Below are 57,671 nucleotides of genomic sequence, written 5' to 3' on the forward strand. Positions count from 1 at the left end.
CACCGCGGTGACCGCCGTGGCGATCGGCTCCGGTCTCGCCGGCCTCCTGGCCGCCTACGCGAGCCGGCGTCGGGTGCGGGACGTCGTCTCCGTCCTGCTGTTCATCCCGCTCATGCTCGGCGGCCTCGCCCTCTCGCGGGCCATCGCGTCGTTCGAGGACTTCCTGGCGATCGCGCCCCAGATCGCCCGCGGCGCGGCGTGGACCCCGTTCGGGGCGGGCCCCGCCGCGGCGTGGGCGGTCGCCGAGGGCCGCGGCGCCGCCGTCGCGCTCCACCTCGCGGTGGCGGCCGCCTGGTGCCTGGCCGCCCTGGCCCTGTGGCACCTGGCCGTGCGCCGCACCGTGGAGCCGGTGGCCGTGGGCGGCGGTCGGTCCCGCCGCGTCGCCGCGGGAGCGGACCCGACGCCGCTGCGCTGGCTGGGCCGACCGGCCACGGGCCCGCGCACCGCGATCGCGGCCCGCGCCCAGCGCTACTGGCTGGCTGACCCGCGGTACGCGGCCGGGCTCATCATCATCCCGCTCATGGCCGTCCTGCTGTGGTTCACCGGGGGCATGGCCGGGGAGGGGGGTCCCGGACTGGGCCTGCTGCTGGTCCTCGGGCCGATCACCGCCTGGTCCCTGGCCTACTCGATCTCCGCGGACATCGCCTACGACCACACGGCGTTCCACCTGCACGTCGTCTCGGGCGTGCGGGGCGTGGACGACCGCTGGGGCCGGGTCCTGGGCCTGGCGGGCTGGGGCGTGCCGATGATCCTGCTCGTGACGACGGCGACGGTGGCGGCGGCGGGGGACTGGTCCCTGCTGGCGCCGATGCTGGGCCTGGCCCTCGGCCTGTTCGGGACGACCGCCGGGCTGTCCGCGTTCGTCTCCGCCCGCTTCGTCTACCCGGTCCCGAAGCCGGGGGACAGCCCGTTCGCGACGCCGCAGGGCGCGGCCATGCGCACGATGCTCGTCCAGGGCGCCGCGATGCTGGTCAGCCTGGCGCTCGCGGTGCCGTTCCTGGTGCCCTTCGTCGTCCGGCTCGCCACCGGGGCCGCCGTGTGGGGGTGGGTGACGGTGGCGCTCGGGCTCGCGTGGGGCGCCGTCGCGCTGTGGCTGGGTGTGCGCCTGGGGGCGCGCTGGTACGACCGCGCGCAGGCCGAGACCTACCAGGCCGTGGCCGCCTTCTGAGGGGCGCGGCTAGACTGGCCCGCATGAGTGTGACCGGCGAACCCGACCTGAACGACCCCTTCGCGCCCGCCGGCGGCGGCACGTCCGTCCTCGAGCGTGAGGAGCTGCGCCAGGAGATCGAGCCGGGCGACCACGAGCGCTTCGCCCACTACGTCCGCAAGGAGAAGATCACGGAGTCCGCCGTCACCGGTGCCCCCGTGATCGCCCTGTGCGGCAAGGTGTGGGTGCCGGGCCGGGACCCGAACAAGTTCCCCGTGTGCCCCACGTGCAAGGAGATCTACGAGGGCCTGCGCGAGCCGCAGGACGGCGGCGACGGCGACGGCAAGCGCGGTGGCTGGTTCGGAGGCCGCGGCCGTGGCTGACGGCCGCTCCCTGACGAGCGGCACCCCGGACGGCAGCGTCCAGCACGACCTGTTCCACATCGGCGAGGACCTTCCCCCCGCCATGCCCGAGCGCGCGGCGTGGGGGACGGCCCCCAAGCTGCGCCAGTGGCAGCAGGAGGCGCTGGAGCGCTACCTCCAGACCGCGCCGCAGGACTTCCTGGCGGTCGCGACCCCCGGCGCGGGCAAGACGACGTTCGCGCTGCGCGTGGCCAAGATCCTGATGGACTCCGGCGTCGTGCAGCGACTGACCGTCGTCGCGCCCACGGACCACCTCAAGCGCCAGTGGGCGGACAACGCCGCGCGCGTCGGCATCGCGATCGACCCGAACTTCAAGAACGCCGACGGGCGGCACGGCGCCGAGTACCGCGGGGTGGCGCTGACGTACGCCCAGGTGGCGAACAAGCCCGTCCTGCACCGGAACCGCACCGAGGCCGCCAAGACGCTGGTGATCCTGGACGAGATCCACCACGGCGGCGACGCCCTGAGCTGGGGCGAGGGCATCCGTGAGGCGTTCGAGCCGGCCACGCGGCGGCTGTCCCTGACCGGCACGCCCTTCCGCTCGGATACCGCCTCCATCCCCTTCGTCCGCTACGAGCTCGGCCAGGACGGCATCGAGCGCTCCAAGGCCGACTACACGTACGGCTACGGGCCGGCGCTGCGCGACCACGTGGTCCGCCCCGTGATCTTCATGGCCTACTCGGGCCAGATGCGCTGGAAGACCTCCACCGGCGAGGTCATGGAGGCTCAGCTCGGCGAGGCCGCCACGAAGGACATCACCGCCTCCGCCTGGCGCACCGCGCTGGACCCGGCGGGCGAGTGGATCCCGTCCGTGCTGCGCGCGGCCGACCGCCGGCTCAGCGAGGTGCGCCGCAACGTCCCCGACGCCGGCGGTCTCGTGATCGCCACGGACCACCAGGACGCGCGCGCGTACGCCGCGCAGCTCGAGGCGCTGACCGGCCAGCGGCCGGCCGTGATCCTCTCGGACGACAAGGGGGCCTCGGATCGCATCGAGGAGTTCGCCGCGTCGGACGAGCGGTGGATGGTGGCGGTGCGCATGGTGTCCGAGGGCGTGGACGTGCCCCGCCTGTGCGTGGGCGTGTACGCCACGTCCACGTCCACGCCCCTGTTCTTCGCCCAGGCCGTGGGCCGCTTCGTGCGCTCCCGCCGGCGTGGGGAGACCGCCTCGGTGTTCCTGCCGTCCGTGCCCGCGCTCATGCTGCTGGCCAACGAGATGGAGCTCGAGCGGGACCACGCGCTGGACCGCAAGGAGGGCGCCGTCGAGGTCGAGGACCTCGAGGACGCCCCCGAGGAGGACCTCATCGCGGAGGCCAACCGGGCCGAGAGCGGCTCGGACGCGCTGACGCGGGAGAAGTTCGAGGCCCTCGAGTCCCGGGCGAGCTTCGACAAGGTGCTCTTCGACGGCGGCGAGTTCGGCCTCGGCGGCGCCGTCGGCTCGGAGGAGGAGCAGGACTTCCTCGGCATCCCGGGCCTGCTGGACGCCGAGCAGGTCTCCGCCCTGCTGCGGCAGCGGCAGGCCGAGCAGATCCAGCGCCGGCCGCGTGCGCAGGCGGCCGAGCCCGCCGACGTCGTGGACCACCGGCGGATGAAGGAGCTGCGCTCCGAGCTGTCCAAGACGGTGTCCGCCTGGGCGGCCCGTTCCGGCCAGCCGCACGGGGTGATCCACAACCGCCTGCGGGAGATCTCCGGCGGCCCCGCCGTGGCCCAGGCCTCCCGCGAGCAGCTGGAGAAGCGGCTGAGCACCCTGCGCGGGTGGTTCGTCGGCCGGACCTGAGGTCCGCCGGGAGCGCGGGGGCGCCCGCGGGCCGTGCCGACCTGAGCGCCGGGTTCAGCCGTCCCGGGACTGGAAGCGCACGAAGGCGCGCAGCTCGTCGCCCTCCACGTCACGGGACTCACGGAATCCATGGGCCTCGTAGAAGGCGCGCTGGCGCTCCTCGGTGTCCGTGAGCAGCACGTGCTGACGCACATGGCCGAACCGGGCGAAGATGCGGCGCAGCAGCTCGGAGGCGATGCCGCGGCGCTGGTGCCCCGGATCCACGAGGATGTCCTGCAGGTAGGCGATGGTGTGGCCGTCGGAGACCACGCGGGCCAGACCGACCAGACGGCCGCCGTCGGCGGCGGGGATCACCCCGGAGAGGTAGCGGATGCCGTCCCGGTCTGCGGCGATGGGGGAGTCGGTCATGGCTGCTCTCCTCGTCTGCGTCGGGCACCGGCTCCGGCACGCCCGCCGGGGCCGCGTGCCTCCATCATGCCGCATCGAGTGACATTCGTCACTGTCTCGGCGTGCGGCGCCTCAGAGGCGACGCCGGTGCCGCTCGGGGCCGAACCCGCTCACGAGGTCGCCAGGATGGCCCCGGCGGCCTCCATCTCGTGGAGCGCGGCCTGGGCGGCCGCCTCGTCGACGCCGGCCACCAGGTCGGTCAGCACGGTGACCTCGTAGCCGGCGTCGAGGGCGTCGAGCACGGTGGCGCGCACGCAGTGGTCCGTGGCGATGCCCACCACGGTGATCGCGTCCACGCCCTGCTCACGGAGCCACTCGTCGAGGCCGGGGGCGCCGGACTCGACGGCGGCCGCGGCCACGGCGGTGGCCCCGTACGGGCCGACGGTCCCGGAGGGGCGCTCGCCCGCGGCCCCGGTCGGGACGGCGTCGGGCTCGCCGAGGGCGCCGTCGAAGCCGGAGTAGGCGTCCGTGTGCAGGCCCTTGAGGAACTCGGCGTCGAGGTGCTCGGCGTCCAGGTCGGGATGCAGCTCGGCGCCGGCGGTGCCGGCAACGCAGTGCACCGGCCAGGTGGTGCGGAAATCCGGCTCGGCGCCGGTGGCCGCGGCGAAGTGCGTGCCCGGGTCGACGTGCCAGTCGCGCGTGGCTGCCACGGACGCGTAGGCGTCCGCGTGCTCGGCCAGGTGCTCGCTGACCCCGGCCGCGACGGCGGCGCCGCCGGTCACGCCGAGGGCGCCGCCCTCGCAGAAGTCGTTCTGCACGTCCACGATCACCAGGGCGCGGTTCAGGTTCTCCATGGGTCAGTCCTCCAGGAAGATGGTCGGGATGGCGGGGTCGCCCGGCTGCAGGCGGCCCACCGAGGCGGGCAGCTCGCGCAGGGAGGCGGCGTGCCGCTCGGCGGCGCGGGTGACGGCCTCGGGGCCGGTCCAGCCCTCGGCCAGCTCGCCGGCGTGCACGAAACGGTGCAGCAGGGGACGGTCGTCGGCGTCGGGCGCGGCGCCGCGGTTGACGCCGATCACCTCGGCGGTGGCCCGGCCCCGCGGGTCGCGGCGGCGCGCGGCCTCCTTGCGGCCGCCCCGGCTGGCCTTGCCGGAACTGGCCTTGGCCACGTCCACCCACGTGCCGTCGTCGTCCTGGCGGGCCACGAGCTTGTAGACCATGGAGGCGGTGGGCGCGCCGGACCCGGTGACCAGGCGCGTGCCCACGCCGTACGAGCTGACGGGGGCGGAGCGCAGGGCGGCGATCGCGTACTCGTCCAGGTCCGAGGTGACCATGATCCCGGTCTCGGTGTTGCCCAGCTCGTCGAGCAGCTCGCGCACGCGGTGAGCCTGGATCACGAGGTCGCCGGAGTCGACCCGGACGTTCCGCAGGGCCGGGCCGGCAACCTCGACCGCGGTGCGCACGCCCTGCTCCACGTCATACGTGTCCACGAGGAGGGTGGTGTCCGCCCCGAGCGCGGCGACCTGGGCCTCGAAGGCGGCGCGCTCCGAGTCGTGCAGCAGGGTGAAGGAGTGGGCGGCGGTGCCGACGGTCGGGATGCCGTACCGGCGGCCCGCCTCGAGGTTCGAGGTGGCGGTGAAGCCCGCGATGGCCGCGGCGCGGGCGGCGGCCACGGCAGACTCCTCGTGCGTGCGGCGCGAGCCCATCTCGGCGCACGGGCGGCCGTCCGCGACGGCCGTCATGCGGGAGGCTGCGGAGGCCACGGCGGAGTCGTAGTTGTAGATGGAGAGCAGGTAGGTCTCCAGGATGCACGCCTCGGCGAACGTCGACTCCACCTGCAGGAGGGGGGAGTGCGGGAAGTAGGCCTCGCCCTCGGCGTAGCCCACGATGTCACCCGTGAACTCGTAGTCGGCGAGCCAGGCCAGCGTGGCGTCGTCGAGGGCGGTGGTGTCCGCGAGGAAGTCGAGCTCGGGCGTGTCGAACCGGAAGCGGGACAGGCCCTCCAGCGCGCGGCCCACGCCGGCCACCACGCCGTAGCGGCGGCCGCTGGGCAGGCGTCGGGTGAACAGCTCGAAGCGGGAGCGGCGGTGCGCGGTGCCGGCCTTCAGCGCGGCCTGGAGCATGGTCAGCTCGTAGTGGTCGGTCATCAGCGCCGTGGGGATCTGCCAGTCGTCGGCGGTCCGCGAGGCGCTGGGCACGGGGTTCTGGCTCACGCCCCCACCCTAGTGGACCGTGGCGGGGCCGGTCCTGGCCCGCCCGCCTCGTACACTGGGGCGCATGTCCGTGCTGACCCGCCACGATCCGTCCGCGCCGCGCGCCGTGCGTCCGGCGCCGGGTGAGTCCGTCCCCGCCGGCGCCACCGACACCGCCCTGCTGGAGCGGCCTCACGAGGACACAGCCCGGGACCGGCCGTGGAACGTGGTGGTGTGGAACGACCCGGTGAACCTGATGAGCTACGTGGCCTACGTGTTCCGCACCCACTTCGGCTACTCCGCGGCCAAGGCGCAGCGGCTCATGCTCGAGGTCCACGAGCGGGGCCGGTCCGTGGTGGCGACGGGCACCAAGGAGAAGGCCGAGCTGCACGTGGGCGCGATGCACGGCTACGGGCTGTGGGCCACGCTGGAGCAGGCGGAGGACTGAGGAGGGGCATGGCAGAACGGTTCCGCTGGACGCGGCGGGGGTACACGGCGCAGCTGGAGCTGCCGGAGGTGCGCCTGCTGCGCGGGCTGGTCAGGGACGTCGTCGCCCTGCTCGAGGGCCGACGCGCGGACGTGCGCCCCGCCGAGGCGGACCCCGCCGAGGCCCCGGCCGCCGAGGACGGCGTCGACACGCCCGAAGATCCCCCGGCGGCGCCGCCGTCCGTGTCCGCCGCGCAGGACGCGGGCCCCGTGGCCGGGCTGGACGCGTCCGACGCCGCGTTCTGGGGGCTGGTCTCCGGGCTGCACCTGAGCCAGGACCCGGAGCCGCAGCGTTCGGCCCCCACCGACCCGGCCGTCGCACGCCTCCTGCCGGATGCGATGCCCCAGGCCGGCGCCGCCGAACAGGGCGCCCACCGGGCCCTGACCGAGGACGCCCTGTCGGAGGGGAAGCTCGCGGACGCGCGCCTGGCACTCGAGCTGCTGCGCTCGACGCGCGTGGAGGTCCCGCACGACCAGGCGCCGGCCTTCGGCCGCGCGCTCAACGACGTGCGCCTCGTCCTCGCGGCCCGCCTGGGCGTCGAGACCGAGGAGGACGCCGCCCGCGTGCACGCCGTGGACGACTGGCGCAGCGCGGAGGACGTCGAGTCCACCATGGCCCTGCTCTACAACTTCACCTCGTGGCTGCTGGAGACGCTCATGACGGAGATGCTCAGCGAGCTGCCCGAGGGCTCGGACGAGTCCGCGCCGGGCGCCGGGGACGCGGAGGGCGAGCAGTGAGCGGCCAGCGCGCCGCCGTGGACGCCGCCGCGCCGATCGGCGTGTTCGACTCGGGCGTGGGCGGGCTGACCGTGGCCCGGGCGATCATGGACCAGCTGCCCCACGAGTCCATCCTCTACGTGGGCGACACGGAGCACTCGCCGTACGGCCCGCGGCCCATCGCCGAGGTACGGGCCCTCGCCCTGGCGATCATGGACGAGCTCGTCGCGCGCGGCGTCAAGGCGCTCGTGATCGCGTGCAACTCCGCGTCGGCCGCCGTGCTGCGCGACGCCCGCGAGCGCTACACGGGAGGCCACGGCATCCCCGTGATCGAGGTGATCCAGCCCGCCGTGCGCCGCGCCGTGGCAGCCACCCGCACGGGCCGGATCGGTGTGATCGGCACCGAGGCGACCGTCGGGTCCCGCGCCTACGAGGACTCGTTCTCGGCCGCCCCGCACCTCGAGATCACCTCGGTCGCGTGCCCGCGGTTCGTGGAGTTCGTGGAGGCCGGCATCACCACCGGCCCCGAACTGCTGGAGACCGCCCGGGAGTACACGGCCCCGCTGCGTGCGGCGGGCGTGGACACCCTCGTGCTGGGATGCACCCACTACCCGCTGCTGACCGGCGCGCTCTCCCTCGTGATGGGGGAGGACGTCACGCTCGTCTCCTCCGCGGAGGAGACCGCCAAGGACCTCTACCGGGAGCTGGTCCGCCTCGGCCTCGAGCACCCCCACTCGGCCGCGGGCTCCGGCCAGGCCACCCGCCACCGCTTCGCCGCCACCGGCGACCCCGACCACTTCCAGGCCCTCGCGCGCCGCTTCCTCGGACCCGAGGTCGAGTCCGTGCGACGCCTGGAGACGATCGGCGCGCCCCGCCCCGCGGCCGCGCCGGTCCCGACGCGCTCGGCGGCCTCCGTCCGGCCGGGCCCCGAGCAGGAGGGTGTGACGTGAAGCTGACCATCATCGGGGCCTCCGGGTCCTTCCCCGGCCCGGGCTCGCCCGCCTCGTGCTACCTCCTCACCGCCGAGGGCGTGGCCGAGGACGGCGTCACCCCGCGCACGTGGCGGATCCTGCTCGACCTCGGCAACGGCGCCCTCGGCGTGCTGCAGCGCTACGTCGAGCTCGAGGACCTGGACGGCATCCTGCTCTCCCACCTGCACCCGGACCACTTCATGGACCTGTGCGGGATGCACGTGGCCATCCGCTGGAACCCGGCCGGCTGGGGACGCGGCCGGCTGCCCGTCTACGGACCCGCCGGCACCGCCGACCGCATCGCCGAGGCGTACGGGATGGACCCCGAGCCGGGGATGCACCAGGACTTCGAGTTCCGGTGCTGGGCCGCCGGCCGCCCCGAGCGGCTCGGTCCGTTCCGGTTCACCCCGGTCCCCGTGCGCCATCCCATCGACGAGGCCTACGCGATCCGGGTCGAGGTGGACCGCGTCGACGACGACGGCGACGTCACCACCCGCGTGCTCACCTACTCCGGGGACACCGACGCGTGTGAGGGGCTCGTCGAGGCCGCGCGGGACGCGGACGTGTTCCTGTGCGAGGCCGCCTTCCACGAGGGCCGGGACGACGGCATCGACGGCGTCCACCTGACCGGCCGACGGGCCGGCGAGACGGCGGCGCAGGCCGGGGCCCGGAAGCTGCTGCTCACACACCTGCCGGTGTGGAACGATCCGCAGCGCGCCGTCCAGGAGGCCCGCGCGGTGTACGACGGCCCGCTGGCCGTCGCCGTCTCGGGGCTGAGCTACGGCGTCTGAGGGCGTGCCTAGACTGGAGGCCATGAGCTCTCCCGCCCCCACCGCCCCCCGCCCGGACGGCCGCGCCGTCGACGAGCTGCGCCCCATCACCATCACCCGGGGCTGGTCCCGGCAGGCGGAGGGCTCGGCCCTGATCGAGTTCGGGAACACCCGCGTGCTGTGCACCGCCTCCTTCACCGAGGGCGTGCCGCGCTGGCTCAAGGGCGAGGGGACCGGCTGGGTCACCGCCGAGTACGCGATGCTCCCGCGGGCCACCAACGAGCGCAGCCAGCGCGAGTCCGTCAAGGGCCGGATCGGCGGGCGCACCCACGAGATCTCCCGCCTGATCGGCCGGTCCCTGCGCGCCGTCATCGACCTGTCCGCCCTGGGGGAGAACACCATCGTCCTGGACTGCGACGTCCTCGATGCCGACGGCGGCACCCGCACCGCCGCCATCACGGGCGCCTACGTCGCCCTCGCCGAGGCGGTGGCCTGGGCGCGGCGCGAGGGGATCCTCGCGAAGGGCGCCGCCGTCCTCAAGGACTCCGTCGCCGCGGTGTCCGTGGGCATCGTGGACGGGGTGCCCGTCCTCGACCTGCCGTACGTGGAGGACGTGAAGGCGGAGACGGACATGAACGTGGTCGTCACCGGGGCCGGGGAGTTCGTGGAGGTGCAGGGCACCGCCGAGGGCGCGCCGTTCACCCGCGCCGAGCTGGACACCCTGCTGGACCTGGCCCTGATCGGCACGGGTGAGCTGGCCCGCGTCCAGGCCGAGACCCTGGCCGCCGCCACGGAGGACCGGGCGTGAGCGCGCCCGCCTCCTCGTCGGCAGGCCTGCCGGAGGGCGCCCGCGTCGTGCTCGCCACGCACAACGCGGGCAAGGTGCGCGAGCTGCGGCAGCTGCTCGCCGGCGCCGTGCCCGGCCTCGACGTGGAGGCCGCGGTGGTGGACGCGGGCGCCGTGGGCGCCCCGGACGTCGTCGAGGACGGCGTCACGTTCGCCCAGAACGCGCTGAAGAAGGCCCGCGCCGTGGCCGCGCACACGGGGCTGATCGCCGTCGCGGACGACTCCGGTCTGGCCGTGGACGTGCTGCACGGCGCCCCCGGGATCTTCTCGGCCCGCTGGGCCGGGCGCCACGGGGACGACCGTGCCAACCTCGAGCTGCTGCTGGCCCAGCTGGCCGACGTGCCGGACGAGCATCGGGGTGCCCAGTTCGTGTGCGCCGCCGCGCTCGCGGTCCCCAGCGGCCCGGACGCCGCGGGCGCCCGGGCCATCCACGTCGAGCACGTCGAGCACGGCCGCCTGCCCGGCACCCTGCTGCGCGAGCCCGTGGGGGACGGCGGCTTCGGCTACGACCCGATCCTGCGCCCCGAGGGCCGGGACGTGTCCACCGCGCAGCTGAGCCCCGAGGACAAGAACGCGATCAGCCACCGGGGGCACGCCTTCCGCGCCCTGCTGCCCTACCTGGTGGACGCGCTCGACGCGCGCCCGTGAGCGGCGGGCGCGCCCCCGTGCCGGGGCTGGACTTCACCGCGATCGACTTCGAGACCGCCAACGGCTTCCGCGGCTCCCCGTGTGCCGTGGGCGCCGTCCGGGTGCGGGACGGGGTCATGGTGGACCGTGCGGAGTGGCTGATCCGTCCGCCCGTCGGCTTCGACCGGTTCGATCCCCGCAACGTGCGCATCCACGGCATCACCGAGGACCGCGTCCTGGACGCCCCCCGGTTCGCGCAGGTGTACGACGAGCTCGCGGACTTCGTGGGGACGGACGTGCTCGCGGCGCACAACGCGGGCTTCGACGTCGGCGTCATCGAGTCCGGCCTCGAGGTCTCCGGCCGGGACGTGCCGGGCCTGGAGTTCGTGTGCACCCTGGTGCTGGCGCGCCGCGTCTACGACCTGCCCTCGTACGCCCTGCCCTCCGCGGCGCGCGAGGCCGGGTTCACCCCGGGACGCCACCACGACGCACTGGCCGACGCCGAGGCCTGCGCGGCCATCCTCGTGGACATCGGCCGGCGCGTGCTGGGGGCGCCGCCGGCCGACGCGGAGATTCTGCCCGGGCTGACCGACGCGCCGGCCGGCCGCGGCGTCGACCGCCTGATGCGGGCCCAGGGGCTGGGCGTCAGCGTCCTCGCCCCCCGGGCGGCGGGATCGGGCGCCGAGTCGAAGGCCACCCGCCAGGCCCGGCGCACTGAGGGCGTCTTCGACGCGCGGGTCCCGCTGCGGGACGAACGCGCCATGCCCGACTTCATGCGCTGGCCGGACGAGGGCGTCAATCCGCCCCCGAACCCGACCGCCGACCCGGGTCACCCCCTGTTCGGCCAGACCGTGGTGTTCACGGGCGGCATCGGCATGTCGCGTCAGAGTGCCAAGACGCGCGCGGCCGCGCACGGCGCGCAGACCGCGAACCGGGTGGGCGCGGCCACCACGATGCTCGTCGTGGGGGACGGCTTCGAGGCCGCGGACCTGCACCGCCCGCGCGCCGAGGACGGGGCACCGCAGGCCGTGACCACGGCGCTGGCGCACCGCAAGACGCGGGACGCCCTGCGCCGGCGGGACCGTGGGCAGGCCATCGCCCTGGTCTCCGAGGGGGAGTTCCTGCAGATGCTCGACGGGAACTGGCCGGACGCCGCGCGCTGAACCACTCAGGTGGTCGCGGCGCTCCAGCGCCGGGCGGCCTCCAGGACGACCTCGCGCTCGGCGATCCACCCCGGGACGGAGGCCTCGGCCGCGGCGCGGTCCGCGGGGTCGTGCGCGCCGAACACGGCGGTGCCGTGCGCCGCGCCGAGCACCTGCCCGGCCAGCGAGGCCGTGGAGTCGGAGTCGCCGTCGTGGTTCACGCCGATCCGCAGCGCCAGGGCGAGCGCCGCCGCCGGATCGGCCGGGTGCGCCGCCTGCGCGGTGAGCGCGGCATACAGCGCGATGGCCAGGGCCTCCTCCGCGACCCAGCCCTCGCCGAGCGCGGTGGGGAGGGCACCGGGGGCGCCGGGGTCGGCGTCGACGGTGCCGGCCAGGTCGACCGCCGCGGTCACGGCGGCGCGGGTCTCCTCGGCCTCCTCGCCCAGGCCGTCGAGCCACGCGCGGGCGTGCGCGACCGCGGCGGCCAGGTCCAGGCCGCGCAGCAGGGCCGCGATGACGAGGGCGTACGCGGCCGCCGCGACCCACGCGGTGGGGTGGCCGTGCGTGAGGACGGCCCCCTGGCGGGCGAGGGACACGACGTGCGGGTCCTCGAGCCCCGGCACCATCCCGTACGGGGCCGAGCGCATGACCGTCCCGCAGCCCTTCGAGCCCGGGTTGTGCGGGTCGCCCGGCAGGCCCATCCCCGGTTCGGCGAGCCCGCTCAGGCACGCGGTGCCCGGCGCGCGGCGCACCTTCAGCTCCGCGTGCGCGTCGATCCAGCGGGGCGGGGCCGGGGGAGCGCCCTCGGGCAGCGCGCCGTCCTGCGTGGCGAACCAGCGCAGGCACGCGAGCCACACGCACGCGGCGGGATCGGCCAGGACGCCGTCGTTCTGCCACTCGATCCACTCGAGCAGGCCGTCGAGCACGTACAGCGTCAGCTGGGTGTCGTCCGTGATCGGCAGGGCGTGGGTGCCCTCCTGGGCGAGCAGGTCCGCGGCGTCGGTGACGCCGGCGGGGCCGTGCACCGCCTCGATCCCCGACGCGGGGGTGAACTCGACGACGCCGCCCAGCGCGTCCCCGGCGGCACCGGCCGCGAGGAGGGCCAGGACCCGGTCGGCGTGCTCGGGGCCGGGCAGGGGCGTGGACGAGGAGGCGGTGGGCTCGGGCGCGGTGGCGGACATGCCGCCATCGTACGAGCTGCACCGCGTCGTGCTTATCCCGTCCACACCCTCCCTAGAGTGGGCCGCATGATCCTGCTGCACACCTCGGACTGGCATCTGGGCCGGTCGTTCCACGGCACCGGACTGCTCGAGGCCCAGGAGGAGGTCCTGGACGCCCTCGTCGCGACCGTGACGGAGCGCGGCGTGGACGCCGTCCTGCTGGCCGGGGACGTGTACGACCGCGCGCTGCCGCCGGCGGACGCCGTCCGGCTGCTGGACCGGACGCTCACCCGGCTGCACGCGGCCGGCGCCCAGGTGGTGCTCACGAGCGGCAACCACGACTCGGCGGTGCGCCTCGGCTTCGGCGGCGGACTCCTGGCGGCCGCGGGCGTGCACGTGCGCGCGGACGCGGCGGAGCTGGACCGCCCCGTGCTGCTCACCGAGCCCGGGGTCGACGGCGGTGCGGGCCAGACCGTGGCCGTCTACGGCATCCCCTACCTCGAACCGCGCCACCAGGGACCGGCCTGGGGCGTGGAGCCCCACCACACGGCCGTGCTGACGGAGGCGGTCCGCCGCGTCCACGCCGATCTGGCCGCCCGCCGCGCCGAGACGCCGGAGCCGGTGGCCGCCGTCGTGCTGGCCCACCTGTTCGCGGCCGGGGGCCACGGCTCCGAGTCCGAACGGGACATCGGCGAGGGCGAGCACGTTGAGCCGGACGCCCCGCCCGAGATGCTGGTGGGCACGCTGGGGCAGGTGCCGGTCTCCGTGTTCGACGGGCTCGACTACGCGGCCCTGGGCCACCTGCACGGCCGCCAGCGGCTGGCAGAGCACGTGCGGTACTCCGGCTCACCGCTGCCGTACTCCTTCGCCGAGGCGGGCCACCGCAAGGGCGGCTGGCTCGTCCACGTCACGGGCGGGGCCGTCACCGACGTCGAGGCCGTGGACTGGGACGCCGGACGGCGCCTGGCGGTGCTGTCCGGGCCGATCGAGGACCTGCTGGAGTCCCCGGAGTTCGCGTGGGCGGAGCAGTGCTGGGTGCAGGTCACCGTCACCGACGACGAACGCCCCGAGCGGGCCCTGGAGCGCCTGAAGACCCGGTTCCCCTCCGTGCTCGTCTTCCGCCACGAACCGGCCGGCGGGAGGCGGGCCCGGGAGCGGACCTACGCCCAGGTCCTGCGGCAGGCACCCTCGGACCACGCGCTCGCGGTCGGTTTCGTGGACCACGTCCGGCAGCGGCCGGCCAGCGAGGCGGAGCAGGACCTGCTGCGGGACGCCCTCGAGGCCGCCCGTGCGGCGGAGGTGCGCGCATGAGGATCCATCGGATGCGCCTGGAGGGGCTCGGGCCCTATGCCCAGGCGCAGGACGTCGACTTCGACCGGCTCAACGCGGCCGGCCTGTTCCTGCTGGACGGGCCCACCGGCGCGGGCAAGTCCACGGTGCTGGCCGCGCTGTGCTTCGCCCTCTACGGGACCGTGCCAGGCGGACGGTCGGCCGAGTCGCTCGTGACCACGCTGCGCGAGCCGGGCGCGGTGATCCCCGAGGTGCAGGTCGAGTTCACCGTGCAGGGCCGGCGCTTCGAGGTGGTCCGCTCACCCAAGCACGAGCGGCCCCGCCGGCGACGCAGCGCAGCGGGGGGCGCCACCGTCACCACGCAGGCCACGGTCTCCCTGCGGGAACGCGTGGCCGGGGAATGGACGGCGCCGCTCACCCGGGCGGACGAGGTCGGCCAGCAGATCGCGGCCGTCCTGCACCTGGACGCCGAGCAGTTCATACAGGTGGTCCTGCTGCCCCAGGGACAGTTCGCCCAGTTCCTCACCGCGAAGTCGGATGAGCGCCGCGTCCTGCTGCGGCGGCTCTTCGGCACGCAGCGCTTCGACGGCGTCGAGGAGCACCTGCGCGTCGAGACGGCCCGGCTGGACACCGCGGTGGCCGTGGACGCGGACGTGGCCCGGACCGCGCGGGCACAGCTGGCCGAGGCGCTCCACGAGGCGCTCGGCCCGGACTGGCATGCGCCGGAGCCGTCACCGGACACGGACGACCGGCTGCTCGCCCTCGCCGCCGAGCGCGCAGGTCGCGCCCACGAGGACGCGCGGGCCGACCTCGCCACGGCCCGCGCCGCGGAGCAGCGGGCCCGGGTGACGGCGCGTGAGCTGGAGACCCGCGGGCGGGACCTGGCCGCGGCCGAGGCGTGGGCGAGCCGTCGACGCGACCACGACGCCGAGGCCGAGACCGCCGCGGCGCGGCGCCGCGCCGTCGACGCCCATGAGCGCGCCGGGCGGGTGCTCGCGGCCGCCCAGCGGGCCTCCGCGGCGGCGGACGCCGCCGGCACCGCGTCGGAGGCGGTGACGGAGGCCCTGGCGCACGTCGAGGACGAGCCGACCGCGGCGGCGTGGCTCGCCGCCGCCCGGGCGGACGGGGCCGCCGATGCGCCCGCCTCCCGCCAGGCGCTGGGGGAGGCCGAGCGCGCCGCGGAGGCGGTGGCGCGCGCCGTCCGGGACCGTGACCGGATGCGCGAGCTGGAGCAGGAGGCGGCCGCCGCGGCGGAGCGTCGGGCCGAGATCGACCGCGACCGCGCCGCCCTGGTCGAGTCCCGCCCCGAGCGTGAGGCGGCCGTCGCGGCACACCGCGCGGTCGTCGAACGCGGCACCGAGCGTCTCGGCGCCCGGGAGGCCGTGGACCGCGCCGTGTCCGAGGCCGCCGCTCGCCGCACGGCCGCCGAGGCCGCGGCCGCCCGCGCCGTCGAGGTCGAGACCGCGGCCCGGGCCCACCGGGAGGCACAGGAGCGGCGACGTGAGGCCGCCGAACGGCACGTCGGTCTGCTGCGTGCCCGGTACGAGCAGGCCGCCTCCGAACTGGCGGAGCGGCTCGTGCCCGGCGAGCCGTGCGCCGTGTGCGGCTCGCCCGAGCACCCGGCCCCGGCCGCGACCGCGGACACCGCGGTGACCGAGGCGGACGTGCGGGACGCCGAGCAGGCCCGGACCGCGGCCGACCGGGCCGCGACCGACGCCGAGACCGCCCTGCGCGCCGCCGAGCAGACCCTCCGCTCGGCGGGCGAGGCCGCCGCCGGGCTCGCACCCGAGGCCGCGCGGGAGGCGCTCGAGCGCGCCGAGACCGAACGGGCCGCGCTGGACCAGGCGGCGAAGGACCTCGCCGCGGACCGCCGCCGGCTGACCGCCGCCGAGAAGACGCTCGCCGGGGCCGACGAGACCGCCGCCGCGCTCGCGGCCGAGGACGGCCGGCTCGCCGAGGCCGCCGCCCACCGCGCCGCCCGGCTGACCGAGCTGCGGGACGCCGTCGAGGCCGCCCGCGGCGACGCCGAGACCCTCGACGCCCGCCGCGACCAGGTCACCGCCGCACGCCGGGTCCTGGCCGCCCTCGCTGCGGCGCAGGACGAGGACGCGCGCGCCCGGGCGGTCGCCGACGAGACCGGACAGGCGCTCACCGCCACGCTGGCCGAACAGCGCTTCGACGACGTCGACGCGGCGCGCGCGGCCCGCCTCGAGGAGACGGAGGCCGCCGACCGCACGGCCGCCGTGCAGGAGTGGGACGCCGAACGGGCCCGCCTCGCCGAGCTCGAGGCGAGCGAGCCCGTCCGCCGGGGCCGCGCCCTCGCCGAGGCGGGCGTCGAGCCGCCGACCGAGGAGCAGACCCGCGCCGCCGCCGAGGCGCTCGCCGCGGCCGAGGCCGCGAGCTCGTCCCGGGCGACGGCGGTCGGGCGGCTCGATTCGCTCGTCGCCACGGTGCGCCGGCAGTCGGCCGCCCTGACCGAGGTCCTGGAGCGGTCCGCCGGGCTCATCGCCGAGCACACGCGGGTGCGGGGGCTGCTCGACCTCGTCCGCGGCGGCGGGGAGAACCTGCTCAAGATGCCCCTGACGAGCTATGTCCTCGCCGGGCGGCTCGAGGAGGTCGCCGCCGCGGCCACCGAGCGTCTGCTCGCCATGACGGACCAGCGGTATTCGATCGAGTACTCCGACGCCGTGGGCGGGCGCGGGAACAAGGGCCTCGAACTCGTCATCCGGGACCACTACGTGGACGAGACGCGCCACCCGGCCACGCTCTCGGGCGGCGAGACCTTCATGGCCTCCCTCGCCCTCGCCCTGGGGCTCGCGGACACCGTGCAGGCCGAAGCCGGCGGCATCGAACTGGACACGCTCTTCGTGGACGAGGGCTTCGGCTCGCTCGACGCGGACACCCTCGACGACGTCCTGGACGTCGTGGACACCCTGCGGACCGGTGGCCGGACCGTGGGCCTCGTCTCCCACGTCGAACGGATGAGGCAGGAGATCGGCGTGCGCCTCGAGGTGCGCAAGGACCGGCGCGGCTCGAGCCTCGCGGTGCACGACGGCGCCTGAGCGACGGGGGTGCGCCCCGCCGCCCCGGCCCGCGCCACGCGTGAGGTCAGGCCCGGCGCCACCGCCGGCGGAGGCGCTGCCGGAGTCGGCCGAGGCGTCCGGCGTCGAGCTCGGACGGGGCCGCCCAACGCTCCTCAGCCCGGCGCGCCTGCTCGGCCGCGCGCTCGGCCGCGACGCGCTGCGCCTCCCGCTCGGCCGCGACACGGCGCTCCTCCTGCAGGCGGCGCTCCCCGCGGACCTCGGTGAGCCGGTACAGCACGGGCACGAGCACGAGCGTGAGCAGGGTGGAGGACACCAGGCCGCCCACCACGGCCACCGCGAGGGGCTGGGAGATGAACCCCGCGTGCCCCGTGATGCCCAGGGCCATCGGGGTCATGGCCAGGATGGTGGCCAGGGCCGTCATCACCACCGGGCGCACGCGGTTGAGCGCGCCCACCTCGATCGCCTCGTCCAAGGTCATGCCGCGGTCGCGGCGGTACTGGTTGATCAGGTCGATCAGCACGATCGCGTTCGTCACCACGATGCCCACCAGCATGAGCAGCCCGATCATCGTGGACAGTCCCAGCGGCGTGCCGGTGGCCAGCAGCGCCAGGAACACGCCCGTGGCGGCGAAGGGGATCGACACGAGCAGCACGAGCGGCTGGCGCAGCGAGTTGAACGTCGCCACCATCACGACGTACACGGTCGCCACGGCAGCCAGCAGCGCCAGTCCGAGGTCCCGGAACGTCTGCGCCTGCTGCTCCGCCGCGCCGCCCACGGCCGCGGTGACGCCCTCGGGCAGGTCCAGCTCCGCCACGGCCTGCGTGACCCGGCGCGAGACGGCCCCGAGGTCCTCGTCGTCCGGGGTCACCGTGACGACGGCGGTCCGCTCGCCGTTCGAGGACGTCACCCGGGCGGGCACCGGCACTCGCGAGACCTCGGCGAGGTCCCCCAGCGGCACGGGCCCCTCGGCCGTCTCCACGGGCACCTGGCGCAGGGCGTCGAGGGACTCGACCGGCTCCGGGTCACCCAGCTGCACCGCGAAGCTCTCGAACCCGAAGCGGACGTCGCCCACGGGCACGGCCTGCAGGGCGGCGGCGGCCTGGCCGGCCACCGCCTCCTCGGTCAGGCCGAGCCGGGCGGCGGCGACGGTGTCCACGTCCACCTGGAACGTCGGGCGCAGGTCCGAAGCCGGCGTCGTCACCTCGCGGGCACCCTCGACGGGCCGCAGCGCCTCGGCGACCTGATCGGCGGCCGCGGTGAGGGCCTGCGGGTCGGGGGCGGAGACGGCCACCTCGATGTCCTGGCCGCCGCTCGGCCCCTGCTGTGTGGAGACGGACACGTCGCCCACGCCGTCGAGACCCGTGAGCTCGGCGCGCACCCCGTCCTGGAGGGCCACCTGGTCCGCATCCGGGTCGGTCACCACCGTGAACCGCGCCCGGTCCGCCGAGGAGCCGCCGAAGGCCCCCATCGGACCGGCGGCGGTGCCGGCCGTCCACTGGACCGTCTCGACGCCGTCGGTGTCCAGCAGCACCCGCTCGATGCGCTCGGCGGCGGCGGCCGTGGTCTCCAGCGACGTCCCCGGCTCCTGCTCCGCCGTGACGACGAACGAGTTCTGTCCCGAGTCGCCCAGGAGGTTCGTGGGGATCAGCGGGACCAGCGCGGCCGTGCCGGCCAGCAGCGCCAGGGCGGCGGCGAGGGTGACCACGGTGTGCCGCTGTGTCCAGCGCAGCACCGGGCGGTAGGCCCGGGTGAGCCATCCGCCGGCCGCCACGGGCCGGTCGCCGGGGACGGCGGGCGCGGCCGTGGTCTCGGCCCCGCGCCGCGGGGAGCGCAGGAACCACCAGCACAGCACCGGCACGATCGTCAGGGCGACGACGAGGGAGGCCAGCAGGGCGACCGTGGCGGTCACGGCGAAGGGCCGGAACAGCTCGCCGGCCAGGCCGCCCACGAAGGCGATGGGCAGGAACACGGCCACGGAGACGAGGGTGGAGGCGGTGATCGCGGTGGCGACCTCGCGCGTGCCGTCCAGGATCGCGGTGCGCCGGTCGGCACCCAGGCCGAGGTGCCGGCGGATGTTCTCCACCACCACGATCGCGTCGTCCACGACTCGGCCGATCGAGATCGTCAGCGCCCCGAGCGTCAGCGTGTTGAGGGAGTAGCCGAAGGCCGCCACCCCGATGAGGGCGGCCAGCAGGGACAGCGGAATGGACACGGCGGTGACGAGGGTGGAGCGCACCGAGAGCAGGAACACGGCGATCACCAGCACGGCGAACGCCAGGCCCAGCAGGCCCTCCTGGAACAGCGTGTCGATGGACTGCTGGATGAACGGGGCCTGGTCGAACACCACGGTCAGGTCCGCGCCGCCGCCGACCAGGGACGCCAGCTCCGGCAGGGCGTCGCGCACGGCCTGCGAGACCGCCACGAGGTCGGCGTCCGGGGTCGCGGTCACGGAGACGGACAGCGTCGGCACCCCGTCGGTGCGGGTCAGGGACGTGGGGGCCGCGGCCACGAGGGTGACGTCGGCGACCTCGTCCAGGGTGCGCGGTTCGCCGTCGCCGGAGGGAGCGACGACGATCCCGCGCAGGCCCTCGAGGTCCTCGACGGCGGCGCCCGCCTGGACGGGATAGGTGGTCGCCCCCTCGGTGACCTGGCCGACGGGGAAGAGGCCGGCGTTCTCCTCGAGTGCGTCGGTGATGTCGGAGGTGGTCAGCCCGGCGGCGGCGAGCGCGGCCGGGTCCGGGACCACGGAGACGTTCTCGTCCGTGCCGCCGAGGACGTCGGCGCCACGGACGCCGTCGATCTTCTGCAGCCGCGGGGCCAGGACGTCCTCGGCGCGGCGGCGCAGGGTGTTGAGGTCCTCGTCCCCGGACAGGGCGAGGAAGACCACCGGGAAGTCGGAGACGGAGCCCGCGAAGGACGAGGTCTCCGCCTCCTCCGGCAGCTGCGGCCCCAGGTTGGCCACCACGCGGTCCACCTGGGACCGGGCCCGGTTCAGGTCTGTGCCGTAGGCGAACTCCAGCTGGACCGCGTTGAAGCCGGACTGCGACGTGGACCGCGAGGATTCGAGCCCCTCCACGGCCTGCAGGGCCGTCTCGAGGGGCTCGCCCACCTGAGCGTCCACGACCTCGGGGGACGCCCCCGGGTAGAGCGTCGAGACGGAGATGACGGGCAGCTCGAGCGGGGGGATCAGCTCCCGCTTGAGCTGTCCGGCGGAGAGGACGCCGAACACCGCGATGAACACGGTGACGAGCGCCACGAGCGCCCGCCGACCGAGTGAGAACCGTGCGAGCGCTCCCATCGGGGCGTCAGGCCAGCTTCAGTGCGGCGTCCGTGACGGTGCGGACCTCGTCCAGCAGCGCCGGGTCGTCGTTGAGCGTGTGGCCCAGGGACGGGATGAGCTCCTTGAGCGTGCCGTCCCAGCCGGCCATCTTCGCGGGGAAGCAGCGCTCGAGCAGCTTCACCATGATGGGGGCCGCGGTGGAGGCGCCCGGCGAGGCGCCGAGCAGGCCGCCGAGCGAGCCGTCCGCGTGCGTGACGACCTCGGTGCCGAACTGCAGGACGCCGCCGAAGCGGCCCTTGCGCTTCATCACCTGCACGCGCTGGCCCGCGGTGATCAGCTCCCACTCGCCGCCGTCGGCCTCCGGGTAGAACTCGTGCAGCGCGTCGATCTTCTTGTCCCGGGACTTCAGCACCTCGGTCACGAGGTACTTGGTCAGGTCCATGTTGTCCTTGGCCACGTCCAGCATCGTGCTGAGGTTGTGCGGGCGCACGGACAGCGGCAGGTCCAGGTAGGAGCCGGTCTTGAGGAAGTTCGTGGAGAACCCGGCGTAGGGGCCGAACAGCAGGGAGCGCTTGCCGTTGACGAAGCGGGTGTCCAGGTGGGGCACGGACATCGGCGGGGCGCCGACGGCGGCCTGGCCGTACACCTTGGCCATGTGCTGGTTGACCACGGACTCGTCCGTGCAGCGCAGGAACTGGCCGGAGACCGGGAAGCCGCCGAAGCCCTTGGCCTCGGGGATGCCGGACTTCTGCAGCAGGGGCAGGGCGCCGCCGCCGGCACCGACGAAGACGAAGCGGGCGCGGTCCACGAGCTCGGAGCCGGCGGCCTTGTTCTTGACCTTGACCTCCCAGCGGCCGTCCGTGCCGCGGGTGAGGCCGGTGACCTTGTGACCGAAGCGCACCTCGGCGCCGGCGCCGGCCATGGCCGTGATGAGCTGGCGGGTGAGGGAGCCGAAGTCGACGTCGGTGCCGCCGGTGTTGCGGGACGCCGCCAGGCGCTGGCCCGGCTCACGGCCCTCGATCAGCAGCGGGGCCCAGGCACGGATCTGCTCCGGGTCCTCGCTGTGCTCCATGCCGGCGAACAGCGGCTGGGCGGACATGGCCTCATAGCGGGTGCGGAGGTAGTCCGCGTGGTCGTCACCCCACACGAAGGACATGTGCGGCAGCGGGTTGATGAAGGACTTGGGGTCCTTGAGCGTGCCGTCCGCCACCAGGGAGGACCAGAACTGGCGGGTGGTCCAGAACTGCTCGTTGATGCCCAGCGCCTTGGTGACGTCCACCCGTCCGTTCTTGTCCATGGGCGAGTAGTTCAGCTCGCACAGGGCGGCGTGGCCGGTGCCCGCGTTGTTCCACGGGTCGGAGGACTCCAGGCCGGCCTGATCGAGGCTCTCGTACAGGGCGATGGACCAGGTGGGCTCGAGCTTCTGCAGCAGCACGCCCAGGGTGGCGCTCATGATGCCGCCGCCGATCAGGACGACGTCGTGGGTGGCGGTGGACGAGGTGGTGGGCACGGTCAACTCCTGAAGCAGAACGACGGCGGGTGGGCGCAGTGCGACCAGGCCGAGCAGTGGCGGTCGGGCCGGGCGCCGTGATCTCCCACTGTACTACCGGTGCGTTCAGCCTTCGGTCAGCCTGACGCGCGAGAAGGGCTCGTCCAGCTGCGGCGACGTCGGGTAGGAGGCCACGCGCGGGCCGGTGGCCAGGGCCGAGATCGGATAGACCAGCGGCAGCGCCGGCAGGTCGAGGGCCATGGCCCGGACGACGCGGCGGAACAGGGCGCGGCGTGTGTCGTCGTCGGTCTCGGCCGCCGCCGCGTCCACGTCCTCGACGACGCGCGGGTTGCGGTAGCCGGTCTCGGCGCGGCCCGAGCGCGCGAAGGGCTCGAGGAACGCGTGCGGGTCTCGGTAGTCGCCGGTGCGGCCCATCAGGTGCAGGGCTCGGGTGGGTCGGGAGACGACGGCGTGCAGGTAGTCCTGGTCCTCCGGCACGGGCACGGGCACGATGTGCATCCCCACCGCGCCGAGGTCGCGGGCGACCATCGCGTAGACCCGCTCAGGCTCGGGCAGGGAGGGACGGGCCGTGCCGGCCGGGTAGAGGAACTCCAACGGCTCCCCGTCGTATCCCGCCAGGCCGAGGAACTCGCGGGCCCGGCCCGGGTTGACGTCGTAGCGCCGAGCCTCCTCGTCGCCGACGCCGAGGGACGGGGGGACGAGGTCGTGGGCCAGGCGGGTGCCCTCGAGGAAGACGTCGCTGCCGGCGATGCGCGGGCGGTCCACCGCGTACGCGATCGCCTGGCGCAGGTACTGCGCGTGCACGAGCGGATGGTCCAGGTTCATGCCCACGTAGAGCACGCCCAGGGGGTCCCGGGGCAGCACCTGGGTGCCGGCCTCGACGAGGGGGCGCAGCTGGCCGGGGGCGACGACGTCGATCACGTCCGCCGTGCCGCGCCGCAGCTCCCGCAGGCGCACGGAGGCCCGACCCCACGCCTGCACGGCCACCGGATGCGCCGCCGGATCGGAGCCGCGGTGGCGGGCGCTGGGGACCAGGAACGTTGCGCCCGAGGCACCCGGGTGGGCGCGCGTGAGCTCGGCGGTCTCCGCGGCGTCGGCCCAGCGGTAGGGGCCGGTGCCGGCGGGGGTGGTGACCTCGGAGCCGTCCACGTCGACCGTGCGGTCCCACGAGGCCGGCGAGGAGATCGCGAAGGCCGGCGAGGCCAGCGCGGCCGCGAGGTGACGGCGCGGGGAGTGCAGGCGCAGCCGCACCTCGAGCTCTCCGTGCGCCTCGACGCCGGCGAAGGCGGAGTCCGCGTCCCCGGCGTATCCGCCGAAGGCCGAGACGAACGAGGAGGGCGGGGAGACGGTCCCGTCCACGGGCGCAGGTGCGGCGGCCCACCGCTCGATGTTCGCGACCACGGCGGCGGCATCGCACGGCTCGCCGTCGTCGAACACCACCCCGGAGACCAGGTGGAACGTGTGGAGGCGGCCGCCGTCGGACTCCTCGTGCCGCTCGGCGAGGCGGGGCGTGGGGGCGCCGGTGTCCGCGTCCACGCCGAGCAGCGTCTCGAAGACCTGGCGGATCAGACGGAAGGACTCGACGTCCAGCGCGCGGGCCGGGTCCCGCGTCAGCGCCCGCGCCGGGGCGCCGACCACGAGCAGCCGGCCCGGGCCCGAGGAGCTCGGGGCGGCCGAGGACGGCGCCGCGGGCGACGTCGTGCAGCCGGCCACGCCCAGGCCGAGCAGGCCCAGGCCCCCGCCGAGGAAGGCGCGGCGAGTGGGCTGCATGGCGGCCTCCTCTGGCAGGTGACGTCGGGGTCGGGCGGGCCCGGGGAGTGCGGGCGGGGGGACTCGAACCCCCACGTCCAGGACACTGGAACCTAAATCCAGCGCGTCTACCAGTTCCGCCACGCCCGCGCACACCCCGCGCGGGCGGGGCGAGGCCCGATCCTACCGTGCGGCGCCCGGGCGCGGCGGGCGCGGATCAGGCCTCGTCGAGGCCGAGGGTGCGGCGCAGTCGGGCCACGTGGCCGGTCGCCTTCACGTTGTACTGCGCGTGGGTGACCTTCCCGTCCGGGCCGACGACGATCGTGGAGCGGATCAGACCCTCGAAGGTCCGCCCGTAGTTCTTCTTCTCACCCCAGGCGCCGTAGGCCTCGGCCACCGCGTGGTCCTCGTCCGAGAGCAGGGGGAACGTCAGGCCCTCCTGCTCGGCGAACCGGATGATCTTGCCGATCGGGTCGGGGGAGATCCCCAGGACGACGTAGCCGGCCGCGGTCAGGGAGGCGAGGCTGTCCCGGAAGTCGCAGGCCTGCGTGGTGCAGCCGGGCGTGGACGCGGCCGGGTAGAAGTAGACGATCGTGTGCTTGCCCGCGCTGTCGCGCAGCGAGACGGGCCGGCCCTCCTGGTCCTGGAGGGTGAACGCGGGTGCCGTGTCGCCGGGCTGGAGGCGGTGCTGGGTCGTGTCGGTCATGGGCCCCAGCCTACGGTGGGCCCGGGCGGGGAGCGGGGACGACGCAGGCCCCGTCTCCGTGGAGACGGGGCCTTCGCTTCGGTGGGTGCACCCCCCGGGACTCGAACCCGGAACCTGCTGATTAAGAGTCAGATGCTCTACCGGTTGAGCTAGAGGTGCAGGTGCCGCACCGCCTCTCGGATCTCTCCGGTGCGCCGTGCAACGAGGTGAAACCCTACCAGGGGTTTCAGACGCCGTGCAAATCGGGGGGCGTGACGTCCGTCGCGTCCGTCTCCGGGGTCGCGTAGAGGCGGTCCAGTTCGTCCATGAAGGCGGTCATGAAGGCGTGGAAGTCGGTGGCGTCCTCGGCCTGGTCGAGCTCCGCGGTGCCGTCCTCCGTGAGGTCGCCCACCGGCACCCGCGTGTGCTCCGGGACGTCGAACCACGTCCGGAAGCCCGTGACGGTCTCCACCTGATAGCCGCTGCCCGTGTCCGCCACGGTGGCCACGTTGGCCAGGCCCACCTCGACGACGTCGGCGCGGTCCGCGGAGGCCTCGGTCACCGGGCCGTGCGGGTCGTCCTCGGCCACGCCCGGCGCGCGGCGGTCGTGGTCGTCCGGGGTGGAGGTGGGGTCGAACGGGCACAGCAGCATCTCGAGCGGCTGGTGGCGGTAGCCGATCACGAGGGGGGAGGAGGAGCCCGAGGGCTGGCCGTAGACGACGTTGTAGTCGCCGTGGTTGAACACGCGCGCATCGAAGACGCGGCGCAGCCGTCTGTGCAGGGTGGGCGTGTCCATGGGCCCAACGTACGCGGACCCGTCCGCACGTGTCATGCCGCGGCACCCGTCACACGGGGACGTCGCGTCGGCCCGGTGGCGCCGTGCTCACTAGACTCCGCGGCATGGACTCCGCCGCGTCGACTCCCAGCACCCCGTCCGCCGCTCCCGACATCAAGCCGCGCTCGCGCGACGTCACCGACGGGATGGAGCGCACCGCCGCCCGCGGCATGCTCCGCGCGGTCGGCATGGGGGACGAGGACTTCGGCAAGCCGCAGATCGGCATCGCGTCGTCCTGGAACGAGATCACCCCCTGCAACCTCTCCCTGGACCGCCTCGCCCAGGCCTCGAAGGACGGCGTCCACGCCGCCGGTGGATATCCGCTGGAGTTCGGCACGGTCTCCGTCTCGGACGGCATCTCCATGGGCCACGAGGGCATGCACTTCTCCCTCGTCTCCCGCGAGGTGATCGCGGACTCGGTGGAGACCGTGATGATGGCCGAGCGCCTGGACGGCTCCGTCCTGCTCGCCGGCTGCGACAAGTCGCTGCCGGGCATGCTCATGGCCGCCGCCCGCCTGGACCTGGCGTCCGTGTTCGTCTACGCAGGCTCGATCATGCCGGGCGTGGCCCGCCTGACCGACGGCACCGAGAGGCAGGTGACCATCATCGACGCCTTCGAGGCGGTCGGCGCCTGCGCCCGCGGTCTCATGTCCGAGGAGGACCTGCTCCGCATCGAGAAGTCCATCGCCCCGGGTGAGGGCGCCTGCGGCGGCATGTACACCGCCAACACCATGGCCTCCATCGGTGAGGCCCTCGGCATGTCCCTGCCCGGTTCCGCCGCCGCCCCCTCCGCGGACCGCCGCCGCGACGCCTTCGCGCGCCGCTCCGGCAAGGCCGTGGTGAACATGCTCCGCCAGGGCATCACGGCCCGGGACATCATGACCAAGCCCGCGTTCGAGAACGCGATCGCCGTGACCATGGCGTTCGGCGGCTCCACCAACGCCGTGCTGCACCTGCTCGCCATCGCCCGGGAGGCGGGCGTGGACCTGCAGCTGTCCGACTTCAACCGCATCGCCGACCGCACCCCGCACATCGCCGACCTCAAGCCGTTCGGTCAGTACGTCATGACGGACGTGGACCGCATCGGCGGCGTCCCGGTGGTCATGAAGGCCCTGCTGGACGAGGGCCTGCTGCACGGGGACACCCTCACCGTCACCGGCAAGACCCTCGCCGAGAACCTGGCCGCGCTCGATCCGGACCCGGTGGACGGCAAGGTCATCCGGACCATGGACGACGCGATGCACCCCAACGGCGGCATCGCGATCCTCCACGGCTCGCTGGCCCCGGAGGGCGCTGTCGTGAAGTCCGCCGGCTTCGATGCGGACGTCTTCGAGGGCACCGCGCGCGTCTTCGACCGGGAGCGCGCCGCCATGGACGCCCTCGAGGACGGGACCATCGCCGCCGGCGACGTGGTGGTCATCCGCTATGAGGGGCCGAAGGGCGGCCCGGGCATGCGCGAGATGCTCGCGATCACCGGCGCGATCAAGGGGGCGGGTCTGGGCAAGGACGTCCTGCTGATCACCGACGGGCGCTTCTCCGGCGGCACCACCGGCCTGTGCATCGGCCACATCGCCCCCGAGGCCGCCGAGGGAGGGCCGATCGGGCTGGTGCAGGACGGCGACCGCATCCGCGTGGACATCGCCGGACGCACCATGGACCTGCTCGTGGACGAGGCCGAGCTCGCCGCCCGCCGCGAGTCCTGGGAGCCGGTGGAGCCGAAGTTCACCACGGGCGTGCTGGGCAAGTACGCCAAGCTGGTGCACTCCGCCGCCGAGGGTGCCTACCTGGGCTGAGGCCCGGTCGGCCTGCACGCCGAGACGAGCAGAGGATGAGCATGCACGCGATCGACGCCCGGGCCGGGGGACCCGCGCCTCGTCCCGGGCGGGAGGCGCGCTGATGGAGGTCGTCATCCTGCCCGACGCCGCCGCCCTGGGCCGGCACGGCGCGGACGCGGTGGCCGCCCACGTGGCGGCCCGTCCCGAGGCCGTCCTGGGGCTGGCCACCGGCTCCTCGCCGCTGCCCGTCTACGACGAGCTCGCCCGCCGGGTCCGGGACGGGGAGCTGTCCCTGCGCTCCTGCCGCGCGTTCCTGTTGGACGAGTACGTCGGCCTGCCCGCGGGACACCCCGAGTCCTACCGCACCGTGATCGAGCGGGAGTTCGTCGCGCGCACGGACATCGCCCCGGAGGCCGTGCACGGTCCGGACGGCGGGGCGGCGGACGTCCCGGGCGCCTGCGCCGCCTACGAGGAGGCGCTGCGCGAGGCCGGCGGCGTGGACGTGCAGCTGCTCGGCGTGGGCACGGACGGGCACATCGCGTTCAACGAGCCCGGCTCCTCCCTCGCCTCCCGCACGCGCATCAAGGTGCTCGCCGAGCAGACCCGGCGGGACAACGCCCGCTTCTTCGACGGCGACCTCGACCAGGTCCCGACCCACTGCCTCACCCAGGGCGTGGGCACGATCCTCGACGCCCGACACCTGGTCCTGCTGGCCCGGGGCGAGGGCAAGGCCGAGGCGGTGCGGCAGCTCGTGGAGGGCCCCGTGAGCGCCCGCTGGCCGGTCACCGCCCTGCAGCTGCACCCGCACGTGACCGTCCTCGTGGACGACGCCGCCGCCGGGCGGCTCGAGCTCGCGGGGGACTACCGCCACATGTGGGAGGCCAAGCCGCGCTGGCAGGGCCTCTGAGCGTCACCCGTCCGCCGATCCACCCACCCCAGGAGGCCGCCGTGCCCGACCCGCACCCCGCCCCGCCGCGCGTCGAGCCGGCGACCCCGCCGGCCGACGTGCCGCCGTCGGTGCTGCGAGCGGACCGCGTCCACGACGGCGAGCGCCTCGGCGGCCCCGGCTGGATCGCCCTGGCGGAGGGCCGGGTCACGGCGGTCGGGGCCGGGGACCCGCCGCGCACCCACGGCCCCGTCCACGAGCTCGGCGACGCCCTGCTCGCGCCCGGCTGCGTGGACGTGCACTGCCACGGCGGCGGCGGGCACGCCGTCGAGTCCGGTCCGGACGCGGCCCGCGCGGCGGCCGCGGCGCACGCCCGCGCCGGCACGACCACGGTGGTGGCCTCCCTCGTCACGGACGAGGTCGACGCGCTCGTCGCGCAGCTGACGGCCCTGGCGCCCCTGCGCGCGGAGGGCGTCCTGGCCGGCGTGCACCTCGAGGGCCCTTGGCTCTCGCCCCTGCACCGCGGCGCGCACCGGGCCGCGTCCCTGCGGGCTCCGGAGCCCGAGGACGTCGCGCGCCTCGTCGAGGCCGGCGCGGGCAGCCTCGCGATGGTGACGCTGGCCCCCGAGCTGCCGGGCGCCCTCGACGCGGTGGGCCGGCTGGCGGAGGCGGGCGTCCTCGTCGCGATCGGCCACACCGACGCGTCCTACGAGGTCACGCGCGCGGCGATCGAGGCGGGCGCGCGGATGGCCACCCACCTGCACAACGCGTGCCGGCCCGCCCACCACCGTGAGCCCGGGCCCGCCGTCGCCCTGCTGGAGGACCCGCGCGTGGGGATCGAGACCATCGTGGACGGCGTCCACCTGCACGCGGCCACGGTGCGGCGGGTCGCCCGGGAGGCCGGGGAGCGGTGGATCCTCGTCTCGGACGCGATGGCCGCCGCCGGCTGCGGCGACGGCGACTTCTCCCTCGGACCCCTGCGGGCCCGGGTCCACGACGGCGTCGCGCGGGTGGTCGGCGCGGATGGCGCAGCCGGGGCCATCGCCGGGTCCACGGCCACGGTCGCCGGCTCGGTGCGCTCCGCCGTCGCCGCCGGGGTCGACCTCGACGCCGCGCTGCGGGCGGCGACGGCCGCGCCCGCGGACGCCCTGGGGCTTCCCGACGTCGGCCGGCTCCGAGCCGGGAGCCGAGCGGACGCCGTCGTCTTCGGCCCGGAGCTCGAGGTGCGCGGGGTGCTCCGTCACGGAGCGTGGGTGGAGGCGGCCGCCCCCGCGGCGGCTGACTAGGGTGGGCTCAGGCCCGGGATCCGATCCCGACCGCCCGGTCGTCTCACGATGTGACGCTTTATCTCACATTGCGAGACAGGCGGGTGGTCGATGGCGGGCGGGGCGCACGGCTGTCGATACTGAGACCACCCCCGAAGGACCCGGCGGCCCGTGTCCCCACCTCAGACTCCGCCACGCCGGCCCGATCCGTCATCGACGCGGCCACGGTCCCCGACGCCCGACGGATCCGAACGACGACCGTCCGACGCCCCCGCGACGGACACGCAGCGACGAACGCAGTGAGGTGACCCCATGAGCACGACCCCCCGCGACGCCCGCGCGGCGGTCCCGCAGGTCCCGACGCCGGCCTCCCGCCCGACGGAGACGGCCCGGGTCCAGGAGCGCCGTCCGGCCCCTCGGCCCGAGATCGTCGAGCCGCGGGTGCCCGGCGAGGGCTCCCGCGTCGAGCCGACCCGGATGACCGGCTCCGAGGGCATCATCCGCTCCCTGGAGGAGCTGGGGGTCACGGACGTGTTCGGGCTGCCCGGCGGTGCCATCCTGCCGACCTACGACCCGCTCATGGACTCCGATCGGATCCGCCACATCCTGGTGCGCCACGAACAGGGCGCCGGTCACGCGGCGCAGGGCTACCACCTGGCCACCGGCAAGGTCGGCGTGGCCATCGCCACCTCCGGTCCCGGCGCCACCAACCTGGTGACCGCCATCGCGGACGCCCACATGGACTCCCAGGCGGTCGTGTTCATCACCGGCCAGGTCTCCTCCGCCGCGATCGGCACGGATGCCTTCCAGGAGGCGGACATCGTGGGCATCACGATGCCCATCACCAAGCACTCCCGGCTCGTGACCCGGCCCGAGGACATCCCCCAGGCCCTCGCCGAGGCGTTCCACATCGCCGCCACGGGCCGGCCCGGGCCCGTGCTCGTGGACGTCACCAAGGACGCCCAGCAGGGCGAGTTCGAGTTCGCGTGGCCGCCCCGGATCGACCTGCCCGGCTACCGCCCCGTCCTGCGCGGCCACCCCCGGCAGATCCGCGAGGCCGCCCGGCTGATCCGCGAGGCCCGGCGCCCCGTGCTGTATGCGGGCGGCGGCGTGGCCCGCGGCGAGGCCCACGAGGAGCTGCGCGCCCTCGCCGAGCTCACGGGCGCCCCGGTGGTCACCACCCTCACCGCCCGCGGCGTCTTCCCCGACTCGCACCCCCAGCACCTGGGCATGCCGGGCATGCACGGCGGCGTCCCCGCCGTGGCCGCGCTCCAGCAGGCCGACCTGCTGATCACGCTCGGCGCCCGCTTCGACGACCGCGTGACCGGTCACCTGCCCTCGTTCGCCCCCGGCGCCCGCGTGATCCACGCGGACATCGACCCGGCCGAGATCTCCAAGAACCGCACCGCGGACGTGCCGATCGTCGGCCACGTCAAGGAGATCATCCCGGACCTGGTGGCCGAGCTCGCGACGGACCCCGAGGCGCTGCCCGACCTCGCCGACTGGTGGGCGGTGCTGCGGCGCCTGCAGGACACCTACCCGATGGGCTGGACCGAGACCGAGGACGGCCTCCTCGCGCCCCAGGAGGTGATCTCGCGTCTGTCGGCCCTGTCCGGTCCCGAGGCCACCTACGTGGCCGGCGTCGGCCAGCACCAGATGTGGGCCAGCCAGTTCGTCGCCTACGAGCGTCCGCGCCAGTGGCTCAACTCGGCCGGCCTCGGAACGATGGGCTTCGCCGTCCCCGCCGCGATGGGGGCGCAGGTGGGCGAACCCGACCGCGTGGTCTGGGCCATCGACGGCGACGGCTGCTTCCAGATGACCAACCAGGAGCTCGCCACGTGCGTGATCAACCGCATCCCCATCAAGATCGCGGTGATCAACAACTCCTCGCTGGGCATGGTGCGCCAGTGGCAGACCCTCTTCTACGACGGGCGCTACTCGAACACGGACCTCAACACGGGCCATGACACCGCCCGGGTGCCGGACTTCGTCAAGCTCGCCGACGCCTACGGCGCCGCGGGCCTGCGCTGCGACCGCCGGGAGGACCTGGACGACACCATCCGGCAGGCCCTCGCCATCGACGACCGCCCCGTGATCGTGGACTTCGTGGTCTCCCGTGACGCCATGGTCTGGCCGATGGTCCCCGCGGGGGTCAGCAACGACGCGATCCAGGTGGCCCGGGGCATGACGCCCGACTGGGACCAGGAAGACTGAGGAGGGCAACCGATGGAACGCCACACCCTGTCCGTGCTCGTCGAGGACGTGCCCGGCACCCTGACCCGCGTGGCCGGCCTCTTCGCCCGGCGCGCGTTCAACATCCACTCGCTGGCCGTGGGCGTCACGGAGGTCGAGGGCCTGTCCCGGATCACCGTGGTCGTCGACGCCGACACGGACCTGCTCGAGCAGGTCACCAAGCAGCTGAACAAGCTGATCAACGTGATCAAGGTCGTCGAGCTCACGCCCGACTCCTCCGTTCAGCGCGACCACCTGCTCGTGAAGGTGCGCGCCGATGCCGCCACCCGCGGTCAGGTCGTCCAGGCGGCCGACCTGTTCCGCGCCCACGTCGTCGACGTGGCCCCGGAGTCCCTGACCCTCGAGGCCACCGGCACCCGTGACAAGCTCGAGGCCTTCCTCGAGATGATGGAGCCCTACGGCGTGCGTGAGCTCGTCCGCTCGGGCACCCTCGCCCTCGCCCGGGGGCCGCGGTCCATGACCGACCGCGCCCTGGCCCGCTGACCCGTCCCGATCCACCCATCCCGTGAGGAGAACAGCATGACCGTGAAGAAGTTCTACGACGACGACGCCGACCTGTCGATCATCCAGGGCCGCACCGTGGCCGTCATCGGCTACGGCTCCCAGGGCCACGCCCACGCCCTGTCGCTGCGCGACTCCGGCGTGGACGTGCGCATCGGCCTCGCCGAGGGCTCCAAGTCCCGCGCCAAGGCCGAGGCCGAGGGCCTGCGCGTCGTCGACGTCGCCACCGCCGCCGCCGAGGCCGACCTGATCATGATCCTCACCCCGGACCAGGTCCAGGCCGACGTGTACGACCAGCACATCGCCGGCAACCTGCAGGAGGGCGACGCCCTCTTCTTCGCGCACGGCTTCAACGTGCGCTTCGGCTACATCCAGGCCCCCGAGGGCGTCGACGTCGCCCTGGTCGCCCCCAAGGGCCCGGGCCACGTGGTGCGCCGCGAGTTCGAGGCCGGCCGCGGCGTGCCCGCGCTGATCGCCGTCGAGAAGGACGCCTCCGGCCAGGCCCACGCCCTCGCCCTGTCCTACGCCAAGGCCGTGGGCGGCACCCGCGCCGGCGTCATCGAGACGACCTTCACCGAGGAGACCGAGACCGACCTGTTCGGCGAGCAGGCCGTGCTCTGCGGCGGCGCCTCCCAGCTCGTGCAGTACGGCTTCGAGACCCTCACCGAGGCCGGCTACCAGCCCGAGATCGCCTACTTCGAGGTGCTGCACGAGCTGAAGCTCATCGTCGACCTCATGGTCGAGGGCGGCATCGCCAAGCAGCGCTGGTCCATCTCCGACACCGCGGAGTACGGCGACTACGTCTCCGGCCCCCGCGTCATCACCCCCGACGTGAAGGAGAACATGAAGGCGGTCCTCGCCGACATCCAGTCCGGCGCCTTCGCGCAGCGCTTCATGGACGACCAGAAGGCCGGTGCGCCCGAGTTCAAGGAGCTGCGCGCCCGGGGCGAGGCCCACCCGATCGAGAAGACCGGCCGCGAGCTGCGCCAGATGTTCTCCTGGCTCAAGGACGCGGACGACGACTACACCGAGGGCACGGCGGCCCGCTGAGCCGCCTGAGCCCCCGACGCCGGCCCCGGGCATCGCGCTTCGGGGCCGGCGTCGCATTCCGGCCACGGTCCGGTCACGCGTCTAGGCTCGGACCGGAGCGCGGGCCGGCCCGCCTTCCATCCCACCGCACCACACCTCCAGGAGCACCCGTGAGCGCAGCCCAGCCCGTCGTCCTGATCGCCGAGGAACTCTCGCCCGCCACCGTCGAGGCCCTCGGCCCCGACTTCGAGATCCGCCGCACGGACGGCGCCGACCGCGCCCGCCTCCTCGAGGACCTGCGCGACGTCGACGCGGTGCTGATCCGCTCGGCCACCCAGATGGACGCCGAGGCGATCGCCGCCGCGCCGCAGCTGAAGGTCATCGCGCGCGCCGGCGTCGGACTGGACAACGTGGACGTGCCCGCCGCCACCGAGGCCGGCGTCATGGTCGTCAACGCGCCGACGTCGAACATCATCTCCGCCGCCGAGCTCACCTGCGGCCACATCCTGGCCGCCGCCCGCAACATCGCGGCCGCCCACGGCTCGCTGAAGGCGGGGGAGTGGAAGCGTTCGAAGTACACGGGCGTCGAGCTCTACGGCAAGCGGCTGGGCGTGATCGGCCTGGGCCGCATCGGCGCGCTCGTGGCCGAGCGCATGAAGGCGTTCGGCATGGAGATCCTCGCCTACGACCCCTACGTGACCACCGCCCGCGCGCAGCAGCTCGGCGCGAGCCTCGTCGAGCTGGACGAGCTGCTCGAGCGCGCCGACGTGGTGACGATCCACATGCCCAAGACCCCCGAGACGGTCGGCATGATCGGCGATGAGCAGTTCGCCCGCATGAAGGACACCGCGATCATCGTGAACGTGGCCCGCGGCGGCCTCGTGGACGAGGACGCCCTCGCCCGCGCGCTCGAGGCCGGGACCATCGGGGGCGCCGGCATCGACGTCTTCAGCTCCGAGCCGGCCACGGACCTGGCGTTCTTCGCGCACGACTCCGCCGTCGTCACCCCCCACCTGGGCGCCTCGACCGCCGAGGCCCAGGAGAAGGCGGGCGTCGCCGTCGCCGGCTCCGTGCGCCTGGCCCTCTCCGGCGAGCTCGTGCCGGACGCCGTGAACGTGGCCGGCGGCGCGATCCACGAGGACGTGCGCCCCGGTCTGCCGCTGGCCGAGAAGCTGGGCCGCGTGCTCACCGCGCTGGTGGGCGAGCAGTCCATCACGGCCGTCGAGGTGGAGATCGCCGGTGAGATCGCCGAGCACGACGTCTCCGCGATGCGCCTGGCCGCCCTGAAGGGCGTGTTCACGGACATCGTCTCGGACCAGGTCTCCTACGTGAACGCCCCCGTGCTGGCCGAGCAGCGCGGCGTCGAGTGCCGCCTCACCACCACCGCGGTGTCCGAGTCCTACCGCAACACCGTCACGGTGCGCGCCGCGACCGCGCAGGGCACCCAGACCGCCGTCACCGGAACGCTCACCGGCCCGCGCCAGGTGCAGAAGCTCGTCGGTGTGGACCGGCACGAGCTCGAGGTGCCGCTGGCCGACCACCTGCTCGTGTTCGCCTACCAGGACCGCCCGGGCGTGATCGGCGTCCTGGGCCAGGCCCTCGGGGTGCAGGGCGTGAACATCGCCGGCATGGACGTCTCGCGCGACGACGAGGGCGCCGCCCTGGCCGTGCTGACCCTGGACGGGGCGCTGTCCGGAGACACCACGGCCACGCTGGCCGCGGCCATCGGCGCCGCCCGTGCGGCCGAGGTGGACCTCTCCGTCTGACCCGTCGACGCCCGGGCGGGCATCGCGGGGCCGGCGCGCGTCGCCCTGTGTTGAGATGGTGTCCATGTCGCGTCCACCCGAGCCCCGCCCCGCACCCGCCCCGACCGCGCGCGCCGCAGCGGCCCGCCCCGCCACGCCTCCGGGTGTGCAGGGCCGCTGGGCCCGGCGCGCGGCGGGCGGGCTGATCGGCGTCAGTGTCCTGCTCGCCGCCTGGTCGTTCGCCCTCCCCTTCGTGTTCGGGCTGGGCCCGCGGCAGGTGCCGTGGTGGCGCGAGGTCTTCGACGTGAACCACGAGGCCAACCTCACGGCGTGGTGGAGCTCGGGCCTGCTCCTGCTGGGGGCCGCGGGCTTCACCACGGTGGGTCTCGTGCGCCGCGCGCTGGGGCGGACCGGCGGCGGAGCCTGCTCGCGTGGCTGACCCCCGCGGCCCTGCTGGCGGCCATGAGCCTGGACGAATCGACGCAGCTCCACGAGCAGGCCGGCCGGCTGTGGGAGGCCCTGCCGTTCGCGGGGGAGAACCCGCTGCCCGCGTTCCAGTGGCTGATCCTCGGCGCGCCGGCCGCGATCGTCGTCCTCGGGCTGCTCGCGCTGTGCACCGTCGCCCTGCCCCGCCGGACCCGAGCGCTGACGGTGGCGGGCGGCGCGGTGTTCTTCGTCGGCGCGATCGTCCTCGAGGCGGTGCCGCTCGTCTTCGGGATCGGGCGCAGCACCCTGGCCTACCACGTGGCGACGCACGCGGAGGAGCTGACCGAGATGATCGGGGCGTCCGTGCTCGTGGTGGCCCCGTGGGCCCACCTCCACCTGCGGCCTGCGCCGGGCCATCTGCAGGTGACCGCCGACGGCGTCCCGGACGCCGACGCGGACGACGTCGTCCTCGGCGCGGGCCCCAGGCCCGCCGCTAGACTCGACGACTGTGACTGACGCCCGCGCCCCGTACTACCTGACCACGGCCATCTCCTACCCGAACGGCGAGCCGCACATCGGCCACGCCTACGAGTACATCGCCTCGGACGCGATGGCCCGCTTCCAGCGGCTCGACGGGCGGGACGTGCGCTTCCTGACCGGCACGGACGAGCACGGCCAGAAGATGGAGCAGACGGCGCAGCAGCAGGGCGTGAGCGCCCTCGAGCTGGCCACGCGCAACGCCGCCGTCTTCAAGGAGATGGACGACGACGTCCTGGACATCTCCTACGACCGCTTCATCCGCACCACGGACACGGACCACGCCGAGGCCGTCCGCGAGATCTGGCGGCGGATGGAGGCCAACGGGGACATCTACCTCGGCTCCTACGCCGGCTGGTACTCCGTGCGGGACGAACGCTACTTCGGCGAGGACGAGACCGAGGTGGGTCAGGACGGGGTGCGCCGCGCCGTCGAGACCGGCACCGAGGTGACGTGGACGGAGGAGGAGTCCTATTTCTTCCGCCTGTCCAAGTACCAGCAGCCGCTGCTGGACCACTACCGCGAGCACCCGGACTTCGCCGCCCCCCGGTACCGCTTCAACGAGGTCATCCGCTTCGTGGAGGCCGGGCTCGAGGACCTGTCCATCTCCCGGACCTCCTTCCAGTGGGGCATCGACCTGCCGGCGCCCGCGGACCCCGACGCCGCCGACGCCGACCGGCGCGCCGACCACGTCACCTACGTCTGGGTCGACGCGTTGACGAACTACCTCACCGGCGCGGGCTGGCCGGCGGAGGACCCGGAGGCGTTCGCGCGCTACTGGCCGGCGGACCTGCACGTGATCGGCAAGGACATCTCCCGGTTCCACTGCATCTTCTGGCCCGCGTTCCTCATGTCGGCCGGCCTCGAGCTGCCGCGCCGCGTCATGATCCATGGCTTCCTGAACAACAACGGGGCCAAGATGTCCAAGTCCCTGGGCAACGTGGTGCACCCGCGGGAATGGGTGGCCCGGTACGGCCTGGACGCCATTCGCTTCTTCCTGCTGCGCGAGTTCCCGTTCGGCGCGGACGGCTCCTACAGCCACGAGGCCGTGGTGAGCCGCAAGAACGCGGACCTGGCCAACAACCTCGGCAACCTCGCCCAGCGCTCGCTGTCCATGGTGGCCAAGAACTGCGGCGCCGCCGTGCCCGAGCCGGGCGAGTTCACCGAGGCGGACCGCGCCGTCCTGGCCCAGGTCGACGCCCTGCTGGAGCGCTCCCGGTCCGCGTACGCGGTGCAGGACTTCCACGACGCGCTCGAGGAGACCTGGCGCGTGCTCGGTGAGATCAACGCCTACTTCGCGGACCAGGCCCCGTGGGTGCTGCGCAAGACGGACGAGCCGCGCATGCGCACGGTGCTGTACGTGACGTTGCAGGCCGTGCGCCGGGTGGCCCTGCTCGCGCAGCCGGTGATGCCCGGCTCGGCCTCGCGGCTGCTGGACCTGCTCGGCGTCCCCGCCGAGGGCGACGCCGGCCGCACCGGCGCGTCCGGCACCGGCCCGCGGTCCTTCGCCGCGTTCCACGAGGACCTGGTCCCCGGCACGCCGCTGCCCGCCCCGCAGCCGGTCTTCCCGCGGCACGAGGAGCCCGCCGAGGACTGAGCCCGTCCGGAGGGTGAGACCGGGTGTCACACGATGTGGTCCTCACGCGTGCCCCGCGTAGCCTGAGGGCCATGACCGAGACCACACGCAGCTCCGCAGACCCCTTGGACATCGCCGTCATCGGCGGCGACGGCATCGGCCCCGAGGTCACCGACCAGGCCGCCGCCGTCCTGCAGGCGGCGTTGCGTGCCGAGGGGCGTCCGGAGGCCCGGCTCACCCCGTATCCGCTGGGTGCGGAGCACTGGCTCGAGACCGGCGAGGCGCTCACGGACGAGGTCCTCGAGTCCCTGCGCCGCCACGACGCGATCCTGTTCGGGGCCGTCGGCGCCGCGCCCGGGGACGAGCGCATCCCGTCCGGGCTGATCGAGCGCGGCATGCTGCTCACGCTGCGCTTCGCGCTGGACCACGGCGTGAACCTGCGCCCGGCCACCCTGCTGCCCGGCGCCGTCAGCCCCCTGGCCGCGCCCGGCGAGATCGACTTCACCGTGGTGCGCGAGGGCACGGAGGGGCCGTACGTGGGCAACGGCGGTGCGATCCGCGTGGACACCCCGCACGAGATCGCCACGGAGGTCTCCGTGAACACGGCGTTCGGCGTGCGCCGCGTCGTCGAGGACGCCTTCCGTCGCGCCGACGCGGGCGAGCGCAAGCGCCTCACGCTCGTGCACAAGCACAACGTCCTGGTCCACGCCGGCCACCTGTGGCGCCGCACCGTGGAGTCCGTGGCGGCCGACTTCCCCGCGGTCACCTGGGACTACATGCACGTCGACGCCGCCATGATCTTCCTGGCGACGGACCCGGCCCGCTTCGACGTGATCGTGACGGACAACCTGTTCGGGGACATCATCACGGACCTCGCCGCGGCCGTGACCGGCGGCATCGGGCTCGCCGCCTCCGGCAACATCAACGTCGAGGGCACGGCGCCGTCGATGTTCGAGCCGGTCCACGGCTCCGCTCCGGACATCGCGGGCCAGGGGATCGCCGACCCCGTGGCCGCCATCCTCTCCGCCGCCCTGCTGCTCGAGCACGTGGGCGAGACCGGCGCCGCGGCGCGCGTGCGCACCGCGGTGTGGGCGCACCTGAAGGACCGGGTGGACGGCGCGCGGGGCACCACCGCCGAGGTGGGCGCCGACGTCGTCGCGCGGGTCTGACGCGCGGGCCCGGCGCGTCGACGCCGGGTCTAGGATGGGGCGACGGCCTGTGGCGTGTGCCACGCCCGGCGCCGTGGCCCCTGCGCGTCGTGCCCGGCACCGGAGCCGTCCCCATCCGTCACCCGTCACGAGGAGTGATCCCACCGTGTCCGAGACCGTGTTCACGCGGCAACCGCATCTGTCCCCGATGTCCGATCAGCAGCGCGTCGAGATCCTCCAGGACCCCGGTTTCGGCAACGTCTTCACGGACCACATGGTCTCGATCGACTGGACCTGGGACGAGGACGGCGGCGCGTGGCATGACGCCCGCGTGGAGCCCTACGGCCCGCTGTCCCTGGACCCCGCGGCCGCGGTGCTGCACTACGGCCAGGAGATCTTCGAGGGGCTGAAGGCCTACCGGCACGAGGACGGCTCGGTGTGGACGTTCCGCCCCGAGGCCAACGCCGCACGCCTGAACCGCTCCGCCCGCCGCCTGGCCCTGCCGGAGCTGCCCGAGGAGCTGTTCCTCGGCTCGCTGCGGGCCCAGCTCGAGGCGGACCGGGCCTGGGTGCCCACCGGCCCGGGCCAGTCCCTCTACCTGCGCCCCTTCATGTTCGCCTCCGAGGCGTTCCTCGGCGTCCGCCCGGCCCGGCAGGTGCGGTACATGGTGATCGCCTCGCCGGCCGGCAACTACTTCGGCGGCGAGCTCAAGCCGGTGACCATCTGGGTCTCGCGTGACTACGCCCGCGCCGGCAAGGGCGGCACGGGCGCGGCCAAGACCGGCGGCAACTACGCCGCCTCGCTGCTGCCCCAGCTGCAGGCCGCGGCGAAGGGCGCCGACCAGGTCGTGTTCCTCGACCAGTACCACGACGACGCGATCGAGGAGCTCGGCGGCATGAACGTCTTCTTCGTGCACGCCGACGGCCGCCTCGTCACCCCGGCACTCACCGGCACGATCCTCGAGGGCGTCACCCGCTCCTCGATCCTCCAGCTCGGCCGGGACATGGGCCTGACCGTCGAGGAGCGTCGCGTCACCCTCGCCGAGTGGGCCGAGGGCGTCCGCTCGGGCGAGATCACCGAGGTCTTCGCGTGCGGCACCGCCGCCGTCGTGACCCCGATCGGCCGTCTGCTCGACGGTGACGACGTGATCGAGTCCGCCGGCGGGACCGACGTGACCCTCAGGATCCGCGCCGAGCTCGAGGGCATCCAGACCGGGCGCGTCGAGGACCGCCACGGCTGGCTGCACCGCCTCGTCTGACCCCACCCCACGAACGGAGACCCCCGTGAGCTCGCACCGCTCCTCCGCGCCCGCCGAGGGCGCCCCACGCCCGGCCACGACGCCGGAAGACCTCCCGCCGACCGAGGCCGCCGACCGGCCCCGCTGGACACCCGTGAAGATCGCCGTCTGGGTGGCCGTGGCACTGCTCGGCGGCGTCGCCTGGACCATGCTCGCCCTGCACCGCGGCGAGACGATCAACGCGATCTGGTTCGTGTTCGCCGCCGTGGCGACGTTCGCGATCGGCTACCGCTTCTACTCGAAGTACGTCGAGCGCATGATCGTCCACCCGGACGACACCCGCGCCACCCCGGCCGAGTACCGGGCCGACGGCCGGGACTACGTGGCCACCGACCGCCGCGTGCTCTACGGCCACCACTTCGCGGCCATCGCCGGCGCCGGTCCGCTCGTGGGCCCCGTGCTCGCCGCGCAGATGGGCTACCTGCCCGGCACAATCTGGATCATCGTCGGCGTGATCCTGGCCGGCGCGGTCCAGGACTACCTCGTCCTGTTCTTCTCGATGCGCCGCGGCGGCCGCTCGCTCGGCCAGATGGCCCGGGACGAGCTGGGCCGCGTCGGGGGCACCGCCGCGATCGTCGCGACCCTGCTGATCATGGTGATCATCACGGCCATCCTGGCCCTCGTGGTGGTCAACGCCCTGGGCGAGTCCCCGTGGGGCGTGTTCTCCGTGGCCATGACCATCCCGATCGCGCTCTTCATGGGCGTGTACCTGCGCTGGATCCGCCCGGGCCGCATCACCGAGATCTCCGTGATCGGGTTCGTCCTGCTCCTGGCGGCCATCATCGGCGGCGGCTGGGTGGCCGGGACCGAGTGGGGCGCGGCCCTGTTCACCCTGGACCGCACCACCATCGCCTGGGCCGTGATCATCTACGGGTTCGTCGCGGCCGTGCTCCCCGTGTGGCTGCTGCTCGCTCCGCGCGACTACCTGTCCACCTTCATGAAGATCGGCGTGATCGCCGGTCTCGCGCTGGCCATCGTCGTCGTGCAGCCGCGCATCGGCACCCCCGCGTTCTCCGAGTTCGCCTCGGGCCAGACCGGCCCGGTGTGGCCCGGTTCGCTGTTCCCGTTCCTGTTCGTCACCATCGCGTGCGGTGCGCTCTCCGGCTTCCACGCGCTGATCGCCTCGGGCACGACGCCCAAGATGGTGGAGAAGGAGCGCCAGACCCGCTTCATCGGCTACGGCGGCATGCTCATGGAGGCCTTCGTGGCGGTCATGGCGCTCGTGGCGGCCGTGTCCATCGACCGCGGCATCTACTTCGCCATGAACGCCCCCGCCGCGCTCACCGGCGGCACCCCGGAGACCGCCGCCGACTTCGTCATGGGTCTCGGCCTGGCCGGGGTGAACCTCGCCCCCGGGGACCTGACCCACCTGGCCGACCTCGTGGGCGAGGAGACCGTGGTCTCCCGCACCGGCGGCGCCCCCACCCTCGCGGTCGGCCTGGCGCACATCATGGGCCAGCTCGTGGGCGGCGACGCGCTCATGGGCTTCTGGTACCACTTCGCGATCATGTTCGAGGCGCTGTTCATCCTCACCGCCGTCGACGCCGGCACCCGCGTGGCCCGGTTCATGCTGCAGGACTCCCTGGGCAACGTGATCCCGCGCTTCAAGGACACCTCGTGGCGCGTGGGCGCGTGGGTCTGCACGGCCATCATGGTGGCCGCGTGGGGCGCCGTGCTGATCATGGGCGTCACCGATCCGCTGGGCGGCATCAACACGCTGTTCCCGCTGTTCGGCATCGCCAACCAGCTGCTCGCGGCGATCGCGCTCGCCGTCGTCCTGACGATCGTCGCGCGCCGCCGTGACTTCCGGGGGCTGTGGATCGTGGCGCTGCCGCTGGCGTTCATCACGGTGGTCACCACCGTGGCGTCGTTCCAGAAGATCTTCTCCTCCGTCCCGGCGGTGGGCTACTGGGCGCAGCATCGCGCGTTCCAGGACGCGCTGGCGGCGGGGAAGACGAGCTTCGGCGCCGCGAAGTCCGTGCCGGCCATGGAGGCCGTGGTCCGGAACACGGCCATCCAGGGCACGCTCTCCGTCGTCTTCCTGGTGTTGGCGCTGATCGTCATCACGACGTCGGTGCTCGCCACGGTGCGCGCCTTCCGCGGCACCGAGGTCATCGATCACCAGGACCCGTACGTGCCCTCGCAGCGCTTCGCCCCGGCCGGGCTGTTCGCCACGGCCGAGGAGAAGGAGCTGCAGGCGCAGTGGGACGCGCTGCCGGCCGAGAAGCAGCCGGTCCGGGGGCACTGACGTGGTCGCGCCGCGCACGACGCCGGGCGGCGCCCCCGCAGCGGAGGCCTCGCCCGCGCGTCGAACCTGGCAGGCGGCGCGCTGGTGGGTCCGCCAGCTCTCCGGCGAGGGGAAGTACGACGCGTACGTGGCCCACCACCGGGCGCACCATCCGGAACGCGCGCCGATGACCGAGCGGGAGTTCTGGCGGGCCGAGTACGCGCGCCAGGAGGCCAATCCGGGCAGCCGCTGCTGCTGAGCGGTCTCGACCCGCCCCGCACCGCACCCCACCGCGCTGAGCCAGACGAATCCGCCCGCGAGCCAGACGAATCGGTCGCCTCAGGCTGCCCGCCGCGGCCGAATCGTCTGGCTCGCGGCGTCAGCGGGGTCGGCATCGGGTGGGGTGTCCGGCGACGGCGCCCGCCGCTCACCCACTAGGCTGGCGGCCATGCGCATCGCCCGTTTCGTGGACCAGGCCGAACCGACCTACGGCATCGTGGAGGGCCCGGCCGACGCCGACCCCGCCGAGCTGACCGTCACCGCCCTGCAGGGCGACCCGTTCTTCCACGGGATCCAGCCCACCGGCACCACACACCGTCTCGAGGACGTGCGCCTCGTGGCCCCGATCATCCCGCGCTCGAAGATCGTGGGCGTCGGCCGCAACTGGGCCGACCACGCGAAGGAGCTCGGCAACGAGGTCCCCGCCTCGCCGCAGTTCTTCCTCAAGCCGAACACCGCCGTCGTGGGTCCGAACGAGCCCGTGACCCTGCCGAGCTGGTCGGACGAGGTCTCCTACGAGGCCGAGCTCGCCGTCGTCATCGGCACCATCTGCAAGGACGTGCCGGTGAGCCGCGTGGACGACGTCGTCTTCGGCTACACCGTGGGCAACGACCTCACCGCCCGCGACGCCCAGCGCACCGACCTGCAGTGGGCCCGCGCCAAGGGCTTCGACGGCGCCTGCCCGCTGGGCCCGTGGATCGAGACCGAGCTGGACGTGGAGCCGGCCGGCGGCCTGCGCATCACGTCCCGGCTCGACGGCGAGACCCGCCAGGACGGCACGACCACGGACATGGTCTTCGGCGTCCGCGAGCTCGTGGCCGCGGCCTCGGAGATGTTCACCCTCCTGCCCGGCGACGTGATCCTGACCGGCACCCCGGGCGGGGTCGGGACGGTCCAGGAGGGCCAGCGCGTCGAGGCCGAGGTCGAGGGCATCGGCGTGCTCGCCACCGTCTTCCGCCGCTGACGCGGGCGCCCGACGACGGCGTCCGGGCCCCCGCGTAGACTCGGGACATCATGACTGACGCCACCGCTCCCGTGTCCGAGAACGCCCCCGCCCCCTTCGCCGACGTCCCCCAGGTGGACGCCGAGACCCCCGTGCGCGTGCGCTTCGCCCCCTCGCCCACCGGCACCCCCCACGTGGGGCTGATCCGCACCGTCCTGTTCAACTGGGGCTGGGCGCGGCACACAGGCGGCACCCTCGTGTTCCGCATCGAGGACACGGACGCCAAGCGCGACTCGGAGGAGTCCTACCAGCAGCTGCTCGAGGCGATGCGCTGGCTCGGGATCGACTGGGACGAGGGCGTCGAGGTCGGCGGCCCGCACGAGCCGTACCGTCAGTCCCAGCGCGGGCAGATCTACGCGGACGTGATCGAGAAGCTCAAGGCCGGCGGATACATCTACCCGTCCTACTCGAGCCCCGAGGAGACCGAGGCCCGTCACCGGGCCGCCGGCCGCGACCCCAAGCTCGGCTACGACGGCCACGACCGCGACCTCACGGACGAGCAGATCGCCGCCTTCGAGGCCGAGGGCCGCGCGCCGGTCTGGCGGCTGCGCATGCCGGACGAGGACATCACCTTCACCGACCTGGTGCGCGGGGAGATCACCTTCAAGGCCGGCTCCGTGCCGGACTTCGTGGTGGTGCGCGCGGACGGCTCGCCGCTGTACACCCTCGTGAACCCGGTGGACGACGCGCTCATGGGCATCACCCACGTGCTGCGCGGCGAGGACCTGCTCTCGTCCACTCCGCGCCAGATCGCGCTCTACCGCGCCCTGCACGCGATCGGCGTCGCCCGGTACATGCCGGTGTTCGGCCACCTGCCCTACGTGATGGGCGAGGGCAACAAGAAGCTGTCCAAGCGCGACCCGCAGGCCAACCTGTTCCTGCACCGGGACAACGGCTTCATCCCGGAGGGCCTGCTGAACTACCTCGGCCTGCTGGGCTGGTCCCTCTCCGCGGACGAGGACATCTTCACCCCGCAGCAGTTCGTGGAGCACTTCGACGTGCACAAGGTGCTGGCCAACCCCGCCCGCTTCGACGAGAAGAAGGCGATCGCGATCAACGGCACGCACGTGCGCATGCTCGACGTGGCCGACTTCCGTGACCGTCTCGTGCCCTACCTGCACGCGGCCGGCCTCGTGGGCGAGCACCTGACGGAGCGGGAGATGGAGGTCCTCACCGCCGCGGCCCCGCTCGTGCAGGAGCGCGTGCAGCTGCTCGGTGAGGCCGTCGAGATGCTCACCTTCCTCTTCACGGCGGACCGGGACGTCCGGACCGCCGAAGGCGCCCTCAAGGGCATGCCGGCGGACCTGGGCGCCGCCGTCGCCGCGGCCCGGGAGGCGCTGGCCGCCCTGCCCGAGGACGAGTTCACCACCGAGCGCATCGAGGCGGCGCTGCGGGCCGCCCTCATCGACGGCCTGGGCCTCAAGCCGCGCCAGGCGTTCGGCCCGGTGCGCGTCGCGGTGACCGGCCGCAAGGTGTCCCCGCCGCTCTTCGAGTCGCTCGAGATCCTGGGCCGGGACTCCGCGCTCGCCCGTCTGGACCGCTTCGCCGCGGAACAGGGCCTGGACCAGGACCGGCCCGCCGACGCATGAGCCGGGGCGTGAGCACGACGCCGGCCGGCGGGTCCGCGGGCGCGCCCGCGCCGCCGGCCTGGGACGCCGTCCTCTTCGACCTGGACGACACGCTGCTGGATCTGCGCTCCGCCCAGCACGCCGCGTTCGACGCGACGGTGCGCCGGCAGTGGGCCGGGGCCGCCGACGTCGACCCGGCGGTGCTGGCTGAGGCCACCGACGCCTTCGCGTCCGACGCCGGCGGCCACTACGGGCGCTACGTGGCCGGGGAGCTGACGTTCGAGGAGCAGCGGCTGGCCCGCGTGGCCGACGCCCTGCGCGCGCTCGGCGTGCCCGAGGACGCGGCGACCCCGCTCGACGGCCTGTGGACCACCGACTACGAAGAGGTCGTGCGCGGGCACTGGGCGCTGTTCCCCGCGACCGTCGACGTCCTCGCCGAGGTGCGGGGAACAGGCCGTGGCGTGGGGATCGTCACGAACAACGTGGAGGCCTACCAGCGCGGCAAGGCCGACGCCCTCGGTCTGGAGTGGGTCGAGGTGCTGATCGGCTCGGACACGGCCGGGGCCCCGAAGCCGGACCCGGCCCCCTTCCTGGCCGGCTGCTCCCGCCTGGGCACGGACCCGGGACGCACCCTCATGGTGGGGGACAGCCTGCGTCACGACGTCGAGGGGGCCCGGTCGGCGGGGCTCGTTCCGGTGTGGATGAGCCCCGACGCCCCCGCCCACGGCGGGGCGGAGGAGCCGCTCTGGGACGAGGAGCACGCATGCTGGCGGATGCGGGCGATCGGCGGGCTGCGGACCTGGCTGGCGGCCTGACCCGCCGATTTTGCACACGTCGCCCGGAGGGTGTAGAGTTCTTACTCGTTGCCGGAGAGATCCGGGAACACCGAGCTCATGAATATGATGCACATCGGTCAGGCATGCTTGACCGACAGTGGGGTATGGTGTAATTGGCAACACAACGGTTTCTGGTACCGTCATTCTAGGTTCGAGTCCTGGTACCCCAGCGAGTCTTCGGACTCAGTGAACGCGCACGGGCGGAGACGCTCGGACGTGGCGCACGGCCCCATCGTATAGCGGCCTAGTACGCCGCCCTCTCACGGCGGTAACGCGGGTTCAAATCCCGCTGGGGTCACGCAGTCGCCGCCCGGTCCTCGGACCGGAACGGCACGGGCGGATGAACGCATCCGTCGCCTGAACAGGAGACGCAGGCGCAGCAGAAGGTCTCCACGGCATCGCTTCCGCACACGCGGACAGCGCGCTCGGCCCCATCGTATAGCGGCCTAGTACGCCGCCCTCTCACGGCGGTAACGCGGGTTCAAATCCCGCTGGGGTCACCCGAGTGACAGGAAGCCCGGTCCCTGCGGACCGGGCTTCCGTCGTCTCCGTCCGCCGGGCCGGCGGGATGGGCGGCCGGCGCGCGCCCGTGAGACGATGGCCCACGTGCCACACACGGATCAGAACGCCCCAGACCTCGGCGTCGACACGGCCGTCCGCCGCGTGCGCGAGCACCTCGCCGCGCTCGAGTTGCCCTTCGAGACCGTCACCGCAGGGCAGGACCGCGCCGAGCGAGAGCGCACCCTGCACCAGATCGATGACTACGTGCTGCCCCGCCTCGACTCGCTCGACGCGCCGCTGCTGGCCGTCGTCGGCGGCTCCACCGGTGCGGGCAAGTCCACGCTGGTGAACGCGCTCGTCGGCCACGAGGTCTCCCGCTCCTCCGCCCTGCGGCCCACCACGCGGCAGCCGCTGCTGCTGCACAACCCCGCCGACGCCCACTGGTTCACGGGCCCGCGGGTGCTGCCCGACCTCGCCCGCGTCAGCGTGCACCGCGACGCGGCCGCCGGCCCCGTCGAACCCGACCAGTCCGCGATGGACACGGTCGCGCTCGTGGCCGAGCCCGCACTGCCGTCAGGCATCGCCCTCGTGGACGCCCCGGACATCGACTCCGTGGCGGACCAGAACCGCGCGCTGGCCCGGCAGCTCCTCGAAGCCGCCGACCTGTGGATCTTCACGACGACGGCGCACCGCTACGCCGACGCCGTGCCCTGGCAGCTGCTGGACGAGGCCGCCGCCCGCGACATCACCGTGGCCGTCGTGCTCGGCCGCGTGCCCGAGGGCGCGGCGGAGGACATCACCCCGGACCTGCGGCGCATGCTCACCGAGCGCGGCCTCGCCGACGCCCGGATCCACGTGATCCCCGAGACCCGCTTCGACGAGCGCGGTCTGCTCCCGCAGGAGCACGTCGCGGGCCTGCGCGCCTGGCTCGAGACCCTCGCCGCCGACGCCCAGGCGCGCGGCGCTGTCGCCCGCCGGACCGTGGACGGCGTGCTGGGCCAGCTGGCCGCCCGCGTCGCCGACCTGGCCCGCGCCGAGGAGGAGCAGCGGCATGCCGCGGACCTGCTCGCCCGGATCGTGGGGGACTCCACGGACCAGGCCGTCGGCCGGGTCCGTGAGGCCACCTCGGACGGCACGCTGCTGCGCGGCGAGGTGCTCTCCCGCTGGCAGGACTTCGTCGGCACGGGGGAGTTCTTCCGCGGCGTCGAGACCACGATCGGCCGGCTGCGGGACCGCCTCGGCGCCCTGGTGCGCGGGCGCCCGGCCCCGCCCGAAGAGGTCGAGACCGCGCTCGAGACCGGCCTGCACGCCGTGATGGTCGAGGCGGCTGCCGCGGCCGCCGAGCAGATCGAGCGGCGTTGGGCGTCCGAGCCGGCGGGCCGGGCCCTCGTGGCCGGGCGCGACCTGGGCGCCCTGGCGCCGGACACGTCGGCGCGGGCGGCCGACGTCGTGCGGGACTGGCAGTCGGACGTCTTGGCACTGGTCCAGGAGGAGGGCGCGGGCAAGCGCACGCGCGCCCGCCTGGCGGCCACCGGCGTGAACGGCGCGGCCGTGGCCCTCATGATCATCTCGTTCGCCTCCACCGGCGGACTCGCGGGCATCGAGGTCGGCATCGCCGGCGGCGCCGCCGTCGTCGGGCAGAAGCTGCTCGAGTCGATCTTCGGCGAGGACGCCGTGCGCCGCATGGCCCGGCGTGCCGATGAGCTGCTCGAGCACCGCGTGCGGGCCTTCCTCGAGACCGTGCTCGCGGACCGCTTCCTGCCGCTGCTCCACCTCGAGCGCGAGCCGCAGGCCACCGAGGAGCTGCGCGCCCTCGTGCCGGTGTTGCGCCGAGGGGTGGCCGCCGGCGTCGACGGCCCGACCGAACCCGAGCACGCCCCGTCCGCCGCCGAGGCGGGGGAGGAGTCCCGATGAGCCGCCGCGACACCCCCGCCCTGGCCCCCCGCCTGGACGCCCTCGGCGAGGCCGCCGAGCTGGCCGCGGGCCGCCTGCCCGAGGACGTCGTGGCCGGGGCCGACGCCGTCGTGCGCGCGGCCGGGGAGCGCCAGGCACTCTCCGCGGAGCACACCGTGGTCGGGTTCTTCGGGGCGACGGGCTCCGGCAAGTCCTCCCTGTTCAACGCGCTCACCGGCCGCGACCTGGCCCGCGTGGCCGCCACCCGGCCCACCACGTCCGAGCCGCTCGCCGCGGTCTGGGGCGTGGGCCGGGGACAGGGGCTGGACCCGGACGCGGAGCACGGCGACGGCACCGGCGAGGGCGGCGGCGCGGCCGCCCTGCTCGACTGGCTCGGCGTGCGCCGCCGCCACCTGCTGGACGAGGCCCCCGTGCTCGACGACGGCCGCCCCGGGTTCCTCGGCTTCGGCCGCCGTGACGGCGCCGACGCCACCGGCCTGATCCTGCTGGACCTGCCGGACATCGACTCGGTCGAGCGGGGCAACCGCGAGATCACCTCCCGGCTGGCCGGCCACGTGGACGTGCTGGTGTGGGTCGTGGACCCGGAGAAGTACGCGGACGCCGTGCTGCACCGCGAGTTCCTGGCGACCATGGGCTCGCACGCGGCCGTGACCCTCGTGCTGCTCAACCAGGTGGACCGGCTCTCGGTGCGGGACCGGGACGTCGTGCTGGCCTCGCTGCGCCGGATGCTCTCCGGCCACGGCCTCGGCGACGTCCGGGTGCTGCCCGTGTCCGCGCGCACGGGGGAGGGCCTCGAGGAGGTCGGCCGGCAGGTCGCGGCGATCGTCGCCCAGCGCGGCGCGGCCGCCGAGCGCCTGGGCGCGGACGTCGCGGCCCGTGCCGCGGACCTCGCCGCCGCCTCGGGCGAGGGCGAGCCGGCCGGCGTCGGGCCCGGGGACGAGCAGCGGCTCGGGCGCGAGCTGGCCGTGGCCGGCGGCGTGCCGGCCGTCGTCCGGGCGGTCGAGGGCTCGTACCGGCTGCGTTCGGCCAAGCGCACCAGCTGGCCCGTGCTGCGCTGGATGCACTCCTTCCGCGCGGACCCCCTGCGGCGCCTGCACCTGATGCCCGAGAGCGCCGCCCCCCGCCGCGACCGGGACGAGGTCGCCCGCGACCCCGCGCTGCACCGCACCTCCCTGCCCGAGCGCTCGGGCACCCAGCGGGCCGTCGTCGACGGCGCGGTCCGCACGCTGGCCGCCGCGGCCGGCGCGGGAGCCTCCGAGCCGTGGGCCGCCGCCATCCGCCGCGCGGGCCGGGAGCACGCCGAGGAGCTCCCCGGCGCCGTGGACCAGGCGATCGCCGCCACCGACCTCGGGGCCGGTCGGGGCAGCTGGTGGCACCCCGTGCTGGACGTGCTGCAGTGGCTCGCCCTCCTCACCGCCGTCGTCGGCGCCGGCTGGCTGGGCGTCCTCGCCCTGGCGGGGTACCTGCAGTTCCCCCTGCCGCCCGCGCCCACGGTCGAGGGCTTCCCCCTCCCGACGCTGCTGCTCGTCGGCGGCCTCGCGCTCGGCGTGCTGCTGGCCCTGCTGGCGATCCCCCTGACCCGGTGGACCGCCGCGGCGCGGGGACGCCGCGCGCGCCGCCGCCTCGAGGAGGCGACCACCGACGTCGGCCGGCGGCTCGTCGTCGACCCGGTGCGCGCCGAGGTGGACCGCTTCCACGCCTTCCGCGACGCCCTCGCCCGGGCCTCCGGCGTCCCGGTCCGGCGGGGCCGCCGATGACGGTGTGCGACCCCGCGGCCACGGCGGGGGCGACCGTCGGCGACCTCACGGAGGCCGAGCTGCTGGAGGTCGTCCTGACCGGTCTCGCCCCCGCCGTCCGGGACGGCCACTGGCCCGCCGGCACCGTCGCCCCGGGCGACGACGCCGCCCTCGTGCCCGCGCCCTGCGGTGGGACGCTCATCTCCACGGACGCGATGGGGGAGGGCACGGACTTCCTGCCCCGCTGGCCCGCCGGCCCCCGCACCCGCGGCCACGACGCCGGCTGGAAGGCCGTCGCCCAGAACCTCTCGGACGTCAACGCGATGGGCGGGACCGCCTCCGCGCTCGTCACCGCCCTCACCCTGCCGCCGACGACGCCGGTCGCCTGGGTGCGGTCGTTCGCCGCGGGCATCGTGGGCGCGGTGCGTCACCTCGGCGCGCCGGACTGCCGGGTGGCCGGGGGCGACCTGGGCACCGGCGGACGGGTCCACGCCGCGGTGACGGTGCTCGGGGACCCGCACCCCGGCGGCGTGCTGTGCCGCACGCCGGCCGCGGCGGACCGGGACCGCGTGCTCGCCGAGGGCGCCGACCTCGTCCATGCCCAGGCGGTGCCGGGAGGTCCCCGGGCCGCCGCGCCCCCGGGGCCGGGGTGGGCCGCCGCCGGGCTCACCCTGCTGCTCACCGACCGCGCGGAGCTGGAGCGACGGGCGGACGCCCTCCCCGCCGCCGACCGGCCGTCACCGCGGGAGCTCGCCCGCGCCGTCCGCGCCCAGCTGCGACCCCGCCCGCCGCTGGCCCTCGGGCCCGCCGCGGTGACGGCCGGCCTGCTCACCCTCATGGACGTCTCCGACGGCCTGGGCAAGGACGCGCACCGCATGGCGGCCGCCACCGGCGGGACCGGCCCCGCGCCGGCACCGTGGCTGGACGAGGCCTGGCTGGCGGAGGCCGCCGCACCCCTGCGCCGCGTGGCCGCCCTGGCCGGGGCCAGCCCGGAGGCGCTCGTGACCGGCGGGGGCGAGGACTACGGCCTCCTGGGGCTGGCGTGGCCCGAGACCGAGCTGCCCCGGGGGTTCACGCGGATCGGCCGGCTCGTGCCGGCCGGGGCCCGGCCGCCGGCCGGGCACCGGCCCCTGTCCGAGTCCGGCTGGGACCCGTTCGCCGGCTGAACGCCCGGGCCGGGGTCCGCGGGCGGGTCAGGCCGCGCGGAGGAGTCGCTCCGGGTCGAAGCGGTGGCCGAGGCCGATGACGTCCCACCCGTGCTCGCGCCACGCGGCGACGTCCAGGACGTTGCGCCCGTCGATCAGCAGGCGGGAGGCCACGCGTGCGCCCACGGCGTCCGGATCCATCTCGCGGAACTGGCGCCACTCGGTCAGCAGCAGGGTCAGCTCGGCGCCGTCCACGGCCGCCTCGAGCGAGTCCACGTAGTCGAGCCGCGGGAAGCGGGCGGCCGCGTTGGCGTTGCCCTCCGGGTCGTACACCCGGACGTCGGCGCCGGCCGTGTAGAGACGGTTGGCGACGTCGAGGGCGGGGGAGTCCCGGACGTCGTCGGAGTCCGGCTTGAACGTGACGCCCAGCACGGCGATCCGCGTGCCGTTGAGCACCTGCACGCTCGCCGGGGTGGGGGCGGGCCCGGAGGCCTCGGCCCGGCGGATGCGGCCGTCGCGAGCCGCGGAGAGCACCTGCACCGCCAGGTCCACCACGCGGTCGCGGCGGCGCAGGTTGATGTCATCCACCTCCGCCAGGAACCGCATGGTCCGGTCCAGGCCCAGCTCGGAGACGCGGGCCTGGAGCGCGCGGATGTCCTTGGGCAGGCAGCCGCCCCCGAAGCCCACGCCCGCGTTGAGGAACCGGCGTCCGATCCGCGCGTCGTGGCCGATCGCGTCCGCGAGGGTGCCGATGTCCCCGCCCACGTTCTCGGTGATCTCCGAGAACGCGTTGATGAACGAGATCTTCGTGGCCAGGAAGGCGTTGGCGGCCACCTTCACCAGCTCGGCCGTCTCGAGGTCTGTGCTGATCCACGGGGTGTCGGCCGCGAGCTGCCGCGCGTAGACGCGGCGCAGGATGCCCTCGGCGCGGGGCCCGTGCATGCCGATGACGAGGCGGTCCGGGGTGAGCGTGTCCCTCACGGCGAAGCCCTCCCGGAGGAACTCGGGGTTCCAGGCGAGCTCGACCTCGCCCGGCAGTCCGGCCTCGGCGCGCACGGTGCGCACGAGCTCGGCCAGGCGGCGCGCGGTGCCCACGGGCACGGTCGACTTGCCGACGATCAGTGCGTCGCGGTCGATCGCCGCGGCGAGGGAGGCGACGGCGGCGTCCACATAGCTCAGGTCCGCCGCGGTCTCGCCCACCTTCTGCGGGGTGCCGACGCCGATGAAGTGGACGTCCGCCCAGCGGGCCGCCTCCGCGACGTCGGTGGTGAAGCGCAGCCGCCCGGAGGCGACGTGGGTGCGCAGCAGCTCGGGCAGGCCGGGTTCGTGGAAGGGCACCTCGCCGCGGGCCAGGCGCTCGATCTTGGCCGGGTCCACGTCCACGCCGAGGACCTCGAAGCCCAGCTCGGCCATGCAGGCGGCGTGTGTGGCGCCCAGATAGCCCGTGCCGATCACGGACAGCCGCGGCGCGGCCTCCTGCTCGGCGGGGGCGGCGGGCGCGGTCGTCTCGGTCACAGCGGACTCCTCGGTGGTGCGGGGGGCGGCGGTCGGGGACCTGGTTGACGCTAGGCCCCGCGGGTGAACGCGGGAAGAACGGGGTGTCTCCGCGGCGCGTCCCGTCGGTGGCGCGGGCGGGCCTCAGGCCTCGCCGGCGCGGATGAGCTCGGTGAGCCGCGTCGCGGCGGAGACGACGGCGTCCGCGTGCAGCCGGCCCGGCTGCCGGGAGAGCCGCTCGAGGGGGCCGGAGATCGAGACCGCCGCGATGACGCGGCCGCTGGGACCGCGCACCGGCGCCGACACCGAGGCGACCCCTGGCTCGCGCTCGGCCAGGGACTGGGCCCAGCCGCGGCGCCGCACCGCCGCGAGGACGGTGGGTGTGAACACGGCGCCGGCCAGCCCCTCGACGAGCCGCTCGTGGTCCTCCCAGGCCAGGAGCACCTGCGCGGCGGAGCCGGCCTTCATGGACATGCGGGCGCCCACGGGGATGGTGTCGCGCAGGCCCCAGGGCCGTTCCGCGCTGGCCACGCACACGCGGGAGTCCGCCTGCCGACGGAACACCTGGGCGCTCTCTCCCGTGGCGTCGCGCAGCCACAGCAGCACCGGGCCGGAGGCCGTGGTGAGCCGGTCCTCGCCGGCGGCGGAGGCGAGCTCGGCCAGGCGGGTGCCCAGCACGTAGCGGCCCTGCAGGTCCTTGCCCACCATGCGGTGGTGCGTGAGGGCGGCCGCGAGCCGGTGCAGCGTGGGCCGCGCGATCCCGGTGGCGGTGACGAGCTGGGCGAGCGTGGCCGGGCCGGACTCGAGCGCGTCGAGGATCGCCACCGACTTGTCCACCACGCCGACGCCGCTGGGATGCCGGTGGAGCGAGGGGCCGATGAGGTCGTCCTCGGTGGGCGGGCGCACGGGCTCGGTGGTCATGGGGTGATCGTAGTCGTCTCACTGCTCGGACGGACCGGGGGTGTCGGTGTGCGTCGCATGTGACCGGGCCGGCCGGCGCCAGGTCCGGCATGTGAGACGAAATCTCACGATATGGAATATCGCGCCGCGTGGTCGAGAACGGCCCCGCCGCGCCCCACAGTGGTCCGTGAGCACCGGCGCCCCGCGCCGGGCGACGACCGACAGGTGCGTGAGCAGGAAGGTGCGGCACATGACGACGGCGACGACGCGGCCCAGGACGCTGGCCGAGAAGGTCTGGGACGAACACGTGGTGGTGCGTGGCGAGGGCGAGGGCGCCTCCCGCACCCCCGACCTGCTCTACATCGACCTGCACCTCGTGCACGAGGTGACGAGCCCGCAGGCCTTCGAGGGGCTGCGTCTGGCCGGGCGTCCGGTGCGTCGGCCCGACCTGACCATCGCCACGGAGGACCACAACACCCCGACGCTGGACATCGACCAGCCGATCGCGGATGCCACCTCGCGCACGCAGATCGAGACCCTGCGGGCCAACTGCGCCGAGTTCGGTGTGCGCCTGCACCCGTTGGGCGACGCCGAGCAGGGCATCGTCCACGTCGTCGGCCCCCAGCTGGGTCTGACCCAGCCCGGCCTCACCGTGGTCTGCGGCGACTCCCACACCTCCACCCACGGTGCGTTCGGCGCCCTGGCGTTCGGCATCGGCACCTCCGAGGTCGAGCACGTCCTGGCCACCCAGACCCTGCCGCTGAAGCCCTTCAAGACCATGGCGGTCACCGTGGACGGCACGCTGCGCCCGGGTGTGACGGCCAAGGACATCATCCTCGCGGTCATCGCGAAGATCGGCACGGGCGGGGGCCAGGGCTTCGTGCTCGAGTACCGCGGTGAGGCCATCCGGAACCTCTCCATGGAGGGCCGGATGACCATCTGCAACATGTCCATCGAGGCCGGCGCCCGCGCCGGCATGGTCGCCCCGGACGAGACCACCTTCGCCTACCTGAAGGGGCGGCCCCATGCCCCCGAGGGCGCCGACTGGGACGCCGCCGTCGAGCACTGGCGCACCCTCGCCACGGATGAGGGCGCGGAGTTCGACGCCGAGGTGGTCATCGACGCGGACACGCTGGAGCCGTTCGTCACGTGGGGCACCAACCCGGGTCAGGGCGTGAGCCTGAACGACACCGTCCCCGCGCCCGAGGACTTCACCGACCCGGTGGCCCAGGAGGCGGCCCGCAAGGCGCTGTCCTACATGGACCTGGCCCCCGGCACGCCGATGAAACAGGTCGAGGTCGACACCGTGTTCATGGGCTCGTGCACCAACTCCCGCATCGAGGACCTGCGGGCGTTCGCCGAGGTCGTCCGGGGCCGACGCAAGGCCGAGGGGCTGCGCGTCATGGTCGTGCCGGGCTCGGCGCGCGTGCGTCTGCAGGCCATGGACGAGGGCCTGGACAGGGTGTTCGAGGACTTCGGGGCTGAGTGGCGCTTCGCCGGCTGCTCCATGTGCCTCGGGATGAACCCGGACCAGCTCTCCCCGGGGGAGCGCTGCGCGTCCACCTCCAACCGCAACTTCGAGGGCCGGCAGGGCAAGGGCGGGCGCACCCACCTGGTGTCCCCGGTGGTCGCCGCGGCCACCGCCGTGCTGGGCCGCCTCGCCAGCCCGTCCGACCTGCCCGCCCTCACCCTCCAGGAGGCCTGAGCCATGGAGAAGTTCACCACCCACACCGGCGTCGGCGTGCCGCTGCGCGCCTCGAACGTGGACACGGACCAGATCATCCCGGCCGTGTACCTCAAGCGGATCTCCCGCACGGGCTTCGAGGACGCCCTGTTCGCCGGCTGGCGCCAGGACCCCGACTTCATCCTGAACACCGAGCCGTTCAGCGGGGGCACCGTGCTCGTGGCGGGCTCCGACTTCGGCACCGGCTCCTCGCGCGAACATGCCGTGTGGGCGCTCAAGGACTACGGCTTCCGCGCCGTGATCTCCCCGCGCTTCGCGGACATCTTCCGCGGCAACTCCGCCAAGCAGGGGCTCGTCGCGGCTCAGGTGGAGCAGGAGGACGTCGAGCGCATCTGGAAGGAGCTGGAGAACCGTCCCGGGACCACGGTCACCGTGGACCTCGTCACACGCACCGTCGAGTGCGGGGATGTGACCGCCCCCTTCCAGATCGACGACGACACCCGTCGCCGGCTGCTCGAGGGCCTGGACGACATCGCCGTCACCCTGGGGCACCAGGCCGAGATCGACGCCTACGAGGCGGACCGCCCCGCGTACAAGCCCACCACCCTGCCGGCCCGCACGGTCGGCTGACCGGCCGCCGCCGGGGGCGCACCATTGCCGCGCGTGCCCGGCGACGCCCTATGCTGGGAGGCGATTCCGGGACCGCCCGCCGCACACGGCGGGCGGTCCCGTTCAGAGACCTCCCCGCTCCGGCGGAGTGGCCGAGACCGTGGCCCTGCGGCCGCGCTGAGGAAGGACGCGCATGGCGAAGCTCTTGACCATCCATGGCGGCAAGCCGCTGACCGGTGAGGTGACCGTGCGCGGCGCCAAGAACCTGGTGCCCAAGGCCATGGTGGCCGCCCTGCTCGGCAACTCGCCGTCCGTGCTCCGGAACATCCCCGAGATCAAGGACGTGGACGTCGTCAGCTCCCTCCTCGAGATCCACGGCGTGTCCGTGGAGTGGGACAAGGAGACCGGGCGGATCACGATGGACCCGGCCGGGGTGAAGTCGGCCCTGACCGCCGAGATCGACGCCCACGCCGGCGACTCGCGCATCCCGATCCTCTTCTGCGGCCCGCTCATGCACGCGATCGGGGAGGCCTTCATCCCCGACCTCGGCGGCTGCAAGATCGGCGACCGCCCGATCGACTACCACCTGGCCGTGCTGCGCAACTTCGGCGCCGTCGTGGACAAGCGCCCGGGCGGCATCTCCATCTCCGCCCCCAAGGGCCTGCACGGCGCCAAGCTCGAGCTGCCGTACCCCTCCGTCGGAGCCACCGAGCAGGTGCTGCTGACCGCTGTGAAGGCCGAGGGCATCACCGAGCTCAAGGGCGCCGCCGTCGAGCCGGAGATCCACGACCTCATCGCCGTCCTGCAGAAGATGGGCGCGATCATCACCGTGCAGACGGACCGCACCATCCGCATCGAGGGCGTGAGCGAGATGCGCGGCTACAACCACATCGCGCTGCCCGACCGCAACGAGTCCGCCTCGTGGGCCTCCGCCGCCCTGGCCACCCGGGGGGACATCTACGTCCGCGGCGCCGAGCAGCGCGACCTGACGGCGTTCCTGAACACCTACCGCAAGATCGGCGGCGAGTTCGACGTCGTCGACGACGGCATCCGGTTCTGGCACGCCGGCGGCGATCTCAACCCGCTCGTGCTCGAGACGGACGTGCACCCCGGCTTCATGACCGACTGGCAGCAGCCCCTCGTGGTGGCGCTGACCCAGGCCAAGGGGGTCTCCATCGTGCACGAGACCGTGTACGAGAACCGCTTCGGCTTCACCGACGCCCTCGTGCGGATGGGCGCCTCCATCCAGCTGCACCGCGAGTGCCTCGGCTCCGTGCCGTGCCGCTTCGGTCAGCGCAACTTCCTGCACTCGGCCGTGATCTCCGGCCCGACGCCGCTGCATGGCGTCGAGTTCGACATCCCGGACCTGCGCGGCGGCTTCTCCCACCTGATCGCCGCCCTCACCGCCGAGGGCACCTCCACGGCGACGGGCCTGGAGATCATCAACCGCGGCTACGAGCACTTCATGGCGAAGCTCGAGGGCCTCGGCGCCGACGTCGAGCTGACCGAACGCGACCGGTGAGCGGCGTGGACGCGCAGAGCCCTGCCGCCGCGGGGGGTCGTCCGACGCGTACCGCGCGGGCCCCCTACGTGATCCCGGGGGTGATCGTGCGACCGGCGATGCGGGCCCTCGTCCGCCAGGTGTGGGAGGGGACCGAGCACCTGCCCGAGACCGGCGCGATCCTCGCCGTCAACCACATCTCGGAGGTGGACCCGCTCTCCGTGGCCCACATGGTCTACAACCAGGGCCTGCTGCCGACCTTCCTCGCCAAGGCCGAGCTCTGGAAGGTGCCCGTGCTCAAGCAGGTCCTCGAGGCCACCCGCATGATCCCGGTCGAGCGCACCCGCGACGGCGGCCGCTCGCTCGCCGCCGCCCGCGAGGCCGTCGCCACGGGCCGGGCGATCATCGTCTACCCGGAGGGCACCGTCACCCGCGATCCCGACGGCTGGCCCATGGCCGGGCGCAACGGGGCCGTGCGCCTCGCCCTGCAGACCGGCGCCCCGCTCATCCCCGTCGGTCAGTGGGGCATCCAGGAACTGCTGCCGTACGGCGGCCGCTCCCTCCGCGTCCTCCCGCGCAAGACCGCCCGGATCCGGGTCGGCGCGCCCGTCGACCTCGCGGACCTGCGGGACCGCCCCGTGACGGCGGCGACCCTGCGCGAGGGCACCGGCCGCATGATGGCCGCGATCACCGACCTGGTCGCCGAGCTGCGCGGAGAACCGGCCCCGGAGGGCCGCTGGGACCCCACGACGGGGCGGCGGGTGACCGGGGCATGAGCGATCCGCGCACCGTCGCCGTCCTCGGG

The 57,671-nt window shown here is 74.4% G+C and carries 48 protein-coding genes and 5 tRNA genes (2 of these 53 running past the window's edge); 40 read left to right on the forward strand and 13 right to left on the reverse strand.

Annotated elements, in window-relative coordinates; all coding sequences use genetic code 11:
* The 3 genes in view from ACTSKS_RS00805 to ACTSKS_RS00815 are tightly spaced (at most 23 nt apart) and all read left to right on the forward strand, a layout consistent with a single transcriptional unit that may run on beyond the window.
* On the forward strand, positions 1–1,168 hold the 3' portion of the coding sequence (locus ACTSKS_RS00805; protein ID WP_060973991.1) for a hypothetical protein. Its footprint begins 434 nt before the window's first position; 1,168 of the gene's 1,602 nt are visible here — the last part of the coding sequence; the start codon falls outside the window, past its left edge; it ends in the stop codon at positions 1,166–1,168.
* Between the two features lie 23 nt (positions 1,169–1,191).
* Positions 1,192–1,530: a DUF3039 domain-containing protein gene (locus tag ACTSKS_RS00810; RefSeq protein ID WP_044659196.1), complete on the forward strand. Its 339-nt coding sequence runs from the start codon at positions 1,192–1,194 to the stop codon at positions 1,528–1,530.
* Positions 1,523–3,343 carry a DEAD/DEAH box helicase gene (locus tag ACTSKS_RS00815; protein WP_442927203.1) on the forward strand — a complete coding sequence of 607 codons (1,821 nt, stop codon included), beginning with the start codon at positions 1,523–1,525 and terminating at the stop codon, positions 3,341–3,343. The genes ACTSKS_RS00810 and ACTSKS_RS00815 overlap by 8 nt, the downstream gene beginning before the upstream one ends.
* 54 nt (positions 3,344–3,397) lie before the next feature.
* Here ACTSKS_RS00815 and ACTSKS_RS00820 read toward each other — a convergent pair whose 3' ends face one another.
* The 3 genes from ACTSKS_RS00820 to ACTSKS_RS00830 form a co-directional block, all read right to left on the reverse strand.
* Positions 3,398–3,751, reverse strand: coding sequence for a GNAT family N-acetyltransferase (locus tag ACTSKS_RS00820; protein ID WP_060973990.1), 354 nt, complete (start codon positions 3,749–3,751; stop codon positions 3,398–3,400).
* 149 nt (positions 3,752–3,900) lie between these two features.
* Positions 3,901–4,584: an isochorismatase family protein gene (locus ACTSKS_RS00825; RefSeq protein WP_036313018.1), complete on the reverse strand. Its 684-nt coding sequence runs from the start codon at positions 4,582–4,584 to the stop codon at positions 3,901–3,903.
* Positions 4,585–4,587: 3 nt separating this feature from the next.
* On the reverse strand, positions 4,588–5,940 hold the full coding sequence (locus tag ACTSKS_RS00830) for a nicotinate phosphoribosyltransferase (RefSeq protein WP_442927204.1): 1,353 nt from the start codon (positions 5,938–5,940) through the stop codon (positions 4,588–4,590).
* A gap of 64 nt (positions 5,941–6,004) precedes the next feature.
* On the opposite strand from ACTSKS_RS00830, the gene clpS reads away from it, so the two are divergent.
* The 7 genes from clpS to ACTSKS_RS00865 are packed head-to-tail and all read left to right on the forward strand — an operon-like array spanning position 6,005 to position 11,499.
* The gene (clpS, locus tag ACTSKS_RS00835; protein ID WP_002857236.1) at positions 6,005–6,367 is read left to right on the forward strand and encodes an ATP-dependent Clp protease adapter ClpS; all 363 of its coding nucleotides are present in this window, start codon (positions 6,005–6,007) and stop codon (positions 6,365–6,367) included.
* An 8-nt stretch (positions 6,368–6,375) separates the two neighbouring features.
* The gene (locus ACTSKS_RS00840; RefSeq protein ID WP_036313009.1) at positions 6,376–7,143 is read left to right on the forward strand and encodes a DUF2017 family protein; all 768 of its coding nucleotides are present in this window, start codon (positions 6,376–6,378) and stop codon (positions 7,141–7,143) included.
* The gene (gene murI, locus ACTSKS_RS00845; RefSeq protein ID WP_041103213.1) at positions 7,140–8,072 is read left to right on the forward strand and encodes a glutamate racemase; all 933 of its coding nucleotides are present in this window, start codon (positions 7,140–7,142) and stop codon (positions 8,070–8,072) included. Before ACTSKS_RS00840 ends, murI begins: the two co-directional genes overlap by 4 nt.
* A complete protein-coding gene (locus ACTSKS_RS00850) occupies positions 8,069–8,884 on the forward strand; it encodes an MBL fold metallo-hydrolase (protein WP_041103211.1) in 816 nt (271 codons plus the stop codon). Before murI ends, ACTSKS_RS00850 begins: the two co-directional genes overlap by 4 nt.
* Positions 8,885–8,906: 22 nt before the next feature.
* Positions 8,907–9,671 carry a ribonuclease PH gene (rph, locus tag ACTSKS_RS00855; protein ID WP_036313000.1) on the forward strand — a complete coding sequence of 255 codons (765 nt, stop codon included), beginning with the start codon at positions 8,907–8,909 and terminating at the stop codon, positions 9,669–9,671.
* A complete protein-coding gene (locus tag ACTSKS_RS00860) occupies positions 9,668–10,357 on the forward strand; it encodes a non-canonical purine NTP pyrophosphatase (protein ID WP_036312997.1) in 690 nt (229 codons plus the stop codon). The genes rph and ACTSKS_RS00860 overlap by 4 nt, the downstream gene beginning before the upstream one ends.
* Positions 10,354–11,499, forward strand: a complete 1,146-nt coding sequence (locus ACTSKS_RS00865) for an exonuclease domain-containing protein (RefSeq protein WP_036312995.1) — start codon at positions 10,354–10,356, stop codon at positions 11,497–11,499. Before ACTSKS_RS00860 ends, ACTSKS_RS00865 begins: the two co-directional genes overlap by 4 nt.
* A gap of 5 nt (positions 11,500–11,504) precedes the next feature.
* Here ACTSKS_RS00865 and ACTSKS_RS00870 read toward each other — a convergent pair whose 3' ends face one another.
* Complete coding sequence (locus ACTSKS_RS00870) at positions 11,505–12,659, reverse strand: ADP-ribosylglycohydrolase family protein (protein WP_041103209.1); 1,155 nt, start codon at positions 12,657–12,659, stop codon at positions 11,505–11,507.
* Positions 12,660–12,725: 66 nt separating this feature from the next.
* Here ACTSKS_RS00870 and ACTSKS_RS00875 point away from each other — a divergent pair, with 66 nt between their 5' ends.
* A complete protein-coding gene (locus ACTSKS_RS00875; RefSeq protein WP_036312989.1) occupies positions 12,726–13,949 on the forward strand; it encodes an exonuclease SbcCD subunit D in 1,224 nt (407 codons plus the stop codon).
* Positions 13,946–16,990, forward strand: a complete 3,045-nt coding sequence (locus ACTSKS_RS00880; protein WP_036312986.1) for an AAA family ATPase — start codon at positions 13,946–13,948, stop codon at positions 16,988–16,990. Before ACTSKS_RS00875 ends, ACTSKS_RS00880 begins: the two co-directional genes overlap by 4 nt.
* A gap of 46 nt (positions 16,991–17,036) precedes the next feature.
* Here ACTSKS_RS00880 and ACTSKS_RS00885 read toward each other — a convergent pair whose 3' ends face one another.
* The 7 genes from ACTSKS_RS00885 to ACTSKS_RS00915 all read right to left on the reverse strand — a co-directional run bounded on the left by ACTSKS_RS00885 (position 17,037) and on the right by ACTSKS_RS00915 (position 24,992).
* A complete protein-coding gene (locus tag ACTSKS_RS00885; RefSeq protein ID WP_036312982.1) occupies positions 17,037–20,270 on the reverse strand; it encodes an efflux RND transporter permease subunit in 3,234 nt (1,077 codons plus the stop codon).
* Positions 20,271–20,277: 7 nt separating this feature from the next.
* The gene (locus ACTSKS_RS00890) at positions 20,278–21,768 is read right to left on the reverse strand and encodes a malate:quinone oxidoreductase (RefSeq protein WP_205805183.1); all 1,491 of its coding nucleotides are present in this window, start codon (positions 21,766–21,768) and stop codon (positions 20,278–20,280) included.
* Between the two features lie 99 nt (positions 21,769–21,867).
* Positions 21,868–23,532: an ABC transporter substrate-binding protein gene (locus ACTSKS_RS00895; RefSeq protein ID WP_036312976.1), complete on the reverse strand. Its 1,665-nt coding sequence runs from the start codon at positions 23,530–23,532 to the stop codon at positions 21,868–21,870.
* 48 nt (positions 23,533–23,580) lie between these two features.
* Positions 23,581–23,661: transfer RNA gene (locus tag ACTSKS_RS00900), tRNA-Leu, on the reverse strand.
* A gap of 67 nt (positions 23,662–23,728) precedes the next feature.
* Complete coding sequence (gene bcp / locus ACTSKS_RS00905) at positions 23,729–24,217, reverse strand: thioredoxin-dependent thiol peroxidase (protein ID WP_010078986.1); 489 nt, start codon at positions 24,215–24,217, stop codon at positions 23,729–23,731.
* Between the two features lie 86 nt (positions 24,218–24,303).
* Positions 24,304–24,376: transfer RNA gene (locus ACTSKS_RS00910), tRNA-Lys, on the reverse strand.
* 67 nt (positions 24,377–24,443) lie between these two features.
* Positions 24,444–24,992, reverse strand: coding sequence for a hypothetical protein (locus ACTSKS_RS00915; protein ID WP_036312973.1), 549 nt, complete (start codon positions 24,990–24,992; stop codon positions 24,444–24,446).
* 104 nt (positions 24,993–25,096) lie between these two features.
* On the opposite strand from ACTSKS_RS00915, the gene ilvD reads away from it, so the two are divergent.
* From ilvD to ACTSKS_RS01030, 23 genes are all read left to right on the forward strand, one after another.
* Positions 25,097–26,824, forward strand: coding sequence for a dihydroxy-acid dehydratase (ilvD, locus tag ACTSKS_RS00920; RefSeq protein ID WP_036312970.1), 1,728 nt, complete (start codon positions 25,097–25,099; stop codon positions 26,822–26,824).
* Between the two features lie 103 nt (positions 26,825–26,927).
* Positions 26,928–27,713 carry a glucosamine-6-phosphate deaminase gene (gene nagB, locus ACTSKS_RS00925; protein WP_036312968.1) on the forward strand — a complete coding sequence of 262 codons (786 nt, stop codon included), beginning with the start codon at positions 26,928–26,930 and terminating at the stop codon, positions 27,711–27,713.
* 110 nt (positions 27,714–27,823) lie between these two features.
* Positions 27,824–28,978 (forward strand): N-acetylglucosamine-6-phosphate deacetylase, encoded by a 1,155-nt coding sequence (locus ACTSKS_RS00930; protein WP_442927226.1) that lies wholly within the window; start codon positions 27,824–27,826, stop codon positions 28,976–28,978.
* Positions 28,979–29,269: 291 nt separating this feature from the next.
* On the forward strand, positions 29,270–31,171 hold the full coding sequence (locus tag ACTSKS_RS00935; protein WP_041103197.1) for an acetolactate synthase large subunit: 1,902 nt from the start codon (positions 29,270–29,272) through the stop codon (positions 31,169–31,171).
* A gap of 12 nt (positions 31,172–31,183) precedes the next feature.
* Positions 31,184–31,693, forward strand: a complete 510-nt coding sequence (gene ilvN, locus ACTSKS_RS00940) for an acetolactate synthase small subunit (protein WP_002854209.1) — start codon at positions 31,184–31,186, stop codon at positions 31,691–31,693.
* A gap of 36 nt (positions 31,694–31,729) precedes the next feature.
* Positions 31,730–32,761, forward strand: coding sequence for a ketol-acid reductoisomerase (ilvC, locus tag ACTSKS_RS00945; protein ID WP_010078979.1), 1,032 nt, complete (start codon positions 31,730–31,732; stop codon positions 32,759–32,761).
* 149 nt (positions 32,762–32,910) lie between these two features.
* Positions 32,911–34,506 carry a phosphoglycerate dehydrogenase gene (gene serA, locus ACTSKS_RS00950; RefSeq protein ID WP_442927205.1) on the forward strand — a complete coding sequence of 532 codons (1,596 nt, stop codon included), beginning with the start codon at positions 32,911–32,913 and terminating at the stop codon, positions 34,504–34,506.
* Positions 34,507–34,570: 64 nt separating this feature from the next.
* Positions 34,571–34,924 (forward strand): hypothetical protein, encoded by a 354-nt coding sequence (locus tag ACTSKS_RS00955; protein ID WP_223247527.1) that lies wholly within the window; start codon positions 34,571–34,573, stop codon positions 34,922–34,924.
* Positions 34,925–34,947: 23 nt separating this feature from the next.
* Positions 34,948–35,427, forward strand: coding sequence for a hypothetical protein (locus ACTSKS_RS00960; RefSeq protein ID WP_223247528.1), 480 nt, complete (start codon positions 34,948–34,950; stop codon positions 35,425–35,427).
* Entirely contained in the window at positions 35,420–37,045 is a 1,626-nt protein-coding gene (gene metG, locus ACTSKS_RS00965; protein WP_063190343.1) for a methionine--tRNA ligase, read from the forward strand. The genes ACTSKS_RS00960 and metG overlap by 8 nt, the downstream gene beginning before the upstream one ends.
* A gap of 71 nt (positions 37,046–37,116) precedes the next feature.
* The gene (locus ACTSKS_RS00970; protein ID WP_442927206.1) at positions 37,117–38,193 is read left to right on the forward strand and encodes a 3-isopropylmalate dehydrogenase; all 1,077 of its coding nucleotides are present in this window, start codon (positions 37,117–37,119) and stop codon (positions 38,191–38,193) included.
* A gap of 145 nt (positions 38,194–38,338) precedes the next feature.
* Entirely contained in the window at positions 38,339–39,430 is a 1,092-nt protein-coding gene (locus tag ACTSKS_RS00975) for a branched-chain amino acid aminotransferase (RefSeq protein ID WP_122054196.1), read from the forward strand.
* A 25-nt stretch (positions 39,431–39,455) separates the two neighbouring features.
* Positions 39,456–41,717 (forward strand): carbon starvation CstA family protein, encoded by a 2,262-nt coding sequence (locus tag ACTSKS_RS00980; RefSeq protein ID WP_442927207.1) that lies wholly within the window; start codon positions 39,456–39,458, stop codon positions 41,715–41,717.
* Between the two features lies 1 nt (position 41,718).
* Positions 41,719–41,955 carry a YbdD/YjiX family protein gene (locus ACTSKS_RS00985; protein ID WP_044659175.1) on the forward strand — a complete coding sequence of 79 codons (237 nt, stop codon included), beginning with the start codon at positions 41,719–41,721 and terminating at the stop codon, positions 41,953–41,955.
* Positions 41,956–42,144: 189 nt separating this feature from the next.
* On the forward strand, positions 42,145–42,939 hold the full coding sequence (locus tag ACTSKS_RS00990; protein ID WP_044659174.1) for a fumarylacetoacetate hydrolase family protein: 795 nt from the start codon (positions 42,145–42,147) through the stop codon (positions 42,937–42,939).
* A 50-nt stretch (positions 42,940–42,989) separates the two neighbouring features.
* The gene (gene gltX, locus ACTSKS_RS00995) at positions 42,990–44,567 is read left to right on the forward strand and encodes a glutamate--tRNA ligase (protein ID WP_442927208.1); all 1,578 of its coding nucleotides are present in this window, start codon (positions 42,990–42,992) and stop codon (positions 44,565–44,567) included.
* Between the two features lie 8 nt (positions 44,568–44,575).
* A complete protein-coding gene (locus ACTSKS_RS01000; RefSeq protein WP_041103180.1) occupies positions 44,576–45,361 on the forward strand; it encodes an HAD family hydrolase in 786 nt (261 codons plus the stop codon).
* A gap of 119 nt (positions 45,362–45,480) precedes the next feature.
* Positions 45,481–45,552, forward strand: a tRNA-Gln gene (locus ACTSKS_RS01005).
* Positions 45,553–45,607: 55 nt separating this feature from the next.
* A tRNA-Glu gene (locus ACTSKS_RS01010) sits at positions 45,608–45,680 on the forward strand.
* Positions 45,681–45,809: 129 nt separating this feature from the next.
* Positions 45,810–45,882, forward strand: a tRNA-Glu gene (locus ACTSKS_RS01015).
* A gap of 106 nt (positions 45,883–45,988) precedes the next feature.
* Positions 45,989–47,797: a dynamin family protein gene (locus tag ACTSKS_RS01020; RefSeq protein ID WP_442927209.1), complete on the forward strand. Its 1,809-nt coding sequence runs from the start codon at positions 45,989–45,991 to the stop codon at positions 47,795–47,797.
* Positions 47,794–49,554, forward strand: coding sequence for a GTPase (locus ACTSKS_RS01025; protein ID WP_036312928.1), 1,761 nt, complete (start codon positions 47,794–47,796; stop codon positions 49,552–49,554). Before ACTSKS_RS01020 ends, ACTSKS_RS01025 begins: the two co-directional genes overlap by 4 nt.
* Positions 49,551–50,699: a thiamine-phosphate kinase gene (locus tag ACTSKS_RS01030; RefSeq protein ID WP_442927210.1), complete on the forward strand. Its 1,149-nt coding sequence runs from the start codon at positions 49,551–49,553 to the stop codon at positions 50,697–50,699. Before ACTSKS_RS01025 ends, ACTSKS_RS01030 begins: the two co-directional genes overlap by 4 nt.
* Before the next feature lie 27 nt (positions 50,700–50,726).
* Here ACTSKS_RS01030 and ACTSKS_RS01035 read toward each other — a convergent pair whose 3' ends face one another.
* Together ACTSKS_RS01035 and ACTSKS_RS01040 are read right to left on the reverse strand one after the other, a co-directional pair.
* Positions 50,727–52,193 carry a UDP-glucose dehydrogenase family protein gene (locus tag ACTSKS_RS01035; RefSeq protein ID WP_123243947.1) on the reverse strand — a complete coding sequence of 489 codons (1,467 nt, stop codon included), beginning with the start codon at positions 52,191–52,193 and terminating at the stop codon, positions 50,727–50,729.
* A 123-nt stretch (positions 52,194–52,316) separates the two neighbouring features.
* Positions 52,317–53,093, reverse strand: a complete 777-nt coding sequence (locus ACTSKS_RS01040; RefSeq protein ID WP_002856418.1) for an IclR family transcriptional regulator — start codon at positions 53,091–53,093, stop codon at positions 52,317–52,319.
* 229 nt (positions 53,094–53,322) lie between these two features.
* Here ACTSKS_RS01040 and leuC point away from each other — a divergent pair, with 229 nt between their 5' ends.
* From leuC to ACTSKS_RS01065, 5 genes are all read left to right on the forward strand, one after another.
* Positions 53,323–54,777, forward strand: a complete 1,455-nt coding sequence (leuC, locus tag ACTSKS_RS01045; protein ID WP_144786189.1) for a 3-isopropylmalate dehydratase large subunit — start codon at positions 53,323–53,325, stop codon at positions 54,775–54,777.
* A 3-nt stretch (positions 54,778–54,780) separates the two neighbouring features.
* A complete protein-coding gene (gene leuD, locus ACTSKS_RS01050) occupies positions 54,781–55,386 on the forward strand; it encodes a 3-isopropylmalate dehydratase small subunit (RefSeq protein WP_144786190.1) in 606 nt (201 codons plus the stop codon).
* 172 nt (positions 55,387–55,558) lie between these two features.
* Positions 55,559–56,887 carry a UDP-N-acetylglucosamine 1-carboxyvinyltransferase gene (gene murA / locus ACTSKS_RS01055; protein ID WP_002856412.1) on the forward strand — a complete coding sequence of 443 codons (1,329 nt, stop codon included), beginning with the start codon at positions 55,559–55,561 and terminating at the stop codon, positions 56,885–56,887.
* An 80-nt stretch (positions 56,888–56,967) separates the two neighbouring features.
* Positions 56,968–57,642 (forward strand): lysophospholipid acyltransferase family protein, encoded by a 675-nt coding sequence (locus tag ACTSKS_RS01060; protein ID WP_010078961.1) that lies wholly within the window; start codon positions 56,968–56,970, stop codon positions 57,640–57,642.
* Positions 57,639–57,671 carry the 5' end (the start) of an NAD(P)H-dependent glycerol-3-phosphate dehydrogenase gene (locus tag ACTSKS_RS01065; RefSeq protein ID WP_163720886.1) on the forward strand. Its footprint extends 1,005 nt past the window's final position, so the window shows 33 of its 1,038 coding nt (coding positions 1–33); it begins with the start codon at positions 57,639–57,641; its stop codon lies off the right edge, out of view. The genes ACTSKS_RS01060 and ACTSKS_RS01065 overlap by 4 nt, the downstream gene beginning before the upstream one ends.

This window comes from Micrococcus sp. TCR-5, assembly GCF_052220525.1.
Taxonomy (GTDB): Bacteria; Actinomycetota; Actinomycetes; order Actinomycetales; family Micrococcaceae; genus Micrococcus; species Micrococcus luteus.

Excerpts from the sequence above, each read along its gene's own strand:
- ACTSKS_RS00810 (WP_044659196.1), top strand. The coding sequence starts at position 1,192 with ATGAGTGTGACCGGCGAACCCGACCTGAACGACCCCTTCGCGCCCGCC.
- ACTSKS_RS00820 (WP_060973990.1), bottom strand. The coding sequence starts at position 3,751 with ATGACCGACTCCCCCATCGCCGCAGACCGGGACGGCATCCGCTACCTC.
- ACTSKS_RS00825 (WP_036313018.1), bottom strand. The coding sequence starts at position 4,584 with ATGGAGAACCTGAACCGCGCCCTGGTGATCGTGGACGTGCAGAACGAC.
- clpS (WP_002857236.1), top strand. The coding sequence starts at position 6,005 with ATGTCCGTGCTGACCCGCCACGATCCGTCCGCGCCGCGCGCCGTGCGT.
- ACTSKS_RS00840 (WP_036313009.1), top strand. The coding sequence starts at position 6,376 with ATGGCAGAACGGTTCCGCTGGACGCGGCGGGGGTACACGGCGCAGCTG.
- rph (WP_036313000.1), top strand. The coding sequence starts at position 8,907 with ATGAGCTCTCCCGCCCCCACCGCCCCCCGCCCGGACGGCCGCGCCGTC.
- ACTSKS_RS00870 (WP_041103209.1), bottom strand. The coding sequence starts at position 12,659 with ATGTCCGCCACCGCGCCCGAGCCCACCGCCTCCTCGTCCACGCCCCTG.
- ACTSKS_RS00875 (WP_036312989.1), top strand. The coding sequence starts at position 12,726 with ATGATCCTGCTGCACACCTCGGACTGGCATCTGGGCCGGTCGTTCCAC.
- ACTSKS_RS00880 (WP_036312986.1), top strand. The coding sequence starts at position 13,946 with ATGAGGATCCATCGGATGCGCCTGGAGGGGCTCGGGCCCTATGCCCAG.
- ACTSKS_RS00885 (WP_036312982.1), bottom strand. The coding sequence starts at position 20,270 with ATGGGAGCGCTCGCACGGTTCTCACTCGGTCGGCGGGCGCTCGTGGCG.
- ACTSKS_RS00895 (WP_036312976.1), bottom strand. The coding sequence starts at position 23,532 with ATGCAGCCCACTCGCCGCGCCTTCCTCGGCGGGGGCCTGGGCCTGCTC.
- bcp (WP_010078986.1), bottom strand. The coding sequence starts at position 24,217 with ATGACCGACACGACCCAGCACCGCCTCCAGCCCGGCGACACGGCACCC.
- ACTSKS_RS00915 (WP_036312973.1), bottom strand. The coding sequence starts at position 24,992 with ATGGACACGCCCACCCTGCACAGACGGCTGCGCCGCGTCTTCGATGCG.
- ilvD (WP_036312970.1), top strand. The coding sequence starts at position 25,097 with ATGGACTCCGCCGCGTCGACTCCCAGCACCCCGTCCGCCGCTCCCGAC.
- nagB (WP_036312968.1), top strand. The coding sequence starts at position 26,928 with ATGGAGGTCGTCATCCTGCCCGACGCCGCCGCCCTGGGCCGGCACGGC.
- ACTSKS_RS00935 (WP_041103197.1), top strand. The coding sequence starts at position 29,270 with ATGAGCACGACCCCCCGCGACGCCCGCGCGGCGGTCCCGCAGGTCCCG.
- ilvN (WP_002854209.1), top strand. The coding sequence starts at position 31,184 with ATGGAACGCCACACCCTGTCCGTGCTCGTCGAGGACGTGCCCGGCACC.
- ilvC (WP_010078979.1), top strand. The coding sequence starts at position 31,730 with ATGACCGTGAAGAAGTTCTACGACGACGACGCCGACCTGTCGATCATC.
- ACTSKS_RS00955 (WP_223247527.1), top strand. The coding sequence starts at position 34,571 with ATGTCGCGTCCACCCGAGCCCCGCCCCGCACCCGCCCCGACCGCGCGC.
- ACTSKS_RS00960 (WP_223247528.1), top strand. The coding sequence starts at position 34,948 with ATGAGCCTGGACGAATCGACGCAGCTCCACGAGCAGGCCGGCCGGCTG.
- ACTSKS_RS00970 (WP_442927206.1), top strand. The coding sequence starts at position 37,117 with ATGACCGAGACCACACGCAGCTCCGCAGACCCCTTGGACATCGCCGTC.
- ACTSKS_RS00990 (WP_044659174.1), top strand. The coding sequence starts at position 42,145 with ATGCGCATCGCCCGTTTCGTGGACCAGGCCGAACCGACCTACGGCATC.
- gltX (WP_442927208.1), top strand. The coding sequence starts at position 42,990 with ATGACTGACGCCACCGCTCCCGTGTCCGAGAACGCCCCCGCCCCCTTC.
- ACTSKS_RS01025 (WP_036312928.1), top strand. The coding sequence starts at position 47,794 with ATGAGCCGCCGCGACACCCCCGCCCTGGCCCCCCGCCTGGACGCCCTC.
- ACTSKS_RS01030 (WP_442927210.1), top strand. The coding sequence starts at position 49,551 with ATGACGGTGTGCGACCCCGCGGCCACGGCGGGGGCGACCGTCGGCGAC.
- ACTSKS_RS01040 (WP_002856418.1), bottom strand. The coding sequence starts at position 53,093 with ATGACCACCGAGCCCGTGCGCCCGCCCACCGAGGACGACCTCATCGGC.
- leuC (WP_144786189.1), top strand. The coding sequence starts at position 53,323 with ATGACGACGGCGACGACGCGGCCCAGGACGCTGGCCGAGAAGGTCTGG.
- leuD (WP_144786190.1), top strand. The coding sequence starts at position 54,781 with ATGGAGAAGTTCACCACCCACACCGGCGTCGGCGTGCCGCTGCGCGCC.
- murA (WP_002856412.1), top strand. The coding sequence starts at position 55,559 with ATGGCGAAGCTCTTGACCATCCATGGCGGCAAGCCGCTGACCGGTGAG.